The sequence below is a fragment of the Plantactinospora veratri genome (assembly GCF_036421995.1).
Lineage (GTDB): Bacteria > Actinomycetota > Actinomycetes > Mycobacteriales > Micromonosporaceae > Plantactinospora > Plantactinospora veratri.
The window spans coordinates 1-56697 of record NZ_JAZGQL010000024.1 but is presented as its reverse complement, the minus strand read 5'-3'; the positions used below and the strand labels follow the sequence as shown (position 1 = coordinate 56697).

Here is a 56697-nt window from a genome sequence, read left to right as displayed (position 1 = left end):
CCCCAGTCCTGTAGCGCGACAAGGATCGGCAGCGCGCCCCTCCCCCGGGCCGTCAGCCGGTACTCGTGCCGGGGCGGCCGGTCGGAGTACGGGTGCCGCTCCAGCACCCCGTCCTCGACCAGCCGGTGCAGCCGTTCGGTGAGCACCTTCCGGGAGACGCCGAGGCCGGCCCGCAACTCCTCGAACCGGTGCCGGCCCCGGGCCACGTCGCGCAGCAGCAGCAGGCTCCACCAGTCCCCGATCACCTCGCTGGCGTGCGCGATCGCGCACTCCGGATCGCCGCTGTCCGTCCTGCGTCTCATGCCGGCAACCCTATAGTCAGTTCCTAAAAGAGACTTACCTGTCTTACGCTGCCTCCCGAGCGGTTGGAGGAGAGCGATGCGCGACGTACCCCGGGTGGTCTGGACCCTCGCCGCCGGCCGGTTCGTCAACGCCGCCGGCTCGTTCGTCGCCTTCTTCCTCTTCCTCTACCTCACCGGCCCACGCGGGCTGCCGGTCGGCCAGGCCGGGCTGATCAGCGGAGCGCTCGGCGCGGGGATGCTGCTCGGCAACTTCACCGGCGGCTGGTTCGGCGACCGGTTCGGGCACCGACGGGCCCTGCTGGCCGCCTCGGCGGTCGCCGGGCTCGGCACCCTGGCGATCCCCTGGCTGCCGACACCGGCGCTCGGCCTGATCACCCCGCTGGTCGGCTACGCCGGCGCCGCCTCGGGAGTCGCCCAGGGCGCGCTGGTCGCGCTCGCCGTACCGGCCGGGGAACGGCGGCGGGCAGTGGCGATCACCCGGGCCGCCTTCAACGCCGGCTGCGTGATCGGGCCGCCGGTCGGTGCGCTGCTCTCGACGTACAGCTTCAGTTGGCTCTTCGTGCTCGACGGCGTCTGCACCCTGCTGGTCCGGGCGGTGACCGCGCGGCTGCTGCCGGCGGACCCGCCGCGACCCGACCACCGGCACGGCGCGGCACCGGCGCTGTGGCGGGCGGTCCGCGCCGACCGCGGCCTGCTGATCCTGCTGCCGGCCGTCGTGCTGGTGGACCTGGTCTACCGGCAGCTCTACTCGACCCTTCCGCTCTGGCTGCGCGACCACGGGCAGCCCGTCGGCCTCTACGCCGGCCTGATCGCGCTCGGCTCCGCGATGATCCTCTGCCTGGAGATCCCGGTGACGATGGCGCTGCGCCGGCGCCCCGCACTGACGTTGATCGGCGCCGGCTACTGCCTGGTCGGGCTCGGCTTCGGACTCTTCACGCTGGGCACCGCCGCCTGGCTGGTCGTCGCCGCGACGGTGGTGCTGACCTGCGGGGAGATCCTCTACAAGACGACGGCGACCGCGCACGTCCTCGACGCCGCCCCGGCCGGGCTGGTCGGGCAGTACCAGGGTCTCTACATGGGGGCCGCGACCAGCGGCACCGTGCTCGCCCCGCCGGTCGGCGCCCTGGTCTACAGCACCGCGCCCGGGCTGCTCTGGCCACTCTGCGCGGTCGCGGCCGTCACCGCCGGCCTGGTCGCCTGGGGCACGGGCCGGCGCCGGGTCCCGGAGACACCCGCACCGGCCGCCCCGACCGACCCGGAGGGTGGTGGCGCGGACCACCGGCCCGCCCCGGCACCGGCACTCGGCGGCGGGCGGGCCGGCGTCGGCCCGGTCAGCCCACCGGAGAGGGGTTCTCCGGCTGCGACCGCCCGCCCAGCCGCTGGTGGTCACGGATGATGTCGGCGTAGCGCAGCCCGCTCGCCTTCATCGTCCGGCGCTGGGTGGGGTAGTCGACGTGCACCAGGCCGAACCGCTTGTCGTAGCCGTACGCCCACTCGAAGTTGTCCAGCAGCGACCAGTAGAAGTAGCCGTCGACCGGCACCCCCCGGGCGGCTGCCGCCGCGACGGCCTGCACGTGCTCCTCCAGGTAGGCCGTCCGCTCCTTGTCCTCGACGCCACCCTCGGCGGTGACGGTGTCCGGCCAGGCCGAACCGCTCTCGGTGACCAGGATCCGGGCCGGCGCGTACCGCTCGGACACCGAGACCAGCAGCTCTTCCAGCCCGGTCGGGTACGCCTCCCAGCCCATCGCGGTCTGCGTCGAGCCGGGCACCGGGATCTGCCGGGCGTACGGCACCGGACCGTCCGGGTCGTCGACGATGACCTGCCGGAAGTAGTAGTTCAACCCGAGGAAGTCGGTCGGGGTGGCAATGCACTCCAGGTCGCCGGGGCGGACCGGCGGCTCGACGCCGTAGACCTCCAGCATGTCGGTCGGGTAGCCCCGCCCGTAGAGCGGATCCAGCCACCACCGGTTGACGTGCCCGTCGGCCCGGACCGCCGCCGCCACGTCCTCGGGCCGGTCGCTGCCCGACTCGCACGGGCTCGGGTTGAGCACGATGCCGACCGACGCCGGCCGGCTCGCCGCCGCCCGGACCGCCGCCACCGCCAGGCCGTGCCCGAGCAGCGTGTGGTGCGAGGTGGCGACCGCCCGGGCCAGATCCTGCTCGCCGGGGGCCATCCGGCCCTCCAGGTGCCCGATCCAGGAGACGCAGAGCGGCTCGTTCACGGTCACCCAGTCGCTGACCCGGTCACCGAGCGCGCCGGCCACCACCGAGGCGTAGTCGGCGAACGCCTCGGCGGTGGCCCGCTCCGGCCAGCCGCCCCGGTCCTGGAGCGCATGCGGCAGGTCCCAGTGGTAGAGCGTGACCAGCGGCCGGATCTCGGCCGCCAGCAGCGCGTCGACCAGCCGGTCGTAGAAGGCCAGCCCGGCCGGGTTGACCCGGCCGGTGCCGTCCGGCATCACCCGGGGCCAGGCCACCGAGAAGCGGTACGCGTCGACGCCGAGCCGGCGCAGCAGGGCCACGTCCTCCGGCCACCGGTGGTAGTGGTCGCACGCCTCGTCGCCGGTGTCGCCGTTGTCGACGTTGCCGGGTACCCGGCTCCAGGTGTCCCAGATGGACGGGCTGCGGCCGTCCACAGCGACAGCCCCCTCGATCTGGTACGCCGCGGTGGCGACGCCCCAGGTGAAGTTCGGTGGCAGCTTGGACAGATCCGGCATCGGTCGACTCTCCTTTGGATGGTTCAGAGCCTGCTGACCGCGCGGGTCTCGGTCCGGTCGGACGGTGGCTCGACGGGCAGGACGGATGGGCGGGGGCTACTTGACCGCTCCGGCGGTCAGCCCGGCGACGAAGTAGCGCTGCAGGGCGAGGAAGCCGATCACCACCGGGATGCTCACCACCACCGAGGCGGCCATCGCCTGGTTCCAGTAGACGTTGTACTGGGTGGCGTAGCCCTGGAGCCCGACGGCGAGGGTACGGCTGTTCTCGTCGGTCATCACCGAGGCGAAGAGCACCTCCCCCCAGGCGGTCATGAAGGCGTACACGGTGACCGCGACGATCCCCGGCACCGCCGTCGGGAGGATCACCTGGAAGAGCGTGCGCAGCGGTCCGGCCCCGTCGACCTGGGCCGCCTCGTCGAGCCCGCGCGGGATCGAGTCGAAGTAGCCGACCAGCATCCAGATGGAGAACGGCAGCGAGAAGGTGAGGTAGGTGATGGTCAACCCGAGCCGGCTGGCGTAAAGCTCGATCCCGGTGACGTTGCCCAGGTTGACGTAGATGAGGAAGAGCGGCAGCAGGAAGAGGATGCCGGGGAACATCTGCGTCGAGAGCACGGTGACCGAGAAGAGCTGCCGGCCGCGGAACCGGTAGCGGCTGATCGCGAAGGCGGCGAAGATGGCGATCGCCACCGAGACCACCGCGGCCGAGCTGGCCACCAGCAGGCTGTTCACCAGATAGCGGCCGAGCGGCACCGTCTGCCACATGTCCACGAAGGGCTGGAGGGTGACCCGGCTGGGCAGCCAGGTGAAGGCGCCCTGCACGTCGCGCAGCGGCTTGAGCCCGGAGCTGAGCATCACGTACAGCGGGGCGAGGACGAAGAGGGTCAGCAGGCTGAGCACGATGCGGCGGGCCCAGCGTTCGCCGTTTGACTCACGCATGCTCTCTCCTGCGGTTGGTGACGAGCAGGTAGACGGCGGTGACGACGAGCAGGAAGAGCAGCAGTGCCACCGACATCGCCGACCCGAGGCCGAAGTTCCAGGTGACGAAGGAGCTCTGGTAGATGTGGATCGAGATCAGGTCGGCCTGCCTCGGCGCGGAGCCGCCGAAGAGCACGTACGGGGTGTTGAAGTCGTTGAAGGTCCAGAGGAAGAGGACCAGCAGCAACACCTGGTTGACCGGCCGGAGCATCGGCAGGGTGACGTCGCGCAGCCGTCGCCAGAAGTTCGCCCCGTCGATCGCCGACGCCTCGTAGAGTTCCGGCGGCACGTTCTGCAATCCGGCCATCAGGCAGAGGAAGGCGAACGGCCACGACTTCCAGACCGAGACGATCAGCAGGGCGACGAAGCTGTTCTCCCCGATCAGCCAGAACGGCGGGTTGCCCCCGTCGATCAGCCCGAGCTGGTCGAGGACGTGGTTCACCAGGCCGGTGTCCCGCTGGAACATGAAGGTCCAGGTGATCACGGCGGTGTAGACCGGCAGCGCGTACGGGGTCAGGAAGAGGGTGCGCAGCAGCGCCCGCCCCCGGAACGGCCGTTGCAGGAAGACCGCGGCGGCCAGCCCGAGCATCCAGGAGAAGCCCACCGACAGCACGGTGTAGAGCGCGGTCACCCAGAACGAGTGCAGCAGGTCCCTGCCGGTGGCCGAGCCGAAGTCGAAGGTGACCCGGTAGTTCTCGAAGCCGGTGAAGGGCGCGGTGGACCAGTCCCGGATGTGGAACTGGGTGAGTTCGAGCAGGCTCATCCAGACCCCGACGAGCATCGGGACCACGTGGATGCCGAGTTCGAGCAGGGCGGCCGGGACGAGCAGCAGGTACGGCAGGTACGTCCGCCGTACGGCGCGGCGCCCGCGCGAGGGCGGCGGGCCGTCCTGCGCTGGTCGCCCGGCGGGCCGTACGGGGCCGGGCGCGGTGGTGGTGGCCATCGGATCCTCTCAGGGTGGACCGTGGAGGGGGCGGCGGTCCCCCTCCACGGTCAACCGTCGGCGTCGCGGCTCAGCTGCCCATCTTCTGTTGCGCTACGCCGAGCTTCTCCTTCACCTGCGCCTCGGTGACGGCCTTGCCACCCGCCGCGTCGGCGAAGAGTTCCTTCATGGCGGTACCGACCAGGGTCTCGAACTGGCTCTCCTCCGGCACCTGCGGTAGCGGGGCGGCGGTGGAGCCGAGCACCTCGCCCAGCACCTTCTGCTCCGGCGCCTGGAACGCCGGGTCGGCGCTCGCCGTCTTGACCGACGGCAGCGAGCCGTAGGTCTTGTTCAGGGTCACCTGCTCGGCGTCGCTGGTCATGAACTTCACGAACTCGAGCGCGCCGTCGAGGTTCTCGGTGTGCTTGAAGACCGCCAGGTTGATGCCGGCCACCATGCTGTTGACCTTCTTGCCGCCGGGCGGCGGGGTGGCCGGGAACGGCACCGGGGCGATCCCCCACTCGTCCGGGCTCATCCCCTGGGCCTTGAAGTTCGACCCGGCGGCCTGCCAGAGCAGCATCGCCGCCTTGCGGTTGGCGAAGTCGGCGACGGACTGGTTCTGGGCGTACTCGGCGTTGCTCGGGTTGACGATCTTGTCAACCGCCATCAGGTCGATGTACCGCTTGACCGCGGCGACGTTCTGCGGAGTGTCGAAGGTCGGCTTGCCGGCAGAGTCGAACCACTCGCCGCCCCACTGCTGGCCGAAGGTGAAGGCGTGGTGGGAGTTCTCCGACGGGTTCGCCCCCTCGACCGCCAGCCCCCACTGGCCGGCCTTGGTCAGCTTCTTGCCGGTCTCGACCAGCTCCTCCCAGGTGGCGGGCGGGGTGGTGATGCCGGCGTCGGTGAACATCTTCTTGTTGTAGTAGAGCGCGTACGCCAGGCTGTAGAGCGGCACGGCGGCCGGCGGCTTGCCGGGAGCGCCGGCGGCGGCCAGCGCGGCCGGTACGAAGCGGTCCTTGCCACCCACCTCGCCCAGCGTCGCGTCGTCGAACGGGATCAGCGCGTTGGTGGCCTGCAACGAGGCCGACCAGGTGTTGCCGATGTTCACCACGTCCGGACCCTTGCCGGAGGTGGCGGCGGCGAGCAGTCGGTTGAGCAGGTCCGACCAGGGCACGACCTCGAGGTTGACCTTGATGCCGGTCTGCTGCTCGAACTTGTCCAGCTCCGGCTGGAGGGTCTGCTTGTCGAACTCGATGCTGGCGCCCTGGTTGCTGGCCCAGTAGGTGAGCGTCTTCGCGGCGCCCTCGGACGAGCCGCCGGAGTCGCCGCAGGCGGCGAGGGAGGCGGTCGTCAACAGCGCCGCGACAGCCATAGCGAGGTGTCGTCTGGACACGACTTGCCCTTCTGCGTCGGCCGGCGGCCTCGCCGGCCCGTCGGCGGGGGCGCCGGAGCGGGGGCCGTGGGCGGCCGGGGTGGTGGGGCGGTACGGGCACGATCACCGTCGGCGGGGGATGGAGCGAGCCACCGAAGGGGGTTCCATCAAGGCTTAATTTACGCCGTTATTAAAGTGTCTGGTGGCTCGCCCGTCAAGGACGAGCCGTACAGTGACTCCCGGTAACCCGGGTTTATCGAGGTGGTGGGTGGACCTGGAACGGACGACGAACCGGATCGTGCGACAGCGCAACCGGTCCGCCCTGCTGTCGAAGTTGTTCCTGGAGGGTCCGCTGACCCGGCAGGACCTCGCCCGCTCCACCGGGTTGAGTCAGCCCGCCGTCAGCAACGTGGTCGGCGACCTGATCGGGGCCGGCCTGGTGGTCGAGGCCGGCGCCGTGGAGTCCGACGGCGGCCGCCCCAGCATGATGCTCCGGGTCGCCCCCCGGTACGCCCTGGTCGCCGGGGTCGACGTCGGCGAGACCCGGATCCGGGTCGAACTCTTCGACCTGGCGATGACGATGCTGGCCAGCGCCGAGTACCCGCTCGACGCGGCCGGGCCGGAGCCGGCCGCCGTGGTCCGGCACATCCTGGCCGGGCTGGACGCCGTCACCACGCAGGCCGGGGCGGCCCACTCGGAGATCCTCGGAGTCGGCATCGGCGTCTCCGGCGTGGTGGTGCAGGGCGGCGAGGCGATCGTGCACGCCCAGACCCTCGGCTGGCACGGCGTACCGCTGGAGCGGCTGATCCGCTCCGAGACCGACCTGCCGGTGCACGTCGACAACGGCGCGAAGACGCTCGGCCAGGCCGAGATGTGGTTCGGGGCCGGGCGGGGCAGCCGGCACGCCGTCTTCGCACTGGTCGGCTCCGGCGTCGGCGCGGCCGTGGTGACCAACGGGGTGATGTACCGGGGCGTCTCCAGCAGTGCCGGCGAGTGGGGGCACACCACCCTGGTCTACGACGGCCGCGCCTGCCGGTGCGGTGCCCGCGGCTGCCTGGAGGCGTACGTCGGTGCGGAGGGGATCATCGACCGGTACCGGGAGGCCCGGCGCGGACACGCCGTACCCGGTGCCGACGAGGAGTCCCAGCTGGGCGCCCTGCTCGAGGCGGCCGGCCGGTCCGCGACCGCCCGCCGGGTGCTGACCGAGACGGCCGGCTACCTCGGCGCCGGGGTGGCGAACCTGATCAACCTGTTCAACCCGGAACGGGTGGTGCTGGGCGGCTGGGCCGGGGTGGCGCTCGGCGCCACGCTGCTGCCGGCGATCCGCGAGGCGGCGGCCGGTCAGGCGCTGCACCAGCCGTACGAGCAGGCCACGATCGAGTTGGGCCAGCTCGGGATCGACGCGGTGGCGCTCGGTGCCGCCACCCTGCCGGTCGCCCGGCTGCTCGCCGCCGGTGGCCTGCGCAGCTGAGCACACGCAAGGAAGGGCCCCCTGTTATCGGATTCTGTAGAAGTGGGGGCCCTTCCTAACAGGACAGCGTGGCGCGATGTCTGCGCATTCCGGCATCCGGGATAAATTACGTCGTAATAAATTGATGTCTTGACGGCGGCGGAACCCGGGCGCAACACTCGTGATCCTGCGAGAGCGCTCTCTACCGTCCACAGCCGACCGGTCGACGTCGCCCGCCGTCGGTCGTTTCCGCAGGTCGACACCGACCTCGGGCTACCCCCACCGCACCCCCGCGCAGCAGGCCGACCGCAGCACACCCCCGCGATCGGCACCACACCGCCACTGGCCCGCCGCTCCCGACCCGGAGGAGCGGCCGGCGCCAGACACCTCCGCATGGACAGGCAGGGTCATGATTTTTCATCGTTTTCCTCCCCGAGAACATCCCGGCGGCCGCCGCCGACCGCGCCGGCTGGCCGGCGTACTCGCCGCGACGCTGTTGCTCGCCCTGACCCCGTTCGCCGGGCCCACCCCGGCGGCGAGTGCCGCACCGGCGCTGATCTCGCAGGGCAGGCCGGCGACGGCCTCGTCCAGCGAGGGCGGCGCCTTCACCGCTTCGGCCGCCGTGGACGGGAACACCGGCACCCGCTGGTCCAGCGGGTTCAGCGATCCACAGTGGATCCAGGTCGACCTGGGCGCGAGCGCCACGATCAGCCAGGTCGTGCTGCGCTGGGAGGCGGCCTACGGCCGGGCGTTCCAGATCCAGGTCTCCGACAACGCCAGTAGCTGGAACAACGTCTACACGACCAGCACCGGCACCGGCGGTACCCAGACGCTGAACGTCACCGGCACCGGCCGGTACGTCCGGATGTACGGCACCGCCCGGGCCACCGGATACGGGTACTCGCTCTGGGAGTTCGAGGTCATCGGCGAGTTCGGCGGCGGTGGCCCCGGCCCCGGCGATCCGGTCGAGCCGACCGACCCACGCAACCCGAACTTCGGGCCGAACACCTTCGTCTTCGACCCGTCGACGCCCACCTCCACCATCCAGGGCCGGCTGAACTCGCTCTTCACCGAGCAGGAGACCGCGCAGTTCGCCCCCCGGCGGTACGCGGTGCTGTTCAAGCCCGGCACCTACACCGCCGACGTCAACCTCGGCTTCTTCACCCAGGTCGCCGGGCTCGGCATGTCACCGGACGACGTCAACCTGAACGGGCACGTCCGGGTGGAGGCGTTCTGGATGGGCGGCAACGCCACCCAGAACTTCTGGCGGTCGGCGGAGAACCTCTCGGTCACCCTGCCCGCCGGCACCGTCGTCGAGCGCTGGGCCGTCTCCCAGGCGGCGCCGTACCGGCGGATGCACCTGCGCGGTGCCGGCAACCAGATCCAGTTGTGGAACGGCGGCGACGGCTGGTCCAGCGGCGGGCTGATGGCCGACACCAAGATCGACGGTACGGTCGTCTCCGGCTCGCAGCAGCAGTGGTACTCCCGCAACAGCGAGTTCGGCAGCTGGAACGGCTCGGTCTGGAACATGGTCTTCACCGGGGTCGCCGGGGCACCGGCACCGCACTTCCCGAACCCGTCGCACACGGTGGTCGCGCAGACCCCGGTGGTCCGGGAGAAGCCGTTCCTCTACCTCGACGGCACCGGCGAGTACCGGGTCTTCGTGCCGGCGCTGCGCAGCAACAGCCAGGGCACGAGCTGGTACAACAAGACCCCGGCCGGCTCGTCGATCTCGCTGAGCCAGTTCTTCGTCGTCCGGCCCGGCACCAGCGCGGCGACCATCAACGCCGCACTCGCCCAGGGCAAGAACCTGCTCTTCACCCCGGGCCTCTACCGGACCACCGAGACGATCCGGGTGACCCGGCCGGACACCGTGGTGCTCGGGCTCGGCCTGGCCACCATCGAACCGCAGAACGGCGTCACCGCGATGACCGTGGCCGACGTGGACGGCGTCAAGGTCGCCGGCATCATGTTCGAGGCCGGTGCGACGAACTCCCCGGTGCTGATGGAGGTCGGCCCGGCCGGCTCCTCGGCCAGCCACGCCGGCAACCCGACCTCGCTGCACGACGTCTTCTTCCGGATCGGCGGCGCGGTACCCGGCAAGGCCACCACCAGCCTGCGGATCAACAGCCACAACGTGATCGGCGACCACATGTGGCTGTGGCGGGCCGACCACGGTGACCCCGGTACCTACGGCTGGAACATCAACACCGCCGACACCGGGCTGGTGGTGAACGGCAACAACGTCACCATGTACGGCCTCTTCGTGGAGCACTACCAGAAGACCGAGGTGATCTGGAACGGCAACGGTGGCCGGACCTACTTCTTCCAGAACGAGAAGCCGTACGACCCGCCGAACCAGGCGGCGTTCATGAACGGCTCCACCCGGGGCTACCCGGCGTACAAGGTGGCCGACTCGGTGACCAGTCACGAGGCGTGGGGCCTGGGCAGCTACTGCTACTTCAACGTGAACCCGGCGGTGGTCAACGAGCGCTCCTTCGAGGTGCCGGTCACCTCCGGCGTCCGGTTCCACAACATGGTGACGGTCTCGCTCGGCGGGGTCGGCACGATCAACCGGATCATCAACAACTCCGGCGGTACCGCCAACACCGCCAACCAGGTGCAGTACCTGAACAACTTCCCGTAGGCCGGCACCGGGCACCACGACGGCTGGCTCCGGCGGACGCGTCCGGCGGAGCCAGCCGTCAGTCGGTACCGTCGCAGCCGCGTCGTGGCCGCCCGGCCGTCCGCGCCGGAGCCTGTGCGCGGGAGCCGGTCAGTCGAGCGGCGCACCCTGGTGGAGCCAGCGCAGCAGGTCCGGGTCGACGCCGAGGCCCCGAACCCGGTCGCGGTAGCGCCGCTCGTCGTCGGCGTCCAGCAGTTCTCGCCACTGACCGGTCTCGCCGCGATGGAAGAACCGGGTCGGGTCGTACCAGATCCCCCGGTCCGGGGTCAGCTCCTGCGACCGGGCGCGCATCTGGTCGAACCGGGCCGCCCGGACCAGCTCGGGCCAGCGCTCCTCGGCGACCTCGATGCCGAACCGGGTCGCGAGCCGCCGCATCGTGCCGGCCAGGTCCGCCCTCATCCCGTCGTAGTGCAGCAGGGTGACGTTGCGCAGGTGCCGGGCCCGCCAGAACGTGTCGAGGTGGTGCACCATCGCGGCCAGGCCGACGAGTACGTCGTAGTTGTCGATCCAGGCCCAGAACCGGTCGCGGGCCGAGTCGAGCCGATCGGGCAGTCCATCGGGCCGCTCCGGCTCGCCATCGGGGGTCGGGCCGGCGAGTCCCTCCGTGCCGACCGCCGCCACCCGCCGATCGATCAGGACGGCGAAGTCGGTGTTCTCGATGTGGTTGTCCCAGGAGATCGCGGCGTCCCGGGGATCACGCCCGACACAGACGTACTCGACCTCCTCGCGGTAGGGCAGGCCGTCCAACGGGATGTGGGTCTTGAGGAACCGGCGGTGCCGCTGCGCCCCGAGGATCGCCAGGTTCTCCTCGTGCCGGGAGGTCAGCAGGTCGGGCCAACGTGACATGGCGTCCAGCGGCTGCGGAAAGTCCGTCGACTGGAAGATCAGCAGGGCGCAGATCATCTGTGTCCACGTCGTACCGCACTTCGGCGGGGTGGAGATCACGATGTCCCCGTCCCGGAACGGGAAGTCGTGCCAGCGAACGCTGTCCATCAGGATGTTCTGGTACAGAGCTGTCGGCTGCGGCACGGCCTTCTCCCCCACGCTCGGTGTGCCCGTCGGCGGGGCCGTGCCGATCCGACGCGCCGGACCCCGCCGGTCATTGACAGTAACGAATGTAGGGCACCGGGTGACCGGACGGCTACGGTCGACTGCCGGCCGGTCGGTCGGGGCTGCGCCGGCGTGGCACGTGCCGGCGGTAGTCGCTGACCGTCGGGTCGCCCTCGACCCAGAACCGCCACGGGACGTCGTGCGCCCCGGTGACCCCGACCCGGGGACCGGCGGCGATCGCCTCCGGCGGCACCGGCGTGGCCGGCGGGCGGAGGCGTACCGGACCGTCGCCGAGCAGGTAGCGGCCGTAGACGGCCCGGTCCAGGCCGAGCGCCGCGCAGAGCCGGGCGGGTCCGCGGGCCAGGTCCACGTCCCGGCGTACGGCGGTGCGCCGGCTCCGGGCGATCTCCAGCCCGTCGACCACCTCGCCGGCCCGGAGCAGTACCGCCGACGCCTCCCCGTCCGGCCCGGTGACCACGTTCACGCACCAGTGCATCCCGTAGGTGAAGTACGCGTAGGCGTGCCCGGCCGGCCCGAACATCACCGCGTTGCGCGGGGTACGCCCCCGGTGCGCGTGCGACGCCGGGTCCCCGCCGCTGCCCGCGTACGCCTCCACCTCGGTGAGCCGGACGGTGACGCCGCCCGCCGAGAGGGTGGCACCGAGCAGCCCACGCGCCGCCGGCACCACCGGTCCGGCCAGCAGCGCGGCGAAGTCGTCGACCGAGGTCATCCGGCAAGGACATCACGGGCGGCCGGTCGGGCTCCGGGCGGGGTCCCCGGCTCCGGTGCGGCTTCCCGGGCGTGCCGCTCCGGCACGGTCCTGTGGACTCGGCGCTCCGGCACCGCCGGGCGGCTCGGCGGTGAGGTGTCGGCGGGCCAGCGCGACGAAGCCGTCGGCGTCGTCGACGTAGACCCGCAGTTCGTGGACGGGTTCACCGGTGCCCTTCGGCACCGGCAATACGGTCGGCTCGCGCAGCAGGATGTCGACGGTGGTCTGGCTGGAGACCCCGATGTTGAGCACGGTCCGGGTGTCGGTCCGCTCCACCTGCACGGTCCGGCCGGACGACAGCGAGCGGTGCCGCCCGCGTACCGTCTCGATCGCCGCCCAGGGCAGCGCGAGGTCGATCGAGATGCCGTTGCGGAGCCGGATTCCCTCCTCGCCCACCAGGTGCGGGTGGACCCGGAGGCTGGCCAGCAGCCCGATCATCCAGAACACCCCGTAGACACCGAGCGTGGCGGCGATGATCCGGGCGATCTTCCAGGGCAGGATCAGGTCGAGCACCGGGATCTCGATCGCGGAGACCACGATGAAGACGATCAGCAGCGGTGTGACCACGCTGGCGTACCCGAAGGCGACCGTGCCCGCCGGGCCGGTCGGCCGGCGCAGGATCCAGCGGAACAGGCTGCGCCACATGCCCAGCTCGTAGACGGTGGCCCGGCGCAGCAGTGACCAGACCGCCGGCAGTGCCTTCGGGACCGTGGTCCGGGTCATTCGTCGCCTCCCGGGGGTTGCTGCTGCGCCAGGCCGATCCCGCGCAGCCGGGTGAGAATCTCGCCCAGCCCGGCGGTGAGGCAGTCGAACCGCTCCGCCGACATCTCTCCGAACAGCAGGTGGGCGAACTCCTGCTGGCCGTGCTCCATCGCCTCGACCGTCTGCCGACCCCGCTCGGTGAAGGTGACCAGGGTGGCCCGCCGGTCGGTCGGGTGCGGCTGCCGGCTGACGAATCCGGTCGCCTCCAGGCCGTCGACCAGGCCGGTGACGGTGCGGGCGCTCACCCTGAGCGCGGCGGCGAGGTCCCGCTGGGTCATCGGGCCGTGCCGGCGCAGCTCCCAGAGCAGGTGGGTGCGCGAGACGGTCAGCCCCTCCCGGGCCAGGCTCCGGGTCATGTCGTCGTTGATCAACACGACCAGTTCGAGCACCTGGTCCAGCGCCGCAATATGTTTGTCGCCAATCATGTGCCTGCCACACCGTGAGTCATGCTCACTAGTTTGCCACAGCGCCGGTACGAGCGTCACCCCCGGTCCGGCCGCTCGGCCGATGATTCATGACGCTCAATTGCTCACTCGCTCGGGATCTCGACGCACGGCCTTGCAGGTTGCGATAGGCGACGCAAAGGTAACTTTCAGTCGCCGAATTGGAGGACCCATCATGTATGTCACCGCGGCAGGGCTCGCCGGGATGGCGTTGGGTTTCATCGCCGGCCTGTGTACCTACCGAACATCCCGCCGCTGGTGTGCGGGGTGCGGCGGCAGCCTGAGCTGCCCGGCCTGCGCCAGTGCCAGTGCCGGCGTACGCCGCAACACCCCGGCCCGGCGGTTCCGGTGAGCGCCGGCCCGTCCGCGTCGCCGAACGTGCCTCCCGGCACCGTGCTCGAGCTGGCCAAGGAGGACTGGCGGTACGGCGGCCACCCGCTCCGGCTCATGGTCGAGTTCGTCCGCCTCGACCTGTCGACCTACTACGACAACCAGTGGGTCTGGATCAGCGGCCAGCGACTGGCCGGCGACGGCACGCCGCTCGGTCACCTGGACGCCCTGGTCAGGGTCTCCGCGCTGCCCTGCCCGGAGAACGGTCGTGATCGCTCGGGCCTCCCCGGCGACGCCGCCGACGGGCGTAGGGCCGGTCGGAACGGCTCGACGGGCCGGACCGCCCCCCGGCAACGGACCGGACCGGAGCGCGTCCGGCGATCGAGCCGCGCCGGCCGCCCGTCGGAGCATCGCGACGAGTCGCGGTGGGAGCAGCCCGAAGACGAACCCCGCGACAGCCCGGACGGCCCCTGACCGCACGGCAACGACGATGGAGGACCTCGACCCCGCCCGCCTGTGGAGATCCGGCCCACGGACTCCGGACCCGGTTCAACCCTCTGCGGCGAGCACGACCGAGTCATGGTGCGCCAGGACGCCCCGGGCGGCGGCGAGCGCGGTCTCCGCCTCCGGCGTCGTCGCACCGGCCAGCTCGACCAGGGTACGAAGGTGCTGGTCGACCGCTTCGGCGAGCCGGCGCCACCGGACCGGGCGGCCGGTACCGGGGTCGAGCACCGAGCCCGAGTCGCGACAGCGCAGCGTCTCGACGAGCGCGGCACGCAGCGCGCGTACGGACCGGTCGAGGGTCTCGGCGGCACCCTCCGGGGCGGTGTACCGGGGTGCCTGGTCGAGGACCATCCGAAGCACCGTCACCAGGTCGTCGGCGTGCCCCGACACCCAGCGCCGAACCCGGTGGATCCGGCCCAGCTCGGGCCAGCGCTTCCGGGCCGCCTGCCGGCTGCTGCCGGTCGCCTCTCCCAGGTCGGCGAGGCTGGCGCCGAGCCAGACCGCGTCCGAGGCATCCTCGGCGGCACAGCCGGCGGCCACCTCGGCGAGCAGCGCCTGCGCGGCCTGTCCGGCCCGGACCCGCCGCAGGTACGCCGCGCGTTGGATCCGCTCGTCGTCGACGTCGCCGGGCTTCGGCCCCGGCTCCGTGGTGGCGGCGAACGACGGATGTTCGGCCAGCAGGCAGGTGAGCCGGCGGCCGAACTCCGCGACGAGACCGGCGAACTGGTCGTACTCCTCATCGGAGAGCTGGTCGAACCGCTCTTCCGGCCGGCGTACCCGGTACATCGCACCACTCCTGACAACCTGAGGTTTACAGTGACGACAGTACCACTGTAAACCTCAGGTTCACAACGACAGCCGAGTTCGCTCCTCACTCCGGTGCCGCCGACGAGCGAAGGTTGTCAGTGCTCGTCCAACGCCACCAGGAAGAACCGGCGCAGTTCGTCGGCGAGCAGCTCCGGCTCCTCGTGCGGCATGAAATGCCCCCCGACACCCGGCTCGGTCCACCACCGCAGATCCGGGCAGGCCCGCTCGGCCAGCCGGCGGGGGAACCCGGCCAGACCCGGTTCCGCGCTCAGGGTGACCGCGACCGGCACGGTGATGTCCGGCCGGGGCGGGTTGCGCGGGTAGTCGAGATACTGCCGGAACGACGATCCGATCGCCTCGGTCACCCAGTACAACGTGATCACGGTGAGCAGGGTGTCCCGGTCGAACCGGCTGGCCAGGTCGCCGTGGCAGTCGCTCCAGTCCCGGTACTTGTCGACCAGCCAGGCCGCCAGGCCGGCCGGCGAATCGACCAGTGCCGCCGCGACGGTGTCCGGCCGGGTGGCCATGATCGCGCTGTAGCCGCCGTCGGTCTCGTCGTAGCGCTCCTCGGCCTCGATGAAGGCCCGCTCGGCGGGGTCGAGGGGTCGGGCGTCGAAACTGGCCGGAAAGGGTGGATGGATCAGGTGTACCCCGGCGACCTGGTCGGGGTACGTCGCGCCGAGCCAGCCGGCCACCGCTCCGCCGATGTCCCCGCCGAAGACGCCGTACCGGTGGTGGCCGAGCACCTCGGTCATCAGCCGGTGCAGGATCCGGGCCATCGCGGCCCGGGTGAGCGGCTCCGCCGGCAGCTCGGAGTAGAGGAAGCCGGGCATCGACGGCACCACCACGTCGAACGCGGTGGCCGGATCGCCGCCGTACCGGCCGGGGTCGGTCAGCCGGTCCGCCAGCGGCAGCAACTCCACGAAGCTGCTCGGCCAGCCGTGGTTCAGCAGCAGCGGCGGCGGCACCGGCACACCGGCCGGACGGCGACCGGAGATCCGCAGGAAGTGCAGCCGCCGGCCGTCGATCTCGGTCAGAAACTGCGGGTACGCGTTCAGCGCGGCCTCCCGGGCCCGCCAGTCGTACCCGTCGGCCCAGTAGCCGACCAGGTCACACAGGTAGTCGGGATCGGTGCCGGCCTGCCAGCGCCGCTCGCCACTGCGCCCGGTGAACCGGGTACGGCGCAGCCGGGTGCGCAGGTCGTCGAGGACCGGATCGGGAATCTCGATCCGGAAAGGGGAAATCATCAGAAGTCCTCCGGGACGGAGGGCGTCGGCTCCCCGACCGGTGTGGCGCGGAACGCGCCGAGGTCAGCGGGGACGGATGGCCGGAGAGGACGCCCGAACGGAACGGTCGCAATGCATCGGGCTCACCTCCTCTCGGCGCTGACCGGGAGATCATGCCAGCCGCCCGGCGGGCCCGCAAACCGATTGCCGGTCCCCGTCACCAGGTGCGCGGTCAGCCGGTGGACCGGGTCTGCCCGCGACGCTGCTGCCAGAGCTGGACGATCTCCTCGAACTCCTCGAAGAACCTGCCCGCACCGGAGAAGGCCCGCTCGTCGAGGAAGAACAGCGTCCAGCGCCGCCGCTGGTGCTGGTGGTCGTAGACCGCCACCACGTAGCGGGAGGTGACGTCGAACGGGCCGACCCGGGTGACCCCCCGGTTGTCGTGCAGGTGGAAGTCGCGGATGTCGGACCAGCCGTACCGCCGGTCGCCGAGGAAACCGCGCCGGAGTATCCCGTCCCGGTCGACCACCGTCCCCATCCGGGACACCCGCAGGCTCACCCCGAGCAACAGGCCCAGGGTGCCGAGCAGGATCACCGCCGACAGCCAGCCGGGTAGGCCGGTGCCGAGCACGGCGTACCCGACCGGCAGCATCACGAAGACGGTGAGCAGGACGAAGTAGCCGACCATGGCTCTCGGCATGCCGTAGGTCGCCGGCAGCGGCCTCACGCCAATCACCACCCCGTACGTCGTCCGTAGCACCGACGAGTTGTCCGGAGCGAAGGTTATCGACGTTCGAGGTGCTGCGCCATGCGCCGGACGGAGAATAATCGCCCGCCGGGCGAGGCGGCCACCGACCTCGGTCAGCTCTGCGGGATGACCTGCTCCGTCGCCCACTGCCGCCAGCCGTCGAGCTGGTCGGAGGCGGAAACGAGCTGGTCGGAGACCGGTCCCGGCCCGGTCGAGCCGGGCGTGGTCCGGGCGGCCAGCGCGGACCGGACCGAGAGCACGTCCCGGACCGCGGGGTCGAGATGCTCGCTGACCAGCCGCAGGTCGTCGTCGGAAACCTCGTCCAGCTCACAGTCACGGGCCACGCAGAGCGCCACCAGCCGGCCGGTCACCTCGTGCGCCTCCCGGAACGGCACCCCCTTGCGGACCAGCCAGTCGGCGACCTCGGTGGCCAGTGAGAAGCCGACCGGGGCGGCGGCGGCGAGCCGGTCCACCCGGACGGTCATCGTGGAGACCATCCCGGCCAGCGCCGGCAGCACCAGGTCGAGGGTGTCGATCGCGTCGAACGCCGGCTCCTTGTCCTCCTGCATGTCCCGGTCGTACGCCATCGGCAGCCCCTTGAGCATGGTCAGTACGGCGACCAGCCCACCGATCAGCCGGCCGGACTTGCCCCGGGCCAGCTCGGCGACGTCGGCGTTCTTCTTCTGCGGCATGATCGACGAGCCGGTGGCGAACGAGTCGTCCAGCTCCACCCAGCCGAACTCCTGCGAGGTCCACATCACCACCTCCTCGCCGAGCCGGGACAGGTGCACCCCGAGCAGCGCGGTGACGAAGAGGAACTCGGCCACGAAGTCCCGGTCGGCGACCGCGTCCATCGAGTTGGCGAACGAGGTCCGGAAGCCCAGCTCCTTGGAGACCGCCACCGGGTCGAGCGGCAGTCCCGAGCCGGCCAGCGCGCCCGCGCCGAGCGGACTGACCGCCGCCCGGTGGTCCCAGTCGCGCAGCCGCTCCAGGTCGCGCAGCAGCGGCTGGACGTGCGCGAGCAGCCAGTGCCCGAAGGTGACCGGCTGGGCGTGCTGCACGTGGGTCATCCCCGGCGCCGGGGTCTCCAGGTTGCGGGCCGCCTGCTCGACCAGCGCCTCGGCCAGCCCGACGATCCGGGCCGCCAGCCCCCGGGCGTGGTCGCGCAGATAGAGCCGCAGGTCGGTGGCGACCTGGTCGTTGCGGGACCGGCCGGCCCGGAGCTTGCCGCCGAGGGTGCCGAGGCGTTCCAACAGGCCGCGTTCGAGCGCGGTGTGCACGTCCTCGTCCTCGACGGTGGGCCGGAAGGTGCCGGTGCGCACCGCCGCCTCCAGGTCGTCGAGCGCGGCCAGCATCCGGCCCAACTCGTCCGGGTCGAGCAGGCCGGCGGCGGCCAGCACCCGGGCGTGCGCCCGGGAGCCGGCCAGGTCGTACGGGGCGAGCCGCCAGTCGAACTGGACGCTGACCGAGAGCCGGGCCAACGCCTCGGCTGGGCCACCGGCGAACCGGCCACCCCACAGGCTCGTACGGTTGGTTCCGGCGCTGTTCTCAGTCAAGCTCTTGTCGTCCACGCCGACCATTTTGAACGTCACTTCTCGGAGCCGCCCACCCGGGCGTCCCGGGCCGCCGCCATCTTGCTCGGCAGACCCCACAACTGCACGAAGCCCTTGGCCAGGGACTGGTCGAAGGTGTCGCCGGTGTCGTAGGTGGCCAGGCCGAAGTCGTAGAGGCTCGCCTCGGAGCGCCGGCCGGTCACCACGGCCCGGCCGCCGTGCAGGGCCAGCCGGACCTCGCCGGAGACGTGCGTCTGGGTGTCGTCGATGAACGCGTCCAGCGCGTGCTTCAGCGGCGAGAACCAGAGACCGTCGTAGACCAGCTCGCCCCAGCGCTGGTCGACACCCTTCTTGAACCGGGCCACGTCCCGCTCCACGGTGACGTTCTCCAGCTCCTGGTGCGCGGTGATCAGCGCGATCGCGCCCGGCGCCTCGTACACCTCGCGGCTCTTGATGCCGACCAGCCGGTCCTCGACCATGTCGAGCCGGCCCACGCCCTGGGCACCGGCCCGCCGGTTCAGCTCCAGGATCGCCTGGTACGGGGTGACGGTCTCGCCGTCGATCGCCACCGGTACCCCGGCGTCGAAGGTGATCACGACGTGGTCCGGGTCGCGCGGCTCCGCCGGATTGGCGGTGTAGGAGTAGACGTCCTCGATCGGGGCGTTCCAGATGTCCTCCAGGAACCCGGTCTCCACCGCCCGGCCCCACAGGTTCTGGTCGATCGAGTACGGCGACTTGCGCGTGACGTCGATCGGCAGCCCCTTCTCCTCGGCGTACGCGATCGCCTTGTCCCGGGTCCAGGCGTAGTCCCGGGCCGGCGCGATCACCTTGAGGTCGGGGGCGAGGGCGCCGAGGCCGGCCTCGAAACGGACCTGGTCGTTGCCCTTGCCGGTGCAGCCGTGCGACACGATCGTGCCGCCGTAGTGCTTCGCAGCCTCGACCAGGTGCTTGACGATCAGCGGCCGGGACAGCGCGGAGACCAGCGGATAGCGGTCCATGTAGAGCGCGTTGGCCCGCATCGCCGGGATGCAGTAGTCGGCCGCGAACTCCTCGCGGGCGTCCACCACCACCGACTCGACGGCGCCGCAGTCCAGGGCCCGCTGGCGGATCGCGGCCATGTCCTCGCCGCCCTGCCCGACGTCGATCGCCACCGCGATCACCTCGGCGCCGGTCTGCTCGGCCAGGTACGGGATGGCGACCGAGGTGTCCAGGCCCCCGGAGTACGCCAGTACGACGCGCTCGCTCATGGTGTGGTGCTCCCTTCAGCATGTTCTTCCCGGGCGGCCCAGGCGGAGAGCTTCTCCCCCAGTGCCGCGCCACCGGTGGCCTCCCGGGCCACGACGAAAATGGTGTCGTCGCCGGCGATGGTGCCGACGACCTCCGGCAGCCCCGCCCGGTCCAGCGCGCTGGCCAGGTACTGGGCGGCACCGGGTGGGGTACGCAGCACGGCGATGTTGCCGCTGGAGTCGACCCCGTTGAGCAGTTCGCGGAGCAGCCGGACCAGCCGGGCCGGCGCCTGCTCGGCGTCCCGCAGCGGCCGCTTGCCGTCCTCCGGGATGAGGTAGACGGCCGGTCCGTCGCCGCCGCGCACCTTGACCGCGCCCAGCTCGTCCAGGTCGCGGGAGAGGGTGGCCTGGGTGACCTGCACCCCTCCGGCGGCGAGCAGGTCGGCCAGCTCGGTCTGCGAGCGGATCTCCCGCTCGCGGATCAGGTCGACGATCCGGGCGTGCCGGGCGGCCCTGGTCAGCGGTCCGGTCATGCCGACTCGCCGACCACGGAGGCGATGATCGAGGCCGCCGACGGCTCGCCCTCCGGCTGGGCCGCCACCGCGCCGGCAGCGACCCGCTCCTCGGCGTGCCGGTCCAGCAGCCAGGCGAGCAGCGCCTTCTGGGCGTGCAGCCGGTTCTCCGCCTGGTCGAAGACCACGCTCCGGGGGCCGTCGAGCACCTCGTCGGTGATCTCCTCGCCCCGGTGCGCCGGCAGGCAGTGCAGCACCACGACCTCCGGCGCGGCACCGGCCAGCAGGTTCTTGCCGACCTGGTACGGCTGGAAGGCGGTGAACCGGTCCCGGCCGTCGCCCTCCTGCCCCATCGAGGTCCAGGTGTCGGTGGCGACCACGTCGGCTCCGGCCACCGCCTCGACCGGGTCGCGCAGCACGCGTACCGAACCGCCGGTGCCGGCGGCGATCTCGGCGGCCCGCTCCAGTACCGCCGGATCGGGTTCGTGGCCGGCCGGGCCGGCGACCCGGACGTGCATCCCGGCGGTCGCCCCGCCGAGCAGGTACGAGTGCGCCATGTTGTTGGCCGCGTCCCCGAGGTACGCCAGGGTCCGGCCGGCGGTGCCACCACAGTGTTCCCGGACGGTGAGCAGGTCGGCCAGGAGCTGGCAGGGGTGGAAGCCGTCGGTCAGCCCGTTCACCACCGGCACCGTCGCGCCCTCGGCGAGCTGGGCGATCCGGTCGTCACCGAAGGTACGCAGCACGATGGCGGCGACGTACCGGGACAGCACCCGGGCGGCGTCGGCCACCGACTCGCCCCGGCCGAAGTGCGTGACCTGGGTGTCCACCACGATCGGGTGGCCGCCCAACTCGGCGATGCCGACATCGAAGGAGAGCCGGGTACGCAGGCTCGGCTTGTCGAAGAGCACCGCGACCGCCCGGGGGCCGGCGAGCGGGCGTACGGCGTAGCGATCCGACTTCATCCGGGCGGCGAGGTCGAGCACCGCGGACTGCTCGGCCGGGCTGAGGTCGTCGTCACGCAGGAAGTGCCGGGGCATCAGTGTCCACCTCCGGTTCCGTCGGCGGCGGCCGGGACCGCCGTCTCCCCCGGTGCCGAAGCTGCCGCGTCCCCCGATGCCGGCTCCGCCGCGTCCGACCGGGCCGGCTCCGCCGCGTCCAGGGCCGCCGGCAGGGCGGCGAGGAAGGCGTCGGCCTGGTCCAGCCCGAGGATCAGCGGCGGGGCGAGCCGGATCGTCGCCGGCTGCACCGGGTTGGTGAGGAAGCCGGCGTCCCGCAGCACCCCGGCGGTCGCGGCGGCGGCCGGCGCCCGCAGCACGATTCCGAGCAGCAGCCCGGCGCCGCGCACCTGCGCCACCAGCGGGTGGTTCAGCGCCTCCACTCCGCGCCGGAGCCGCTCACCGACCCGCTTCACGTGGTCGAGCAACCCCTCGTTGGCGATGGTGGAGATGACGGCGAGTGCGGCGGCGCAGCTCACCGGGTTGCCGCCGAAGGTGGTGCCGTGCAGGCCCGGTCGGAGCAGTTCGGCGGCCCTGCCGAAGGCCAGGCAGGCGCCGATCGGCAGCCCGCCGCCGAGCCCCTTGGCCAGGGTCACCAGGTCCGGCTCGATGCCGTCGGCCTGGTGCGCGAACCAGTGCCCGGTACGCCCGATGCCGGTCTGCACCTCGTCCAGCGCCAGCAGCGCACCGTGCTCTGCGGTGATCCGCCGGGCCTCGGCGATGTAACCGGGCGGCGGCACGACGACGCCGTTCTCGCCCTGGATCGGTTCCAGGATCACCATCGCGGTCTCGTCGCCGACCGCCGAGGCCAGCGCCTCGACGTCGCCGTACGGGACGTGGGTCACCTCGCCGGGCAGCGGGCGGAACGGGTCGGCCTTGGCCGGCTGGCCGGTGAGCGCCAGCGCGCCCATCGTCCGGCCGTGGAAGCCGCCCTCGGTGGCGACCACGTGGGTGCGGCCGGTGAGCCGGGACAGCTTGAACGCGGCCTCGTTCGCCTCCGCGCCGGAGTTGGCGAAGAAGACCCGACCGGCCCGGCCGGCCAGCGCCAGCAGCAGTTCGGCCAGCGCCACCGGTGGTTCGGCGACGAAGAGGTTGGAGACGTGCCCGAGGGTGGCGACCTGCCGGGAGACCGCCTCGACCACCGCCGGATGGGCGTGCCCGAGCGCGTTGACCGCGATGCCGCCGACCAGGTCGACGTACTCCCGGCCGGCCTCGTCGACCACGACCGCGCCGCTGCCCCGGACCAGCGCGAGCTGCGGGGTCCCGTAGTTGTCCATCATGGACTGCGTCCAGCGGTCGACCAGGGTCGAGGTCATGACGGGACCGCCCCGGAATCGGGTACCACCATCGTGCCGAATCCTTCCGACGTGAAAACTTCCAGCAGGGTCGAGTGCGCCACCCGCCCGTCCACCACGTGCGCCGCCGGCACCCCGCCGCTGACCGCCCGCAGGCAGGCCTCCATCTTCGGCACCATCCCCGACTCCAGCTTCGGCAGCAGTTCGGCGAGCTGACCGGTGGTGATCTCCGAGACCAGGCTGTCGGTGTCCGGCCAGTCCGCGTAGAGCCCGGGTACGTCGGTGAGCACCACCAGCTTGCGGGCCTCCAGTGCCACGGCCAGCGCGGCGGCGGCGGTGTCGGCGTTGAGGTTGTGCAGCACGCCGTCGGTGTCCGGCGCGACGGTGGAGATCACCGGGATCCGGCCGGCGGAGATCAGGTCGGCCACCGCCGAGGCGTTCACCTCGTCCACGTCGCCGACCTGGCCGATGTCGACCGGTTCGCCGTCCACGTACGCCGGTCGGCGTACCGCGGTGAAGAGCCTCGCGTCCTCGCCGGAGAGGCCGACCGCGTACGGGCCGTACTCGTTGATCAGCCCGACCAGTTCCCGGCCGACCTGGCCGACCAGCACCATCCGGACCACGTCCATCGCCTCGGGCGTGGTCACCCGCAGCCCGCCCTTGAACTCGCTGGTGATGCCGAGCCGGCGCAGCATGGCGGAGATCTGCGGCCCGCCGCCGTGCACCACCACCGGCTTCAGCCCGGCGTAGCGCAGGAAGACCATGTCGGCGGCGAACGCGCGCTGCAACTCCGGCTCGATCATGGCGTTGCCGCCGTACTTCACCACCACGGTGGAGCCGGAGAAGCGGGCCAGCCAGGGCAGCGCCTCGATCAGGGTGGCGGCCTTCGACTGCGCCTCGGTCAGGTCCCGGGTCAACATCACGGCCGTGCCCGCGTTCCGTTCGCGACCGCGGGACTCCGCTCCGCTGCGTTCCTCGCGCTCACGTCGAGCCTGCTTCCGTTCGCGACTGCGGGACTCCGCTCCGCTGCGTTCCTCGCGCTCACGTCGAGTACGCCGAGTTCTCGTGCACGTACGCGTGCGACAGGTCGTTGGTCCAGATGGTGGCCTCGGCCGGGCCGGCGTGCAGGTCGATCCGGATGGTCACCTGCCGGCCGGTGAGGTCGACCTTGCTCCGGTCCTCGGCGGCGGCGCCGGACCGGCAGACCCAGACGCCGTTGACCGCCACGTCGATGTCGTCCGGGGAGAAGGCGGCGGCGGTGGTGCCGACGGCGGCGAGGATCCGGCCCCAGTTCGGGTCGTTGCCGAAGAGCGCGGTCTTGACCAGGTTGTTCCGGGCGACCGCACGGCCGACCTCGACCGCGTCGTCCTCGCTCGCCGCCCCGACCACCTCGATCGCGACCTCCTTGCTGGCCCCCTCGGCGTCGGCCACCAGTTGCCGGGCCAGGTCGCGGCAGGCCGCGGTGACCGCGGCGGTCAGCTCGGCCTGGCTCGGCGCGATCCCGGAGGCGCCGCTGGCCAGCAGCAGCACGGTGTCGTTGGTGGAGAGGCAGCCGTCCGAGTCGACCCGCTCGAAGCTGACCCGGCAGGCTTCCCGGAGCGCCTCGTCGAGCACGGCCGGCCCGGCGATGGCGTCGGTGGTGACCACGCAGAGCATGGTGGCCAGGGCGGGCGCGAGCATGCCGGCGCCCTTGGCCATCCCGCCGACCGTCCAGCCGGTGCCGGCGACCACGGTCGTCTTGGGCCGGGTGTCGGTGGTCATGATCGCCTCGGCCGCCGCCGCCCCGCCGTCGGTGGTCAGCCCGGCCACCGCCGCGTCCACGCCAGGCAGCAGCCGCTGCATCGGCAGCCGCTCGCCGATCAGCCCGGTCGAGCAGACCGCGACCTCGCCGGCGCCGACCTCCGGCCCGTCGTCGGTGGCTCCGGAGAGCGCGGCAGCGGCGTGTTCGGCGGTGGCGTGGGTGTCCTGGAAGCCCGGCGCCCCGGTGCAGGCGTTGGCGCCACCGGAGTTGAGCACCACGGCCCGGACCAGTCCGGTCGTGAGCACCTGCTGGCTCCAGAGCACCGGTGCCGCCTTGATCCGGTTGGCGGTGAAGACCCCGGCCGCCGCGGCGTCCGGGCCGTCGTTGACCACCAGCGCGACGTCCCGGGCGTCGTCGGACTTGAGTCCGGCCGCCACGCCGGCCGCCCGGAATCCCCGGGGTGCGGTGACGCTCATGCCAACCCTCCCTCGTTGTCGCGTACTTTCCCCACCTCTGACGTCCGGTGACTCACGGCGCGACCCCGTGCGCGGAGAGGCCGGTGGTCTCCGGAAGCCCGAGCATCAGGTTGGCGCACTGCACCGCCTGGCCGGCGGCGCCCTTGCCGAGGTTGTCGATCGCGCTGACCACGATCAGCCGACCGGAGTCGACGTCGACGGTCGCCTGCAGGTGGCAGGAGTTGCCGCCCAGCGTGGCAGCCGTGTGCGGCCACTGGCCCTCGGGCAGGAGGTGCACGAACGGCGCGTCCGCGTACGTCTGCGCCAGCACCGCGCGGGGGTCGGCCGGGGTGTCGCCGACCGGCAGCGCGGTGACGGTGGCCAGGATGCCACGTGGCATCGGGGCCAGCACCGGGGTGAAGGAGAGGCCGGTCGCCCCGCTGGCCTGCTTGATCTCCGGCACGTGCTGGTGCGCGCCGACCTTGTAGGGCGAGAGGTCACCCATCACCTCGCTGCCGAGCAGGTGCGGCTTGGCGGACCGGCCGGCTCCGGAGGTGCCGGAGGCGGCGACCACCACCACGTCGTGCGGGGCGGCCACCCCGGCGGCGAGCAGCGGAGCCAGGGCGAGGATGGTGGCCACCGCGTAGCAGCCGGTGGCGGCGACCCGGGTGGCGCCGGCGATTACCGCCCGCTGGCCGGGCAGCTCGGGCAGGCCGTAGGTCCAGGCACCGGCGTGGTTGCCGCCGTAGTAGCGGGTCCAGGCGGCGGCGTCGGTGAGCCGGTGGTCCGCACCCAGGTCCACCAGGCGGACGCCGTCCGGCAGGGCCGCGGCCAGCGCCGCCGACTCGCCGTGCGGCAGGGCCAGGAAGACCAGGTCCGCGTCGGCGAGCACCGCCGGTTCGGTCCGGCCGAACACCAGGTCGAGGCCGGTGAGTTGCGGATGTACGGCGGCGACCGGCTGGCCGGCCTGGCTGTGCGCGGTGGCGGCGACGAGATCGAGTTCGGGGTGCCCGGCGATCAGCCGGAGCAGTTCGCCGCCCGCGTAGCCACTGGCCCCGGCGACCGCGACTCGAATTCCCATGCCCACCTCCGCATTTCTATGCAGAGGTACGCTAACAGCCTCCCCGCAGGAGTGCAAGTCTATGCGGAAGACTGAATGATCTTTCGAGCATCGGAACCGGGTCCCGCGCTCGCCCGACCGGTCCGCTATCGACGACCGTCAGCGCACCCGCCCGCCAGCCCGAACGCCGGCCGGGAGGGGCCTCAGTCGCAGATTTCGTCGAACTCCTGCCGGACCTCCTCGAACGCCGTGTCGAACTCGGCGAGCTTCGGCCCGAGTGTGGCGGCCGGCTCCCTAGAGTCGATCTTGGCGGCCTCGATCGTGTCGACCAGGCGCTGGATCGCGCCCCGCACGTCACCCTCCGCCGACTCCGCCACCTTCGCCAACTCGGGCCGCATGGCTTCGATCTGGGCGGCCCGGGCCTCCTCCGCCGAGCCGCGCAGGCCGTGGAACTGGCCGAGCACGCTCCGGGCGTCGTCACAGGCCTGCGGCGAGGTGTTCACCCCCGCCCCGCGACAGCCACCGGCAAGCAGCAGGACCAGCAGCACGCCGCACCCGAGCGCGCGCCGTCGACGACTTTCCACCCCGTACCTCCAAAGTCGTGTGCGAGGCAGATCCTTCAGCATCCTTCGTGGAATGTCCATTCGTCGATGTCATGGCCGCCGATCGGCGGAGCCTGGCCCGCGCACCGGCCCGGCGGGCTCCGGCCGCAGCCGCCGGAGTTGCCAGATCGCCAGCAGCACCAGTCCGACGCCGACGCCGGCCCACACCCCGGCCGCGAAGGGGGTGGAGCGCCGCTCGGTCAGGATCCCGAGGGCGGGGCGGGCGACCGCGATACCGATCCCGGCCAGGCTGGCGACCACCCCGAAGACCAGGGCGCGGACCCGGCGCGAGGTGACCTCGTTGGTGAGTACCTCCAGCACGGTCATGCCGAGCGCGTAGCCGAAGCCCATCACCGGCAGGAACAGGAACGGGCCGAGCCACTCCACCTGGCTGACCGCGACCAGGGTGGCGAGGACGAGCAGGAACGACACGGCCAGCGCGAGCCGGCGACGGGGCACCGAGACATATCCGGCCAGCAGGCCGCCGAGCACCGAGGCGGCGGCGAAGGCGGCGTACATCCAACCGGTGACCTGGGCGGAAAGCCCCAGTTCCAGGGCCAGCGGCTGGAACAGGATCCGGGCGCTCCAGCCGAAGAGCAGCAGTAGCACCCCCAGCCACACGGCCTGGCGCAGCCGTGCGTCGGCCGCCGCGGTCCGGATGTCGGCGAAGACCCCGGACAGCGAGCTGGCGACCCGGGACCCGGAGATCTCCGGCAGGCTCAGGGCGAGCAGGAATGCCAGCGCGGCCAGGCCGGCGGTGACGGTGAACGGCAGCGTCGGGTCCGCCTGGTACAGGTAGCCGGCGGCGAGCAGCGAGAGGAGTACCGAGCCGCTGCCGACCGCCCGGATCAACCCGAAGGCCCGGGCCGGACTGATCTCCAACTCGTCCTGTAGGCAGAGCTCGTAGAGGTAGGCGCTGGCCGCCCCGGAGGTGAGCGCCCAGAGTACGGCCCAGAGCACCCAGGCGGCGAAGAGCATCTGCACGGTACGGACCTGGGAGATCGCCGCGAACGTCAGCACCGCTCCTCCGGCCAGGGTCAGGTACGCCCGGCGGCGCCCGATCCGGTCCGCGAGGACACCCACCGGAAACTCGCAGGCGACCGAGACGATCCGGAACACCCCGTCGGCCAGTACCGCGGTCGCCAGCGGGAAGCCGAGGTCGAGCAGGTAGATCAGCCAGATCGGAAACCAGAACTGGACCTCCAGCAGGAAGTGCGTGACCGCGAAGGTACGGATCGCCCGGCTGCGCAGCGCCTGCCTCATCCGGCCGGGGCACCTTGCCCGGTGAGCGCCCCGGCGGCGCGTACTCCGACGGAACTCATGCGCTGCGGTCCCGCCGGAAGAACAGGTACACGATGACCAGCAGCGCGGAGACCACCCCGGAGGTGACCAGGATCGCGTCGGCCGGTTGCGAGGCGACCCAGGCGACCAGGGAGGAGCGGCCGAGGTCGTAGACGGCCATCTCCGGATCGCTGGCGATCGACCGGCCGAACTCGGTGACCGCGAGTGCCGTACCGAGGATCGACGTCATGGCGATGCCGAGCAGGATCAGGTCGGTGAACATCGCGGACCGGGCCGTACGCCGGGCGGCGAGTTCGGCCAGCCGCCGGCCACAGAGATCGATCTTGAAGAGTACCGGCTGCTCCAGGAGTTTCTCGTAGTCCCAGAAGTCGAGGATCGCGTCCATCTCGACCCGTACCGCCCGCTTGAGGTACTTCGACAGGTCCTGGCGCTCCATGATGATCAACTCGGCCCGCTGGCTCAGCCCGGTCAGCTTCCCCTTGAGCTGCTCCAACTCCCAGCGGGAGCCGGCCGCGGCCGAGTCGGCGAGGATCTTCGACAGCCGGGCGTCGATCCGCTCCAGCACCCCGTAGAACACCTGGGCGTAGCGCAGCGCCTCCCACTGGTCCCGGAACGGGTCACCGGGCAGCATCCGGGCACCCGCACCGGTCCGGTCCAGGAAGAGGTAGTTCAGCCAGCGGACCAGGTGGTCGAGGTCGCCGTCGAGCAGCCGGTCCGCCGGGGGCCGCTGGTCGTCGGCGATGACGACGTCCTTGACCCAGTGCCGGGTCATCTCCTCGGCGCCCGGCGCGGACGGGTCGACCACCAGGCTCCGGGTGACCCAGAGCGTCTCGCCGAACTCCGCCGTCACCGGATCGTCCGCCGGGGTGGCCGCCCGCAGCACCTCCTCGTCCCGGTCCGCCTCGCGCAGCAGCGCGAGGACCGGATCGAGGTACCGCCGGACGATCTCCCGGGCCGTCTGCTCACCCAACTCCACCGCCCGGGCCTGCAACCCGTCGAGCCGGGCCGGCAGCGGGCCGGTCTGCCCGGCCAGCCACGGGTCCACCTCGGCCAGCATCTCCAGCAGCATCAGCCCGTGGTCGTAGAGCCGAAAGCTGATCTCCACCGTTCCCGCCCACAGCAGGTCACCGGGTCGCTGCGTCAGGTGCTCGGGGCGGAGCCGGCCGGTCAGCACGTGCAGCGTCCGCTCGGCCGCGTGTTCGCTGATGCTGCGATAGAGGTTGAGCGAACTGCGCGGCCGGGTGTGCTTGAGCACCACCGTCGGCGGCGGTCCGGCGACCTCCGCCGGGCCCCGCGCCGCCAGCCGGGGCAGCAGCGCGTCGAGGGCCGGCTGCCGCTCGGCCCAGAACCGCGCGTGCGCACCTGGATCCCGCAGCGCCGCTCCGGGTACGGCGTAGAAGTCGACGACCACCGGGGCGAGGATCCGCAGCTGGGTCACCGGCCCCCCGTTCCCAGCCGCAGCGCCCGGGCGTCGACGTGCAGCACCCGCCCCTGCGCCGGCCCGTTGGTCAGTTTCACCTCGACCAGGATCGGCCCCGGGCTCGGGCCGGCCCGGGCGACGAACTCCGCCGGCCAGTCGAGCACCCGCGCCCGGGTCCCCTGCGGGGCGAGCAGCACCAGGTTGCCGCGCTCGTCCCGCAACTCGACCAGTCCGGTGTCGCCGACCGGGTCGAGGGTGACCTCCCGTTGCGCGGACGGGTTGAGGTCGGCGACGATCTCCGCGTACTCCTCGCTGCCGCGCAGCTCCGCGAGCACCCGGTTGAACTCCCGCATCACGGTGGCCGACTCGGCGTTGTCGGCCATCATGAAATAGAGCCCCTCGACGGAGTGCAACAGCGGGTCGTCGCCCTGGAGGTGGCCGAAGTCGCCGACGTCGCCGGCGAACGAGGGGTCGGCCAGCGCCGCCCGGCCGGGAAGCAGCCCCTCGGCGAGCAGGTCGATGCGGCCGGCGGCCAGCGCCCGGAAACCCTCCAGTGTGGACGGGAACTCCACGAAGTCGCCGACCGCGGACTCCAGCTCGTCCCAGTAGTCGTACCCGGTGATGCCGCCGACCCGCAGCGCGCCCAGCTCGGCGGCGGACGAGACCTTCGGCTGACCGGCCCGGCGATCGTAGAAGAGCACGTACTCGAAGTCGACCAGCGGGTCCGACAGCAGCAGGTTCGCCCGCCGGGACGCGCTGCCCACCAGCGGGAACATCCCGACGGTGGCGCCGGAGCGGACCTGCTCCTCGGCCAACGACCAGGAGGTGTACCTGATCTCGGGACGGTAGCCGGAGCGGTTCAGCACCTCCACCACCAGCTCGGTGACCGGGCCACCCTCGGGCAGCTCCGGCCCGACGAACGGGGCCCAGGCGCCGCTGGAGACGAGTACCGGCCGGGCGGGCGAGGTGGGCGACGGGCGCAGCCCCGCCACCACGTACGCCCCGGCCCCGGCCACCACCAGCAGCAGGGCGAGCACCGGCCCCCAGATCCGGAGCGGCTTGAGCAGGACGGACCACCTGGTCGGGTTCGGCGTCACGATCGATCTTCCTATCCGGACGGTGACGCCCGGTACGGGCACGGCACGGCGTACCCGCAAGACGTCTTCCGCAGGACCGTAGGGTACAAGATCCGCGAAACCGGACGGGGCCGCTGCGCCACGCCCGGCCCCGCACCCCGGCCGTCGTAAACGGGTCGTGGCCGCCGCGCCGAAGCGCGACGGCCACAAAGCCACCATCCGATCTGGACCGCCCGGGTCAGGCGCCCCGGAGCACCGCTCCGAACCGGCGGGCCGCCTCGGCCACCGCCGCGTCCCGGGCGGCCACCGCCTCCTCGCCGGTCAGCGTCCGGTCCGGCGCCCGGAACACCAGCTTGTACGCCAGCGACCGGCGCCCCTGCCCCAACTGCTCGGAGGAGTAGACGTCGAAGAGCCGGACCGACTCCAGCAGCTCTCCGGCGCCCTCGGCCAGCGCCCGGCCCACCTCGTCGGCCGGCACCTCGGCGTCCAGCACCAGTGCCACGTCGATCAGCGCGGGCGGGTAGCCGGAGATCCGGGGCGCCGGCGCCACCGGGGCGGGCGGCAACGCATCCAGGTCGAGTTCGAGGGCGCTGGTCCGGGGCGGCAGGTCCAGCTCGGCCAGTACCGCCGGATGCAGTTCCCCGGCGTGCCCGACGAGCACGTCGTCGACCCGGAACTCGGCGCACCGGCCGGGGTGCCAGGGCGCGTACCCGGCCTGCCGGACCACCACCCGATCGCCGTCGATCCCGGCGGCGGCCAGCACGATCCGGCCCGTCTCCACGGCGTCCGCCCAGCCGGCCGGGCGTCCGGCACCCCACCAGCCGGCCGGCTCGACCTCGCCGGTGAGCACCGCGGCGACCCGCCACGGCTGGTCCGGCAGCACGGCGTCGGCGGCCCGGAACTCCTCGTCGCTCGGCCGATGCTCCACCCCCATCGCGGGCGGCGGACCGGTCCGGGGCCGGGGCAGGAAGACCATCCCGATCTCGTAGAGCGCCACGTCGCGGTGGCCCCGGCCGAGGTTGCGGCGCAGGGTGCCGAGCAGGGTGCCGAGCAGCATGGTCCGCATCAGCGGCTCGGTGTCGGCCAGCGGGTTGGCCAGCCGCACCGCCGTACGGCGCGGGTCGTCGGCGGGCAGGCCGAGCCGGTCGGCCAGCTCGACGGAGACGAACGGCGGGGAGAGCACCTCGACGAAGCCGCTCTCGGCGAGGGTACGGCTCACCGAGCGGCGTCGCCGCTGCTCCGGGGTCAGCCCCCGGCCGGGCGGGGCGACCGGCAGCACCGACGGCACGTGTTCGTAGCCGTCCAGCCGGATCACCTCCTCGACCAGGTCCGCCGGGTCGGTGAGGTCCGGCCGCCAGCTCGGCGGGGTCACCACCAGGGTCTCCGGACCGCTGGCGTGCCGCCCCCCGTTGCCGTTGCCGGCCCGCCCGTCGCCGACGGCCACCGCGCAGCCGACCCGCTCCAGCAGCGCCACCGTCCGGGCCGGCTCGTACGGCACCCCGGCGCGCCGGGCCGGCAGGTCCACGTCGATCACGATCCGGTTCGGCGCCCTGACATGGTCGACGTCGAGCACCTCGGCACCGGCGGTGCCGCCGCCGTACCTGGTGAGCAGCTCGACCGCCCGCTCCAGGGCGACCAGCGGCAGCGCCGGGTCGACGCCCCGCTCCCAGCGCTTGGCGGCCTCGCTGAAGAGCCGGTGCCGGCGGGCCGTCCGGCCGACCACCACCGGGTCCCAGTGCGCCGCCTCGAAGAGCACGTCGACGGTGCTGTCGGCGACCTCGCTGGTCTCGCCGCCCATCACCGCGGCCAGCGAGATGGGCACCCCGCCGTCGCCGGCCACCGATCCGGGCAGGCCGGCGTCGCAGATCACCAGGTCCTCCGGGTCGAGCGCCCGGTCGACCCCGTCCAGGGTGGTCAGCCGCTCCCCCGGCACCGCGCGGCGGACCACCAGCTCGCCCCGGAGCGCGCCCAGGTCGAAGGCGTGCATCGGCTGGCCCAGCTCCAGCATCAGGTAGTTGGTGATGTCCACCGGCAGCGAGATGGTCCGGATCCCGGCGTGGGTCAGCCGCTGCCGCATCCACTTCGGTGACTCGGCGGCCGGGTCGATCCCCCGGACCACCCGCGCGGCGAACCGGTCGCAGCCGACGGTGTCCAGCACCCGGACCGGGTACGCCGGCTCCGGGGTGGCACCGGGCGCGGCGGCCAGCCCCGGGTCCCGGAACGGTACGTCGAAGGCGTGCGCCAGCTCCCGGGCGAGGCCGCGTACGGACATCGCGTACCCCCGGTCCGGGGTGATCTCGACCTCGACGACCACGTCGTCGAGCCCGACCACCGGCCGCGCGTCGTCACCGGGCTTGGCCGGCACGTCCTCGGGCAGCACCAGGATGCCCGCGTGGTCGTCGCCGATGCCCAGCTCCCGCACCGAGCAGATCATCCCGTTGGAGTTGCGCCCGTACGTCTTCCGGGCCCCGATCGCGAACCCGCCGGGGAGTACCCCGCCGGGCAGGATCACCACGACCCGGTCGCCGACGGCGAAGTTGGTCGCCCCGCAGACGATCTCCTGCGGCTCGCCGGTGCCGTTCGCGGCGCCGACGTCGACCCGGCAGAACCGGATCGGCTTCTTGAACCCGGTCAGCTCCTCGATCTCCAGTACCTCGCCGACCACCAGCGAGCCGGTGACGGTGCTCCGCAGGTCCACGATGGACTCGACCTCGATGCCGAGGTTGACCAGCGCCTGGTCCAGCTCCTCGGGGCTCAGCTCGGCGGGCAGGTCGACGTGCTCGCGCAGCCAGGAAACAGGAATTCGCATGACTCAGACCACCGCATCCGTCACGTCGTCGGGCAGGACCACGTCGTTCGTCATCCCGATCACACCTCCACCCCGAACGCGCGGGTGAACCGCACGTCGCCCTCGGCCATGTCCCGCATGTCGCCGATGCCGTGCCGGAACATCAGCGTCCGCTCGATGCCCATCCCGAAGGCGAATCCGGAGTAGACGTCCGGGTCGATGCCGCAGGCCCGCAGTACCCGGGGGTTGACCATGCCGCAGCCACCCCACTCGACCCAGCGCGGGCCGTCCCGGTGCTGGGCGAACCAGACGTCGAACTCGCCGCTCGGCTCGGTGAACGGGAAGTAGTGCGGGCGCCAGCGGGTCCGCGCCTCGGCGCCGAACATCGCCTTGGCCAGGTGGTCCAGGGTGCCGCGCAGGTGCGCCATGGTGATCCCCTCGTCCACCACCAGCCCCTCGACCTGGTGGAAGACCGGGCTGTGCGTGGCGTCCAGCTCGTCGGTCCGGTAGACCCGGCCGGGGCAGACGACGTAGATCGGGGGCTTGCGGGCCAGCATGGTCCGGGCCTGCACCGGAGAGGTGTGCGTGCGCAGCACCATCCCCGGCGCGTCGAGGTAGAAGGTGTCCATGGTGCCCCGGGCCGGGTGGTCCGGGGGGATGTTCAACGCGTCGAAGTTGGTCCACTCCAGCTCGATCTCGGGCCCCTCGGCGATCTCGTAGCCCATTCCGACGAAGAGGTCGCCGATCCGCTCGGAGAGCGTGCTGATCGGGTGCCGGGCGCCGCGCGGCCGCCGGTCGTAGGGGAGGGTGACGTCCACCCGCTCCTCGGCGAGGATCCGCTCGGCCTGGGCCGCCTGGACGACCGCCAGCCGCTGCGCGTAGGCGGACTCGATCGACCGGCGGGCCTCGTTGACCCGCTTGCCGGCGTCGGACTTCGCGGCCGGCGGCAGTGCGCCGATCTCCCGGCGGGCCAGCGAGACCGGCGCCCGGTCACCGAGGTGCGCCCGGCGCAGCTCGGCCAGCCCGTCCGGATCGGTGGCGGCGTCGAACGCGGCCGTCGCGTCGGCCACCGCCGCCGCCAGCGCCTCCGGGTCGAGCAGGGCGACCTGCTTCGGGTCGTACGGGTCGTTGCGATACGTCATGGCGTGCGGCTACTCCCTCTGCGTCGCGGGCGGTGGTCCCGCTGCCTCCACGTCGAATGTCCCGTCGCGTCGCGGAATGCCCGCGCACCGGCGACGCCGTGGACAGGTCGGTGAACCTCGGTCGACCTCCCCGTGCGGTCCGTCGTGGCCCGAGGTGCGGCTCGGGGCGCCGGCGCCGTGCCGAACAGGTCGGAAGGTTCGGTGGGCGGCCCTTGCGGGCGGCCCACAGAGTCTACGGACGGGCGGCTGGGCCGCAGCCCGCCGGTGGGAGGGTACGCAGGGAGGAGAAGAGGTCAGCCCTGCCGCCCGCCGGCACCGGCGGGCTGGCTAAACGAGTGGCGTCGCGCGTCGCGGACGCACCACTGCGCGGACTCGGTCATCAGGTCGACAACTCCCTGGTCGGTTCTGCTGCCCCGGGGTCCATTATGCGCTCTCCGGCGCGGCGTGCGGGGCCCCGGGCCGCAGGGCTCTGGCCGAAGCGTACAGGCAGACCGCGGCGGCGGCAGCCAGGTTAAGGCTCTCGGCCCGGCCGTGCAGCGGTACCCGCACCCGGGCGTCGGCGGCGTCGGCCAGCTCCGCCGGCAGGCCGTGCGCCTCGGAGCCGAAGAGCCAGGCGGTCGGCCGGGCCAGGCCACCGGAGTCGGCGAGATCGTCCAGGTCGGTCTCGCCGTAGCCGGAGGCGGCCAGCACGGTCAGCCCGGCCGCCCGCAGCTCAGCGACCACCTCGGCCGGATCCGGAGCCCGGACGACGTCGAGGTGGAAGAGGCTGCCGGCCGACGACCGCACGCACTTGCCGTTGTACGGGTCGACCGCGTCCCCGGCGAAGACCACCGCACCCGCCCCGGCGGCGTCGGCGGTGCGCAGCACCGTACCGGCGTTGCCCGGGTCACGGATCTCGGCCAGCGCGGCGACCAGCCGGGGGCGCCGCGCAAGGGCGGTGTCGATCGACACGTCGAGCCGGGCGCAGACCGCGACGATCCCCTGCGGGGCAACCGTCTCGGTCAGCGCCGCGAGCGCCTCCTCGGTCACCCCGGAGACGGGTACTCCGGCTCGGGCGGCGGTGCCGGCGAGGTCGGCGTACCGGTCGAGCCCGGCCGGGGTGCCGAAGAGTTCGACCAGTACGCCCGGCGCGGCCAGCGCCTCCCGGACCGCCTGCGGACCCTCGGCCAGGAACCGGCCCGTGGTGTCACGCTCCCGGCGCCGGTGCAGCCGCCGGGCGGCGACGATCCTCGGGGTACGCGGGGTGAAGAGCGGCTGCTCCGGTGCCCGGACATGGTCGAGGCGTCCCACCTGTGGATTTACCGACATGCGGGACGCCTCGATCGGGTGTCGCGGGGTGGTCAGGCGGCCTGGGCCGACGCGCCACCGGTGCCCTCGGCCGCCACGGCGGCGCGGGCGACCTCGACGATGGCCGCGAAGGCCGTCGGGTCGTTGACGGCGAGGTCGGCCAGGATCTTGCGGTCCACCTCGACGCCGGCCAACTTCAGCCCCTGGATGAGCCGGTTGTAGGTCATCCCGTTGGCGCGGGCCGCCGCGTTGATCCGGGTGATCCAGAGCTGCCGGAAGTCGCCCTTGCGGTCGCGCCGGTCCCGGTAGGCGTACTGCATCGAGTGCAGCACCTGCTCCTTGGCCTTGCGGTAGAGCCGGGACCGCTGGCCACGGTAGCCGCTGGCGGTCTCCAGCAGCGTACGGCGCTTCTTCTGGGCGTTCACTGACCGCTTGACGCGTGCCATCTCAACTACTCCTTCAGGTCAAGGGGCGCGCGTCAGCGGGCCAGCAACTTCTTGATTCGCTTGAAATCGGCCTTGGCCACCTCGACGGTGCCGGTGAGCCGGCGGGTCCGGGTGGAGGACTTCTTCTCCAGGTTGTGGCGGAGGCCGGCCTGCTGGGCGACGATCTTGCCCCTGCCGGTCACCTTGACCCGCTTGCCCATCCCGGTGTGGCTCTTCATCTTCGGCATCTTGGTGCGTCTCTCCCCTGTTACTCGCCGGTCGTCCCGGCGGGTTCGGCCTCGGCGGGCGATGCTCCGGCGGCCGGTGGTGCCTCGGCGGCACTGGCTGCCTCCCGCTCGCGCGCGGAGCCCGTCCTGGCCGCCGTGGCGGCCGTGGCGGACGCCTTGACGGCCCGGTGCGGAGCCAGGACCATGATCATGTTACGGCCGTCCTGCTTCGGAGCGGCCTCGACGTATCCCAGTTCCGAGATCTCCGATTCGAGTCGGCGCAGGAGCCGGTAACCCAGCTCCGGTCGGCTCTGTTCGCGACCGCGGAACATGATCGTCACCTTGACCTTGTCGCCCGCCTTCAGGAACCGCACCACGTGACCCTTCTTGGTCTCGTAGTCGTGCGGATCGATCTTCGGGCGGAGCTTCATCTCCTTGATGACGGTCTGTTGCTGGTTACGCCTGGCTTCGCGCGCCTTGAGTGCGGACTCGTACTTGTATTTGCCGAAGTCCATGAGCTTGCACACCGGCGGGCGCGCCATGGGCGCAACCTCGACCAGGTCCAGGTCGACGTCCGCGGCCAGCTGGAGGGCGCGCTCCAGTGGGACGATGCCCACCTGCTCGCCCTCAGGGCCGACCAGTCGGACCTCACGTGCCCGGATCTGCTCGTTCACGCGTGGCTCGACGCTGATGGGGCCTCCTCGTGGTGATCCTCACCGGCCGCGCGTCAGCGGTGGCCGGCCTAACGTCTTCGACCAGAAGCAGAAAGGCCCCGGCAGATGCCAGGGCCTGCTCGACCGGCCTGCGGCGATCGACGATCGCACGCCCGGATCGGCAAAGCCGAACCGGTGACCGGACCCGGCCACCAGTTGACGGTGACTCGGGTGGGAGCAGGCGCTCCGCTTCTCGACTGCCTGTGGACGAACCCAGACAGTGGTCGACTCGTAAAGACTAGCAGGTCAGCCCGGAGGACGCCAAAACGGGCACGCCGGAGACGGCGGGTGCCCGGCGGATGATCAGTCCGCCGCCGGCTGCCCCTGGGCGACCCCGGATTCCGGCTGTGCCGGCCGTGGCGCCCGGTGCGCGGCGTCCCGCTGTGGCTGCTGGTGCGCGGCGTCCTGTGGCTGCTGGTGCGCGGCGTGCAGGGCGCGCAGCGCACGTACCCCGTCCACCGCCAGCTCCCGGTCCACCACCTGGAGGGCCAGCACCGGGATCAGCTCGTCGTCGTGCAGCTCCAGGCTGGCCCAGGCCGAGCCCCGGTCGAAGCGCACCCCCCGGACCACCTCCCAGGGCAGGTCGTAGCCGCGGAAGACGTTGCGCACCCGGACCCCCCGGGCGTCCGCCTCCACCCGGGGCCGGGTGAAGAGCAGCACCACGAAACCGCCCAGCACCCCCAGCCCGGTCATGGCGAGCTGGTCACCGCGCTGGAAGGTGGCCGCCCCGGACCCGGTCGAGCCGTGCAGGCCGATACTGAGCAGGGCGAACATCACCACCAGCGCGGGGGCGAGGATCCAGCAGACCACCCGGATGCGTCGCGGACGCACGGAGACGGTGCCGGCATCACGGGCGACGGCGGACTCGATCACGCGGTCCAGTCTGCCACCCGGCGCCCGGCCGGCGACTGCCAGCCCGGATGATCCGACGGAGCCGGGACCCGGCCGTGGCCGGAGTCAGGTGGCCGCCGGGGTACCCCGGGCCGCGCGGCCGGAGACGAGGACCGCGAGCAGGGTCAACACCGCCCCGACCAGCACCGCCAGGCTCGCACCGGGTCCACCCGGCCGCAGGTCGAGCAGGAGCGCCCCGCCCAGCTGCCCGGCGACCAGGGCCAGGCCGGTACGGAGCAGCCCCATCGACCGGATGCCGACCAGCAGCGCGACGGTGATGGTGACCCCGAGCGGCCCGCCGACGTACAGGTACCACTCGTCGGGCCAGCCGGTGGCGCCGAGTTGGGCCAGCGCACCGGTCACCGCCGCCACCGGCAACATCGCCACGCTGCTCACCGCGAAGTTGACCGCAGTGGCGGAGGCGGGATTGGCGACGATGGAGATCCGGCCGTTCAACGCACCCTGGACGGCGACCAGCACCCCGCACACGACGCCGAGCAGTACCAGCCCCACCGCCAGGTCGCCGACCGGCCGGCCGAACTGGGCCAGCGCCACCGCCGCGATCCCGAGCAGCGCACCCGCCACCCGGGACCGGGTCAGACCCATCCGGCCCGCCGGAGCCAGCCCGGTCCGGTCGACGGCGAGCCCGCCGCCGCTGTTCCCGGCCACCTGGGCGATGGTGTAGACCGCCACCCCGAGTACCGGCACGATGTACGTCGCCGCGACGATGAAGAACGCCCCGCACAGCCCACCCAGGTACGTCCACCAGGGCAGCCCGGTCCGGCGCAGCACCGCGAGGCCGGACCGCATCGACGGCAGTACGAGCAGGCCGAGCAGGACCAGCGCCACTCCCCCGGCGTTGTTGACCAGCGCGCCGATGATCGGATGACCGGTCCGCTCGCCCATCTCGGCGTTGGCCAGGCTCTGTGCGGCCGACCCCACCCCGGCGAGCACGGTCAGCCCGATCGCGGCCCAGCCCGGCAGTACCTTCACCAGCGACACACCCCGTCCACCCGACCCCGCCCGGCGCTACCGTCGACGGCCGGAGGACCGTCGACCGGTCGGGCGGCACGGAACGGCCGGCCCACAGGGTCGCGGCCAAGCCTCACAGCGGAGGACCGCCGGTGTCTGTGACCGGGATCGCTCGCCCGGCGTGACCTCGGCGGCAGTGCCGGTCACCGGCCCCGGACCTGCGGATCTGCGGTCGGGGCTTCAGTGCGCCGGTTGGTACCGGCGGCGCAGGAACGCCCAGAGTCCGCCCTCCTCGAGGAGGACCAGCTCCCACCCCCGGCTCTCCAGGAGTTCCACCGCCGAGAACATCCGGTCCAGCAGCTCCACGATCGCCGGGGTGGTGCCGTACATCGCCCGGGCGGTGGAGTTGCCGGGGAAGCCGAGTCGGATGTAGCGCAGCGGGTAGGCGTCCAGGTTCACCCGTCCCTGGAGGATGTCGTCGACGAAGAAGGCGCGGGTCGGGCGGCTCGGAACGGGGTAGCTCACCGGGGAAGGGTATCGACAGCCGGCAACGGACATCCGGGTCGGCCGCGGCGGGACCGGCCCGGCGGCGACAATCATCCGGTGGCGAAAGACAAGGCCCGCCGGGCGGGCGGTGCGCGGTCCGCCCGGCAGTGCGCGTGTGGCTTGCCGGCGGCGTACGAGGAGTGCTGCGGCGCCCTGCACCGGGGCGCTACGGTCGCGGCGACCGCCGAGGCGCTGATGCGGTCGCGGTTCAGCGCGTACGCGGTCGGCGACGCCGACTACCTGCTCCGGACGTGGCACCCGGAGACCCGACCGGTCCGGCTGGCGCTGGACCCGGCGCTTCGCTGGACCCGGCTCGACATCCTCGACACCGACCGGGGCGGCCTGCTCGACAGCACCGGCACCGTCGAGTTCCGGGCACACTACCGGCGGTCGGGCCGCCCCGGTGAGCTGCACGAGCGCAGCCGGTTCGGTCGTGCCGACGGCGAGTGGCGCTATCTCGACGCCGGCTAGCCGACCGGCGTGCTCACCGGAGGTCGCCGATCACGTCCCTGGCGATCTCGACCACCACCGGCTCCAGTTTCCGGACCCGCTCGCGCAGCCCGGCCGCGTCGACACCCTCCCGCGACACCGTCACCCAGACGGTGACCACGGCGTTGTTCGACCGCGCCTCCACCCGGAACCCGTCGAGTTCCTCGGTGCGGAAACCCTCGTCGCCGACGTCGGCCACCCGGTCCTGACCACCGGCGCTGAGCGTCTGCCAGGCACCGTCGGCGCCGGCCTGGTTCGGATAGACCTGGGCCTGCGCGCGTACCGCCGTCCCCGGGCCGCCCTCCGGACCCCAGCGGCAGTCCGCCCGTAGGAAGGGTCCGCTCGACAGGTAGTCGGCGGTCGGCGTGCCCTCCCCGGTCGCGCCGAGGGCGCGGGCCGCGGCGCTGGACAGGGTGGGGCACTTCGTGCCGAAGCCCGTCCAGGTGCCGCCGACCGCCGGCAGCGACCGGGTCGGCCGCACCGACGAGGGATCGACCGTCGGCACGTCGCCGCCGACCGTGGGGGCTTCCAGGTCGCCGCAGGCGGCCAGCAGGACCACGGCGAGCAGGCCGGGAAGCACCGTCAGCCGTCCGAGGCGTCGGATGCTGTCGCGGGTCATGGCATTCCTCCTCGTGCTGCCGCCCCAGCCGGACGGCCGGTCACGCGTTGACAGCCTGCGGCCACTTCCCGTCGGCCGACAGCCCACGGCGGTCGCCCCACTCGACGGCGAGTTCGTTGATCTGTGTCAGCACCGCCGCCAACCGCTCAGCGAGACTCAACGCCAGGTTGAGGCTCTCGGTGACGATCGTGCCGATCAGTTCGGAGCAGTGCTGGAGGGTGATGACGATCTGCGTCACCGCACCGGCACCCGTCTCGGTGGCGTCGATCACGACTGCGGTCAACTGGCCCACGAGATCTGTCGCGACCCTGCCGAGACCGGTCATGTAGGTGGTGTTCTCCTCGGCGACCTTCGCGAGCCAACCGCTGGTCGACTTGACCTTCTCGACCGCGTTGTCGACGGCCTCCTTCTGGTCCTGCACGCGCTTCTCGTAGGTGTCCTTGGTCGGTCCACGCCAACTGTCGACGCTGCCGGAGCCGGTCATCTGGCCGGTCAGTCCGGAGAGCGGCGGCTGGACCCTGGTGGCCCACTCGTTCGCGACCGCGAACAGCGATCCCAGCGGTACCGCTCCGGCGACTGCCCGCTGCGCGGTCTGGAAGAACTTCTCGACCCGCTCGCCGATCTCGGTGACCAGTTGCTGGATCTGCTTGACCAGACCGGCGATCTTGTCGGTCCACCATTCGGCGACCGAGGCCCAGATGCTGTCGTTGATCTCCGCGTAGACGCGCCGGAGGGCCGCGTTGATCCGGTCGATCAGCGCCCGCCACTCGCGCTGGACCTCCGCTATCCCGCGCTCCAGGTTCTGCACGCCCTGGTCGAACATCTTCAGGATCATCGGATCGAACTGTGATTCCTGCTCAGGGGTGGTCATGCCGCTCCTCCCGCCGATCGGGGCCCGTGGATCACGACGTGGCGATCTCGTCGAAGGACTTCGCCGAGTTCGCGTCGGCGGTCTGGTACCAGTCGGCGACCTTGTAGAGGGCCTGGCCGAAGCTGTCGAACTCTTTGACGGCCTGCCGGAAGAGGTCGTTGAGCAACTGGTGCATCCTGTCGTAGCCGTTCTTCAGGTCGAGCGCCGTCACCGCACCGCTGAGGTCCGTCACCGCGAAGGCGGTCACCTCGAGCCGTTGCGCCTCGGCCAGGGTGGCGACACCGGCCATCTGGTCGGAGAGGTCGAACCACTTCTTCCCCTCGGCCCGGATGCCCTCGACCGCCACCTCGACCTGGGCCTTCGAGAACCAGTTGACGTCAGTCATCCGTCCGCCCCTGCCACCCGTGCGCCACCGGCTGCGCCCCCGACGCCGCCGCCCGGAAGGCCGCCACCGCGTCCTGGGCGATCTCGTCGCCGTCCGAGCGGCGCATGCCGTACTCGTTGACCTCGGCCCGGAGGTCGTCCTGACCGGTCAGCACCAGCCGGAAGAGTCGGTTCGGGCCCTCGAAGACCCGGGGTACGCCAGAATCGCGTTCCTGCCGGAACCGCTCCGCCGCGTCCAGGAACGACGAGGTCCGGTCCAGTTCGCGTTGCAACGCCGCCAGGAAACCAGGAGAGTCGGACGGCGGCAGCGGCTCGGACGGCTCCGGGGCGAGCCCGGCGGCCCGGCCCGACGTCGCCGCGTTGACCGGGTGGCCGTACCGGTCGAGGACCAGCCGGGCCATCGTCGCCTTGGACTTGGCGAACCGCACCGCGTCCAGCACCGCCCCGGCGATCCCGGTGGGGCCCAGGGCGTCCCACCAGCCCGGGTCGACGCCGATCCGGAGCACCCACCCCGTGCTGTCGACGACACAGTAGACGGTGCCGCTGGCGTCCGTGCCGTCGATGCCGTCCATTCCGGGCACCGGCTGGCCCGGTCGAGTGCGCGCGGCCAACTCCTCGATATCCTCGGCGAATCTTCGGGCGTCACGTGCCTGTCGATCGTCGCCACCGCCGCGCCCACGCGCGTGATGATCCATGTAGTCCTCCCCCGATCGGACGACGCTCGGCGGGTGGTCGACACGACGCTGTGCACGTCGGATGGCTCACCCGAGCGTCCGGTGCAGCATATCCGCAAACTCCGGGCCGCAATGGCCCCACCGCGCCGCGTAACGGTTGCCCTCGCTACGGATCGCCCGCGCCGGTCCGACCGGAGGAGGGTATTGGACACTGTGGAGTGTCCGCGCACTCGACCAGGTCGGCGCAGCCGGCCGCCAGCGCCTCGCGCAGGGTCTGCGCGACGGCGGTCAGCTCGGCGATCCGCCGCTCCACCTCGGTGAGCTTCGCCCGGGCGCGGTCCGGAAGCACCGGATCCGGCCCCCGGCGTACCGCCGGAGCGCCGACGTCGAGCAGCTCGGCCACCTCGGCGAGGCTGAACCCGAGCCGCTGCGCCGTCTTGATCGCCCGGAGCCGGGTCACCGTCTCCGCCGGATAGCTCCGGTGCCCGCCGAGGGTACGCGCCGGTTCGGCGAGCAGCCCGCGCCGCTCGTAGTACCGCAGGGTCTGCCGGTTGACCCCGGCCGCCGCGGCGAGCTGACCCGGGCGGAGCCCGTCAGGCACGGTGCCCGCCGTACGGCACCACCCGGGCGGCCAGCGCGTCGAGCACCGCCACCTGCCCGGCCGGCACCCCGACGTCCCAGCACAGCCGGCCGTCGGCCACGCCGAGCCGGAACGTGAAGAAGGAGCAGCAGGCCGATTCCCGCATCATCAGGTCGGCGACCCGCGACGCCACCCGCGGGGTCGGGGTCAGCTCCAGCCGGAGCCGGGTCGGTTCGGACCGGCACACCGAGCGGACGGCCGTGCCGAGTAGCCGGTCGAACCCGGCGAGCCGGGCCGGCTGCTCCGCCGTCGGCAGGGTGCAGGCCGCCGGCACCCAGCCGGGCGGGACAGCCGGTACGTCCGCGGTATCTCGTACGTCTGCCATTCCTCGACGGTAAGCCGGTACCCCGGTACCGGATGCAACCTCGGGCCCCGGCAATTCGCTGGCCGGCCCGGACCGCCGGCCGTACGGTCGACCCGATGTGGGGACCCTTCACGCCGGGGCTGCGACTGTGCCGGCTCCTCTACACCGAGGCGGTACGTCCACTGCTCGCCGAGGCGTACCCGGAACTGCGCTACGCGGCGGCCCGGCTCGGCCCGGGTTCCGAGGTGCTCGGCTTCGACACCGAGCGCTCGGTCGACCACGACTGGGGTCCCCGGCTCACCCTCTTCCTCGCCCCCGACGACCTCGACCGGTACGGCGGGCGGATTCCTGCGTTGCTGGCCGAACGGCTGCCGAAGCGGGTCGGCGGCTGGCCGACGCACTTCGTCCCGGCCGACGGCCGGTCCCGGGTGCCTGCCGCGACCGACGGGCCGGTGGCGCACCTGGTGCGGGTCACCGAGTTGGCCGCCTGGTGTGACGGGCAACTGGGCTTCGATCCCCGGCAGGGGGTGCAGATCTTCGACTGGCTGGCCACCCCGACGCAACTGCTGGCCGAGGTGACCGGCGGGGCCGTCTTCTCCGACGGCCCCGGCGAGCTGACCGCGCTGCGGGAGCGCCTGCGCTGGTATCCGGACGACGTCTGGCGCTACCTGCTGGCCTGCCAGTGGGCCCGGATCGGCCAGGAGGAGCCGTTCGTGGGGCGGGCCGCCGAGGCCGGGTCGGAGGCGGGCAGCCGGGTGCTGGCGGCCCGGCTGGTCCGGGACGTGATGCGGCTCTGCCTGCTGCTCGGCCGACGGTATCCGCCGTACGGCAAGTGGCTGGGCAGCGCCTTCGCCGCCCTGCCGGAGGCGTCGGCGGTCGCCGCCGCGCTGGACGGGGCGCTGACCGGGGACGCCGTGGCCCGGCAGGCGGCACTCTGCACCGCCTACGAGGCGGCCGGGGCGTGGCAGAACCGCCTCGGCCTGGCCGAACCGGTGGAGCCGACCCGCCGACTGTTCCACGACCGGCCGTACCCGGTCATCGGCGCCGACCGGTTCGCGGCCGCCCTGCTGGCCCGGATCACCGACCCCGAGATCACCGGGCTGCCCCCGCTCGGCGGCATCGACCAGTACGTGGACAGCACTCCCGTGCTGTGCCAACCGAAGCTGACCAGGGCGCTGACCGCCGCCGCCTGGCAGCGGGAGCGCTGACGCGCGGCGGTGTGTCCCACCCGGCCGGCACTGCACCCCACGGGCGGCGGAGGTTGGGTAGCCTGCCTCGGCATGACCACCGTGGTGATCCGCCCACCGCGCAACGCTTTCCGTCGTACCGTCGTCGCTCGACGAGGTCTCGGGCCCGTCGGCCTGGTCGGGCTGGTGGTGCTGGGCTCGGGCTGTGCCGGCGGGGAGCCGGCCGGCACGGCAGGCACGTCGCCGCCGGCCGCGCCCGCGACGACCGCCGCCCCGACCCCTACCGCGACCGCGACGGACGGCTGCCCGGTCGACGCGGCGACCCTCTTCGCCGCGCTCAAGGCCAACGGCGAGCTGTACGGCGCCGTCGACTCGCAGATCAGCGGGCTGCGCGACCTGGCCTGCCAGCGGGGGTACGCGACCGCGACGACGATCGTGCCGCCGGAGCTGGTCGACCCGGCCTTCGTCCTCTTCAGGTACGACCGCGACGGTGCGACGTGGCGGGCGCTCGTCGCCGGCACCGACGCGATCTGCACCGATCTGGTCCCGGCCGACGTCATTCCCCGGTTGCCGGGCTGCATCGGCTCCTGATTGTCGGGGCGGCCGGCCCGGCAGGTCAGTCCGGTGATCTCGGGACGATAAATTCGCGCGTATCGACGGGTCCGAACATGATCCGGTAGGCTCCTCGACGGTTATCTGAAATTTTCCGGAAGTTGATCGGAAAAACTACCGGAAAGCCACCTTTCCACCGGACTCGGCCCAGCCTCCGCGACCTGCGGCGGCGGCTGGTGCAGGAGGTGATGGCCGTGGTCGATGGCCCCACCATCGGCGTACTCACCATGTCTGTCGGCTGCGACTATTTCGGCAGCATTCTCGGCGGAATCGCGCGTACGACCGCCCTTGCGGGTGGCCGGATGATCGCCATTCAGACACTCGGCGCCGGCACATTCGACTTCGACCCGCCCGAACCTCCCGACTTTCCGCACCTGGTGGCCTGGGATCACGTCTCCGCGTTCGTGGTGATCCTGAACTCGGCGTCGCCGGGATACCTGACCTCGATCCAGCGCGCCGGCAAACCGGTGATCATGATCAGTGACTCGATGCCCGGCGTCTCCTGTCCGGTCGTGCTCCCGGACAACCGTCGCGGAGTACGCGAGGCGGTCCTGCACCTGGTCGAACACGGCCACCGGGAGATCGCTTTCGCCGGATACCTGGAACTGCGGGATCTGCGCGAGCGTTACGAGGCATATCGCGACGCCCTGCTGGAGTGCGGGATAACCCCCCGCACCGATCTGCATTTCGACACCGGAGACAACCGGGAGAGCGGCGGCGAACGTGCCGGCCGGGCGATGCTGGCCGCCGGACTGCCGTCGACGGCGGTGGTCGCCGGAAACGACCTCAACGCGATCGGACTGCTCCGCACCTTCCTGGCCGCCGGCGTGGAGGTGCCGCACCAGCAGGCGGTGGTCGGTTTCGACGACATGGAAGGGGTCGTCTACTTCACCCCGAGCCTCTCCACGGTGCGGCAGAGCTTCGAGGCGCTGGGCCGGATCGCCGCCGAACTCGCACTGCGGGCCGCGCGCGGAGAGGAGATCGAGGCCCGGACCTTCTCTGTGCCCACGTCGTTCCAGGCCCGCGAGTCGTGCGGCTGCGCCGACCCGCTGGCGCCCGGGATGCTGGCGGCGGAGCCGGACGCCGGACCCTCGACCGCCGAACACCTGGTCGCCCAACTGGTCGCGGCGCTGCCGGGTCAGGTCGACCCACCCCGCCGGGTCACCATCGCCCGGGCCGGCACCCTGGTCGCCGACGCTCTCGGCGCGGCCGTCGACGACGCGCCGGGACCGGACCGGCTCGACCTGCGGCAGGCCCTGGTCGACCTGCAGACGCTGAGCCAGCGGCATCCGGAGGGCGTGGTCCGGATGATGGACTCCATCCGGCGGTACGGGCTGGGCCTGGCCGGCCGGGTCGGTCAGCACGACCCGGTCGGCGCCGAACGGGTCCGGTCCGGTACCGAGGAGATCGTGGTCGCGCTGGCGCAGAGCCGGTCCCGGACCCACCGGATCGAGGAGAACGAGTTCCAGACCACCCTCAAGACGCTCTACACGGTCAGCAAGAACCTGCTGCGCAGCCACGAGAAGGACCCCCGCGCGCTGGCCTGGATCCAGGACACCAACGCCCGGGGCGGCTGCCTCGGGCTCTGGTCGGCCATCCCCGGGGGTGACGGCACCGAACGGACACTGGACCTGGTCACCATGTTCGAACGGGACCGTGGGCCGGTACCGATGCCGGTCGAGCCGGTGCCGCCCCGGTCGTTCCCGCCGGCCGAACTGGTCGACCTCGCGGACCTGGACGCCGACCAGATGGTCTACGTGGCGCCGTTGCAGATCGGCGCCAGTGACTGGGGAATGCTCGCCGTCGTCGGTCCGATCGAGGCGGAGGTGGCCAGCGGCCGGGAGATGATGAACCAGTGGGCGGCCCTGCTGACCATCGCCCTCGACCACGACGCGGTGCTGAAGTCCCTGCGCGAGCAGGAGGACCTGCTCCGGCACGCGGCCCTCTACGATCCGCTGACCGGGCTGGCCAACCGGTCCCTCTTCCTGGACCGGCTCCAGGCGGCCGTCACCGCCCAGGCCCGGCACCCGGAACGGCACTACTCGGTGCTGCTGCTCGACCTCGACGGGTTCAAGCTGGTCAACGACAGCCTGGGACACCTGGCCGGGGACCGGCTGCTGGTCCAGGTCGCCGAACGGATCCGGGCCAGCGCCCGAGAGGCGGAGGTCGCCGCCCGGTTCGGCGGGGACGAGTTCGCCGTACTGCTGCGGCACCGTTGCGACGGCGAGGATCCGGCCGCGGTGGCGGAGCGGATCCGGGGCGCGCTCGACGTGCCGTTCCGGCTCGGCGAGGAGGAGTTCGTCGTCTCGGCCAGCATCGGCATCTCCCGCAGCAGCACCGGCTACCAGCACGCCGAGGACGTCATCCGGGACGCCGACACCGCGATGTACTCGGCGAAGTGGCAGCGCAAGGGCTCGCACGCGGTCTTCGACGTCGCCATGCACGAGCGGGTCGTCGGGCGGCTGCGTACCGAGGCGGAGCTGCGCCGGGCGCTGGAGACCGGCGGTTTCGAACTGCGCTACCAGCCGATCGTACGGCTGGGCGACGGCCGTACCCACGCGTTCGAGGCGCTGGTGCGCTGGCGGCACCCCGTACGCGGGCTGTTGGCACCGGCCGACTTCCTGCCGATCGCCGAGGAGAGCGGGCTGATGCCACCGATCGGGCGCTGGGCGCTGGCCGAGGCGTGCCGGCAGCTCGCTGCCTGGCGGGCGGGCGGGTCCGCCCCGGAGGGGCTGCGGATGAGCGTCAACGTCTCCAACCGGCAGTTCTGGCACACCCGGCTGCTGGAGGACATCGAGGAGAGCCTGCGGGCGGCGGGGCTGGATCCGGCGGCCCTGATCATCGAGATCACCGAGGGTGTCATCGTGCACGACGTCCCGGCGGCCCGGACGAAACTGGCCGCGCTGCACGAACTCGGCGTACAGCTACACATCGACGACTTCGGCACCGGCTACTCCTCGTTGCAGGCGCTGCACCACCTGACGATCGACGCCTTCAAGATCGATCGGTCCTTCGTGGCACCGCTGGCCACCGACGGCAAGAGTCGCGAGCTGGTCCGCTCGATCGTGTCGATGGGGCTCAACCTGGGGCTGGAGCTGGTCGCCGAGGGGATCGAGACCGCGGCACAGCGGGACCAGTTGCGCCGCTACGGATGCCACCACGGTCAGGGCTACCTCTTCGCCGGCCCGGTCAGCGGGGCGGAGGCCGAGGCGATCCTCCGCGACGGCAGTCCGGTCGGCCTGCCCCGGCTGGCGGCCCGGGCCGTCCGCTAGCGCCGGTCCGCCGTCCATTCTGCGTCCGCCATGCCGGGCTGCCGGCTGCCCGTACCCCGATGCGGCTAGACATCGACTGTCACCGTTGAATATATTTCGATCCACGATTCGGAATGTTTCAACGTCCAGCACCGCCGGCAGACCGCCCAGCCACCACCGAGGAGCCCTCATGCCCCGTCCGCGTCCCCGGCCGAGAGGCCGCCTGTACGCCGCGCTCGCCGCCGCCGCGCTGGCCGTCACGGCCGGCGCCGCCGTCACGGTCGCCGCGCCGCCGGTCGCCGCCGCGGCCTGCAACGGCTACGTGGCGCTGACCTACGACGACGGCCCCAACACCGGCACCACCAGCGCGCTGCTCAACGCGTTGCGCTCGGCCGGCGCCCGGGCCACCTTCTTCAACGTCGGCCAGCGGGCCCAGCAGAACCCCGCACTGGTACGCGCCCAGCAGCAGGCCGGGATGTGGATCGGCAACCACAGCTGGACGCACCCGCACATGACCCAGCTCAGCACCGCGCAGATGACCTCGGAGATCAGCCAGACCCAGCAGGCCATCCAGCAGGCCACCGGGACCGCGCCGAGGCTGTTCCGGCCGCCGTACGGGGAGACCAACGCCACGCTGCGCTCGGTGCAGGCCCAGTTCGGCCTGACCGAGGTGCTCTGGAGCGTGGACTCCCAGGACTGGAACGGCGCCAGCACGGCCCAGATCGTCCAGGCCGCCGGAAACCTCACCGACGGCGGCGTCATCCTGATGCACGACGGCTACCAGACCACCATCAACGCCGTCCCGCAGATCGTTGCCAACCTGGCCAACCGCAACCTCTGCCCCGGGATGATCTCGCCGACCACCGGTCGGGCCGTCGCACCCGACGGCACCAACCCGCCCACCAACCCCCCGACGAACCCGCCGACGAACCCGCCGACGAACCCGCCGACGCAGGGACCGGGCGGCTGCACCGCCAGCGTCTCGCTGAACTCCTGGACCGGCGGCTTCGTCGCCACCGTACGGGTCACCGCCGGCTCGTCCGGCACCAACGGCTGGTCGGTACAGGTGACGCTGCCCTCCGGCGCCACGGTCACGAACTCGTGGAACAGTCAGCGCAGCGGCAGCAGCGGCGCCGTCACCTTCACCAACGTGAGCTTCAACGGCCGGATCTCCCCCGGAGAGTCGACCGAGTTCGGCTTCCAGGGCACCGGTAGCGGGACCGGGATGTCACCGACCTGCACCGCAAGCTGAGTCCCACCCCGGCGCCCGGTGCGGAGGAAGACTCCCTGCGCACCGGGCTCGCGCCGGACCGCGGAACGTGTCCAGGTGGACAGACGTCCGACGTGGATCTGGTGTCCGATGGATCTGACGCCAGGCGCCCGGCCGAACCCCTGCCCCGGCCGGGCGCCCGACGTCGACCGTCGGGCTCACGGACCCGCCGCCCCCGGCGAGTGGTCCGCGGATGCCGCCCATACGACGGGCTCCGGCATGGCAGCACGCCGGGTCCCGTCTCCCCCGTTGAACGACGACACCTCCCCGGGTCCGCGCGTCCCAGCGCATCCTCCCGGATGCCCCCGCGCGTCCGCAGCGATGATATGCACACGGCACGTGATCCCGTCAACATGCGTGCACGCCTCTATGGCATGCTGTAAACCACTGGACCCAGCTGCGGAGGAGGCCAGATGGTTGAGGAGGCGGGCGAGTTCCGCAGCCCGGGGCCCCTGGCCGACCGGCTGGACCGGCTCTTCGACCGGATCCGCAAGCCCGACGGCAGCGCTTACAGCCTGCGCGAGGTGGCGGAGGCGATCACCGCACAGGGCGAGTCGATCTCGCACACCTACATCGGACAGTTGCGTACCGGGAAGAAGCGCGACCCGAACCTCAGCCACCTGCGGGCACTGGCGAAGTTCTTCGGCGTACCGGTGGAGTACTTCACCAGCGACCGGCTGGCGGCCGACGTCGACAAGGAACTCGACCTCGCCGCCGCGTTGCAGCAGGTACGCGCCCGCACCGTCGCGCTGCGCAACTCCGTCATCCCGGAGGCACAGTCCGCCATCGATGCCCTGACCGAGTTGCTCGGGGTGATCCGCGTCCTTGAACAGGGCAGGCCGGACGCGGATGATGGCGCGTGAATGCGGGTCGCGATCTGGCGACAGCACGCCGCGCGGAGGAACGGTGGGCCCATGACGCTACGGCAGGTACGCCGGCGCTGTGAGCAACTGGCACGCGGCATCCGGGTACCGGACCCCTTCGACCTCGACACGTTCATCGGCGACTTCGGCGCCGACCGGGGACGTCCGGTCCACCTGATCGCGTTCGACCTGCCGCCCGGGGCTCCGTGTGGGCTCTGCGTCTCGACCGACGCCGCCGACTACCTGGTGGTGACCTCCGCCGCGACCGGGGTGCAGCGGGTGCACATCGCCCTGCACGAGCTGGCCCACCTGCTGCTGGAGCACCGGCTGCACCTGCTCGACGACGTGCGGGGCAGCCGGCAACTCTTCCGGCACCTCGACCCGGGGGTGGTCCGGGCGATGTTCGCCCGGACCAACTACAGCAGCCAGGAGGAGCAGGAGGCGGAGACCCTCGCCTCGCTGCTCGGACAGCGGGCCGGGCTGTGGCGGCCGCCGGCACCGCGTACCCCGAGTGACCCGGTGGTCGAGCGGCTCGGCCAGTCACTGGAGCACTAGGGTGGTGCCGGATGGACGGTAAGAGCGGCATCTTTCTGTTCTGCGCGGCGGTGGCGTGGATCGCGGTGGGTTACAAGGTGAGGGCACTCGCCCGCAACCCCCGCAACCTGAACCTGTGGGTGCTGACCCTCTGCATCGCCCTGCCGGCGGCCGGCTTCACCGTGGCCGTCCCGGCCGTCTACACGGCGGTGAACAGCTTCTTCGGGGTACCGAATCTCGCCTCGCTGCTGGTCTACTCCTGCATCGTCGGATACAGCGTCACCGCGCTGGTCATGCTGATGCTCTGGCACATGCCGCCGGCCGAGGCGCTGCCCCGGGCCCGGGTGCTGGCCGTCTTCTACGGCCTGGTGCTGGTCGCGATGGCGGTGCTCTTCGCCAACAGCGGCGCCACGGTCGAGGCGCCGAGCGACTTCGACGACGTCTACGGCCCCCGCCCGGTCGGCGGCACGTTCCTGCTGGTCTACGTCTCCGCCTTCGCCGTCGGCCTCGGTGTCGCCGCCTGGCGCAGCCTCCAGTTCGCCAACCGGGTCGCCCGGACCGACGGCCGTCCGTGGCTGCGCCGGGGCCTGCGGCTGGTCGCGGCCGGATCGATCGTCGCGCTCGGCTACTGCCTGGGCAAGGGCGGGTACGTCGTCGCCGCGTGGCTCGGCACGACGCTGCCGACCCTGAGCGACGTCGGTACGCTCTGTGCCTGCCTCGGAGCGTTGGTGATCACGGTCGGCTTCACGATCCCGTCCTGGGGGCCGAACCTCTCCGCCGCAGTGGACAGGCTGGGCCGGGCCCGCACCTACCTCCGGCTCTACCCGCTCTGGCACGCCATGTACCAGGTGATGCCGGAGATCGCCCTCGACCCGCCCATGTCCCGCCGGGCCGACCTGCGGATGCTGCGCGACCTCGACTTCGCGCTCTACCGGCGGGTCATCGAGATCCGCGACGGCCGGCTCGCCCTCGCGCCGTACCTGGCACCGACCGACGGGACCCTCCGGGACGGTCGCGGTGGCAGGACCGCCGCCGCGACCCGGGAGGCCATCCGGATCCGGGACGCGCTCGCCCGGTTGCGCGCGGCCAGCCTCGAACAGCAGGCGGTGCAGCCGGCCGCCGCGGCAGCGCCGGGAACCCGCCCCGGGCCGGCGGAGCAGCGGGACGACGACGCCGACCTCGCCGGTGACCTGGAGTTTCTCGGCCAGGTCTCGTCGGCCCTGCGCCGGCTGCCGCCAGTCACGGTCGCGCCCGCCCCCACCGGTACGCCGGTGAGGAGCTGACCGCCCGATGCTGCACCGGCCCGGCCGGTTCGACCGGCTACGCCAGATCCGCGAACTCGACCCGGCGCGGGACTGCCACCAGATCTATCGGACCACCGCGCTGTGGGAGTTCCCGTTCGACGTCCGGATGGGACTGCTGCTGGCGTTCTGGCGTACCTTCGCCGTGCCGTCGATCGCCGAACTGCTGGCCGCGACCGGTGAGACCACCTCCCGGACCGAGCGCCGCGCCGACGACACCGGCATCCTGATGTACACCCTGATCGAACACGGCCTCGACCACCCGCTGGGTCGGGCGGCCACCCGACGACTCAACCAGTTGCACCGCCGGTACGCCATCGACAACGACGACTACCTGTACGTGCTCGGCACCTTCGTCTTCGTCGGCACCCGGTGGATCGACCGGTACGGCTGGCGGCCGCTCTGCTGCCACGAGCGCGCCGCGATCTACCACTTCTACGCCGAACTCGGCCGGCGGATGCGGATCAGTGCCATCCCGCCGGACCTGGAGAGCTACGCGCGCTGGTACGACGCGTTCGAGGCGGAACGGTTCGCACCCACCCCGGCCGCCCGGCAGCTCATCACCGCGACCAAGGGGCTGCTGGCCGACCTGCCGAGGCCGCTGGTGTCGGCCGGCGGGCGGGTCGCCGACGCGCTGCTCGACCCGCCGCTGCGGGAGGCCCTCTCGGTCGCCCCGCCGCCGTGGTGGGCCCGGGCGGCCCTGGCCGGTGGGCTCGCCGGACGCGCCGGGTACCTGCGGTACGCGGCGGCACCGCGCCGACGGCAGTACCTCGAAGGCGGGCTGCGGGCGAAGACGTACCCGGACGGTTACGACATCGCCACGGTCGGGCCGGCGGAACACCGCTCCTTCCCTCGCGCATAGGCGGATCGTGCCGGCCCGCTGGCACAATGGCCCGACCTACGGCCGGGACGGGGCGGGAGATCGATGGTGACTGGCGACGAGCGGATAGTGCCGGACGAGACGACCGTGCCGCTGCTGCCGTGTGTCTCCGCGGACGAGACGCTCGCGTTCTGGCAGGCTCTCGGCTTCGAGGTGACCTGGAACCAGCGCAGGCCATACCTGTATCTGGCGTTTCGCTGGAGCGGGTTCGAGCTGCACTACGGTGCCGCAACGGTCGGGCTCGACCCGGCGCTGGAGAACACCGGCGGCTGCCTGGTGCTGGTCGGGGCCGTCGCGCCCTACCACGCGGCGTTCGTGGCGGCGATGCGGAAGACGTACGGGAAGGTGCTCGGCAAGGGGCTGCCGAGGATCACCCGCTACCGGTCCGGTGCGTCCCGGTTCAGCATCGTCGACCCGTCCGGCAACTCGATCGTCTTCGTCCGGCGCGACGAGCCGGACGAACTCGAGTACGGCGGCTCGAAGCGGCTGGCCGGGCTGGCGAAGGTGCTGGACAACGCGCGGATCCTGCGCGAGTTCAAGACCGACGACCGGGCGGCGTTCCGGGCACTCAACTCCGGGCTGCGTCGGCACGGCGAGACGGCGTCCGGTCTCGACCGGGCCCTGGCGCTCGCCGCGCTGATCGAACTCTCGATCGCGTTGGAGGAACCGGACCGGGTCGCCGGCTGGGGCGCCCGGCTGCGGGAGATCCCGCTGACCGGGTCGGAACGGGAGCAGGTGGAACGCGCGGTCGCCGACCCGGCGGTCCTCGCCGGATGGCTGCCGGGCGACACCATGCCGCACGGACGAGCTTGAGCCGATCGCGCAATTGGGATATGTCTTTATGGATATGTCTCAGTCGTGAGGGGATCGGCGATGAGCGATGTTCGGCGGATCACCACCGCGTCCGCGCTGGCCGTGGCGTGCGTGGTGGCACTCGTACCCGTCATCCACGCACCACCGGCAAGCGCCCAACACGGCGCGAAGTGGTCCATGGGTGGCCACGACATCCGCAACACCAGGTCGAACCCGGACGAGCGGGTGCTCTCCCCCTCGACGGTCGGCGGCCTGGAGGTCGCCTGGAGCGTCACCACCGACGGCGACGTCTCGGCCACCCCCGCCGTGGTCGACGGCGCCGTCTACTTCCCGGACTGGGGCGGCACCTTCTGGAAGGTCGACGCGGCGACCGGGGAGGTGATCTGGTCCCGTTCGGTCGCCGAACTCGCCGGGGTCGCCGACACCTTCTCCCGGACCGCCCCGGTGGTGGCCGGCGACACCGTGTACATCGGCACCCAGGCCGGTGCCCGGCTGCTGGCGATCGACACCGAGACCGGCGACCTGCGCTGGAACACCGCGATGGACACCCATCCGGACGCGATCCTCACCTCGTCGCCGGCCATCCACGGAGGCGTGCTCTACCAGGGCGTCTCCTCGCTGGAGTTCCTCAACGCCGGCGACCCGGCGTACGACTGCTGCACCTTCCGGGGCAGCCTGGTGGCGGTCAGCGCGGCCACCGGAAAAATCAGGTGGAAGAGCCACACCCTGCCGGACCAGGGAGCGGGTGGCGACGTCTTCAGCGGCGCGTCGGTCTGGGGCAGCACCCCGACCATCGACCCGTTGAGCCGCACCGTCTACGTCGGCACCGGACAGAACTACTCGATCCCGGCCTCGGCCCGGGAGTGCCAGGAGAACGGCGGCACGCCGCAGGAGTGCCTGCCGGCCTGGAACGCCAAGGACTCGATCGTCGCGATGGACATGGCGACGGGCAGGATCAAGTGGTCGACCGGTCCGCCCCGGTTCGACGAATGGAATCTCGCCTGCATACCCGGCTTCCCGCCGAACAACTGCCCCAACCCGGGCCCGGACCACGACACCAGCGACGGCACCCACCTCTTCACCATCCCCGGCCCGCACGGGCGACCGCGCAAGGCGGTGGGGGCCGGCCAGAAGAGCGGCGAGTTCTGGATGCTCGACGCGCTGACCGGGGAGATCATCTGGAGCGCGTCGGTCGGCCCGGGCTCGGTGCTCGGCGGCATCGAGTGGGGCACCGCCAACGACGGCAAGCGGATCTTCTTCGCGGAGACCAACTACGACCGGGAGCCGTACCAGCTACCCGACGGGCAGACCATCGACTACAGCTCCTTCGGCGCGCTGGACGTGGCGACCGGGGAGATCCTCTGGCAGGTACCGGAACCGCACGGCGGCCTGGCGGTCGGCCCGGCGACGACGGCGAACGGCGTGGTCTACTACGGCTCGCTGAACGGCTACATGTACGCCCTCGACGCCGACGACGGCGAGGTGCTCTGGGAGTACCAGGGCGCGGGCGCGTCGAACGCCGGCCCGGCCATCGTCGACGGCAGGCTGTACTGGGGCAACGGGTACCAGCGGCTCGGCGCCACCAGCACCACCTTCTACTCCTTCGGGCTGCCGGGCACCGGCACCGGTACGGGTTCGTGACCTGGCGCGAGCGCTGATCCGCGCTCAGGATCCGTCCCGTGCGGCAGGAGATCCCGCACGGGGCGGGTCCGGCTGTCTCTGCCCTGGCGATCTCCCCGGCTATCCTGGTGCCGATCCGACAGCGCCGTCCCTCACCCGAAAGATGCGGATGTGACAGATACTTCGGCCACGACCGGCGACCAGCAGGAACTCTCCAAGATAGACAGCAGCGTCCCGCAGACAGCCCGAATCTGGAACTATCTGTTGGGCGGCAAGGACAACTTCGCCGCTGACCGGGCCGTCGGTGACCAGATCATCCAGACACTTCCGCAACTCGCCGAGAGCGCGCGGCTGTCCCGGGCGTATCTGGTCCGCGCGGTGCGGTACCTCGTCGCCGAGGCCGGCGTGCGCCAGTTCCTCGACATCGGGACCGGCCTGCCCACCGCCGACAACACACACCAGGTCGCCCAGTCGATCGCGCCGGACGCCCGGATCGTCTACGTCGACAACGACGCCCTCGTGCTGGTGCATGCCCGGGCCCTGCTCGCCAGCAGTCCGGAAGGGGCCACCGACTACATCGACGCCGACCTGCGGGACACCGGGACGATCCTGCGCGAGGCGGCCAGAACCCTCGACCTGACCAAGCCGGTGGCGCTGTTCCTGATGGGGATCCTCGGGCACGTCGAGAGCGACGACGAAGCCAAGTCGATAATCGACGGCCTCATGGCTGCCCTGCCCTCCGGTAGCTATTTCGCGATGTACGACGGCAGCGACACCAGCGAGGCGAACACCGAGGCCGTACGGATCTGGAACCTCTCGGCGAACCCGAAGTACCACCTGCGAAGCCCCGAACGGATCGCCCGCCTCTTCGACGGCCTCGAACTGGTCGAGCCCGGCGTGGTTTCGGTCACCGGGTGGAGGCCGGACCCCAGCACGCCGACCCACGTCGTCGACCAGTACTGCGCGGTCGGGCGCAAGCCGTAGGGCGGTCACCGGGCAGAACCCGAGCCGACAGGGAGGTGGTGCGGAGGACCACGAGGGTCCTCCCCACCCGGCCGCCCCGCGGCGGCAGGCCAGCCCAGGCGTGGCCGTCAAAC

At 72.1% G+C, this 56697-nt stretch carries 54 protein-coding genes and 1 pseudogene (1 of these 55 only partly in view); 16 read left to right on the top strand and 39 right to left on the bottom strand.

Translation table 11 applies throughout. The annotated features are described in order from the left end of the window. A protein-coding gene (locus tag V1634_RS26040; protein WP_331210522.1) for a winged helix-turn-helix transcriptional regulator crosses the window boundary here: on the bottom strand, positions 1 to 302 show its 5' end (the start). 586 nt of this gene lie to the left of the window's left edge; the window shows 302 of its 888 coding nt (coding positions 1-302); its start codon is at positions 300 to 302; its stop codon lies off the left edge, out of view. A 76-nt stretch (positions 303 to 378) separates the two neighbouring features. On the opposite strand from V1634_RS26040, the gene V1634_RS26035 reads away from it, so the two are divergent. Next, positions 379 to 1698: an MFS transporter gene (locus V1634_RS26035; protein ID WP_331210521.1), complete on the top strand. Its 1320-nt coding sequence runs from the start codon at positions 379 to 381 to the stop codon at positions 1696 to 1698. On the opposite strand, the gene V1634_RS26030 is transcribed toward V1634_RS26035, so the two are convergent. The 4 genes from V1634_RS26030 to V1634_RS26015 all read right to left on the bottom strand — a co-directional run bounded on the left by V1634_RS26030 (position 1634) and on the right by V1634_RS26015 (position 6306). Then, positions 1634 to 3016: a GH1 family beta-glucosidase gene (locus tag V1634_RS26030; RefSeq protein ID WP_331210520.1), complete on the bottom strand. Its 1383-nt coding sequence runs from the start codon at positions 3014 to 3016 to the stop codon at positions 1634 to 1636. The genes V1634_RS26035 and V1634_RS26030 overlap by 65 nt on opposite strands. 96 nt (positions 3017 to 3112) lie before the next feature. Next, entirely contained in the window at positions 3113 to 3952 is an 840-nt protein-coding gene (locus V1634_RS26025) for a carbohydrate ABC transporter permease (protein ID WP_331210519.1), read from the bottom strand. Next, entirely contained in the window at positions 3945 to 4934 is a 990-nt protein-coding gene (locus tag V1634_RS26020) for a carbohydrate ABC transporter permease (protein WP_331210518.1), read from the bottom strand. The genes V1634_RS26025 and V1634_RS26020 overlap by 8 nt, the downstream gene beginning before the upstream one ends. Positions 4935 to 5004: 70 nt before the next feature. Beyond that, positions 5005 to 6306, bottom strand: coding sequence for an ABC transporter substrate-binding protein (locus tag V1634_RS26015; RefSeq protein WP_331210517.1), 1302 nt, complete (start codon positions 6304 to 6306; stop codon positions 5005 to 5007). A 247-nt stretch (positions 6307 to 6553) separates the two neighbouring features. On the opposite strand from V1634_RS26015, the gene V1634_RS26010 reads away from it, so the two are divergent. Then, positions 6554 to 7756: an ROK family transcriptional regulator gene (locus V1634_RS26010; RefSeq protein WP_331210516.1), complete on the top strand. Its 1203-nt coding sequence runs from the start codon at positions 6554 to 6556 to the stop codon at positions 7754 to 7756. Between the two features lie 388 nt (positions 7757 to 8144). Beyond that, the gene (locus V1634_RS26005) at positions 8145 to 10382 is read left to right on the top strand and encodes a discoidin domain-containing protein (protein WP_331210515.1); all 2238 of its coding nucleotides are present in this window, start codon (positions 8145 to 8147) and stop codon (positions 10380 to 10382) included. A 129-nt stretch (positions 10383 to 10511) separates the two neighbouring features. Here V1634_RS26005 and V1634_RS26000 read toward each other — a convergent pair whose 3' ends face one another. The 4 genes from V1634_RS26000 to V1634_RS25985 all read right to left on the bottom strand — a co-directional run bounded on the left by V1634_RS26000 (position 10512) and on the right by V1634_RS25985 (position 13427). Continuing rightward, complete coding sequence (locus tag V1634_RS26000; RefSeq protein ID WP_331210514.1) at positions 10512 to 11450, bottom strand: sulfotransferase domain-containing protein; 939 nt, start codon at positions 11448 to 11450, stop codon at positions 10512 to 10514. Between the two features lie 112 nt (positions 11451 to 11562). Then, a complete protein-coding gene (locus V1634_RS25995) occupies positions 11563 to 12201 on the bottom strand; it encodes a DNA-3-methyladenine glycosylase (protein WP_331210513.1) in 639 nt (212 codons plus the stop codon). A 12-nt stretch (positions 12202 to 12213) separates the two neighbouring features. Further along, entirely contained in the window at positions 12214 to 12963 is a 750-nt protein-coding gene (locus V1634_RS25990; protein WP_331210512.1) for a hypothetical protein, read from the bottom strand. Next, positions 12960 to 13427, bottom strand: a complete 468-nt coding sequence (locus V1634_RS25985; RefSeq protein WP_331210511.1) for a MarR family winged helix-turn-helix transcriptional regulator — start codon at positions 13425 to 13427, stop codon at positions 12960 to 12962. The genes V1634_RS25990 and V1634_RS25985 overlap by 4 nt, the downstream gene beginning before the upstream one ends. 285 nt (positions 13428 to 13712) lie before the next feature. Between V1634_RS25985 and V1634_RS25980 the strand changes: the two genes are divergently transcribed. Beyond that, a complete protein-coding gene (locus tag V1634_RS25980; RefSeq protein ID WP_331210510.1) occupies positions 13713 to 14249 on the top strand; it encodes a hypothetical protein in 537 nt (178 codons plus the stop codon). A gap of 75 nt (positions 14250 to 14324) precedes the next feature. Here the strand turns inward: V1634_RS25980 and V1634_RS25975 are convergent, their stop codons facing one another. From V1634_RS25975 to V1634_RS25860, 24 genes and pseudogenes are all read right to left on the bottom strand, one after another. Next, positions 14325 to 15065, bottom strand: a complete 741-nt coding sequence (locus V1634_RS25975) for a hypothetical protein (RefSeq protein ID WP_331210509.1) — start codon at positions 15063 to 15065, stop codon at positions 14325 to 14327. A 116-nt stretch (positions 15066 to 15181) separates the two neighbouring features. Continuing rightward, positions 15182 to 16333, bottom strand: coding sequence for an epoxide hydrolase family protein (locus V1634_RS25970; RefSeq protein WP_331210508.1), 1152 nt, complete (start codon positions 16331 to 16333; stop codon positions 15182 to 15184). A gap of 211 nt (positions 16334 to 16544) precedes the next feature. Then, positions 16545 to 17039 carry a PH domain-containing protein gene (locus tag V1634_RS25965; RefSeq protein ID WP_331210507.1) on the bottom strand — a complete coding sequence of 165 codons (495 nt, stop codon included), beginning with the start codon at positions 17037 to 17039 and terminating at the stop codon, positions 16545 to 16547. A 134-nt stretch (positions 17040 to 17173) separates the two neighbouring features. After that, positions 17174 to 18640 carry an argininosuccinate lyase gene (gene argH, locus V1634_RS25960; RefSeq protein WP_331210525.1) on the bottom strand — a complete coding sequence of 489 codons (1467 nt, stop codon included), beginning with the start codon at positions 18638 to 18640 and terminating at the stop codon, positions 17174 to 17176. 8 nt (positions 18641 to 18648) lie between these two features. Continuing rightward, complete coding sequence (locus tag V1634_RS25955; RefSeq protein ID WP_331210506.1) at positions 18649 to 19860, bottom strand: argininosuccinate synthase; 1212 nt, start codon at positions 19858 to 19860, stop codon at positions 18649 to 18651. Further along, on the bottom strand, positions 19857 to 20372 hold the full coding sequence (locus V1634_RS25950; protein ID WP_331210505.1) for an arginine repressor: 516 nt from the start codon (positions 20370 to 20372) through the stop codon (positions 19857 to 19859). The genes V1634_RS25955 and V1634_RS25950 overlap by 4 nt, the downstream gene beginning before the upstream one ends. Then, positions 20369 to 21388, bottom strand: coding sequence for an ornithine carbamoyltransferase (gene argF / locus V1634_RS25945; RefSeq protein WP_331210504.1), 1020 nt, complete (start codon positions 21386 to 21388; stop codon positions 20369 to 20371). The genes V1634_RS25950 and argF overlap by 4 nt, the downstream gene beginning before the upstream one ends. Beyond that, positions 21388 to 22662, bottom strand: coding sequence for an acetylornithine transaminase (locus V1634_RS25940; RefSeq protein WP_331210503.1), 1275 nt, complete (start codon positions 22660 to 22662; stop codon positions 21388 to 21390). The genes argF and V1634_RS25940 overlap by 1 nt, the downstream gene beginning before the upstream one ends. Further along, on the bottom strand, positions 22659 to 23564 hold the full coding sequence (argB, locus tag V1634_RS25935) for an acetylglutamate kinase (protein WP_331210502.1): 906 nt from the start codon (positions 23562 to 23564) through the stop codon (positions 22659 to 22661). The genes V1634_RS25940 and argB overlap by 4 nt, the downstream gene beginning before the upstream one ends. A 118-nt stretch (positions 23565 to 23682) precedes the next feature. Then, entirely contained in the window at positions 23683 to 24858 is a 1176-nt protein-coding gene (gene argJ, locus V1634_RS25930; protein WP_331210501.1) for a bifunctional glutamate N-acetyltransferase/amino-acid acetyltransferase ArgJ, read from the bottom strand. A gap of 52 nt (positions 24859 to 24910) precedes the next feature. Beyond that, entirely contained in the window at positions 24911 to 25918 is a 1008-nt protein-coding gene (argC, locus tag V1634_RS25925; RefSeq protein WP_331210500.1) for an N-acetyl-gamma-glutamyl-phosphate reductase, read from the bottom strand. Positions 25919 to 26100: 182 nt separating this feature from the next. After that, positions 26101 to 26481: a hypothetical protein gene (locus V1634_RS25920; protein ID WP_331210499.1), complete on the bottom strand. Its 381-nt coding sequence runs from the start codon at positions 26479 to 26481 to the stop codon at positions 26101 to 26103. Positions 26482 to 26550: 69 nt separating this feature from the next. Beyond that, complete coding sequence (locus tag V1634_RS25915) at positions 26551 to 27762, bottom strand: MFS transporter (RefSeq protein WP_331210498.1); 1212 nt, start codon at positions 27760 to 27762, stop codon at positions 26551 to 26553. Between the two features lie 55 nt (positions 27763 to 27817). Next, a complete protein-coding gene (locus tag V1634_RS25910) occupies positions 27818 to 29239 on the bottom strand; it encodes a hypothetical protein (RefSeq protein WP_331210497.1) in 1422 nt (473 codons plus the stop codon). Beyond that, positions 29236 to 30318 carry a substrate-binding periplasmic protein gene (locus tag V1634_RS25905; protein WP_331210496.1) on the bottom strand — a complete coding sequence of 361 codons (1083 nt, stop codon included), beginning with the start codon at positions 30316 to 30318 and terminating at the stop codon, positions 29236 to 29238. The genes V1634_RS25910 and V1634_RS25905 overlap by 4 nt, the downstream gene beginning before the upstream one ends. A gap of 217 nt (positions 30319 to 30535) precedes the next feature. Continuing rightward, positions 30536 to 33106 carry a phenylalanine--tRNA ligase subunit beta gene (gene pheT / locus V1634_RS25900; RefSeq protein WP_331210495.1) on the bottom strand — a complete coding sequence of 857 codons (2571 nt, stop codon included), beginning with the start codon at positions 33104 to 33106 and terminating at the stop codon, positions 30536 to 30538. A gap of 59 nt (positions 33107 to 33165) precedes the next feature. Continuing rightward, positions 33166 to 34227: a phenylalanine--tRNA ligase subunit alpha gene (locus tag V1634_RS25895; RefSeq protein ID WP_331210494.1), complete on the bottom strand. Its 1062-nt coding sequence runs from the start codon at positions 34225 to 34227 to the stop codon at positions 33166 to 33168. Positions 34228 to 34650: 423 nt separating this feature from the next. After that, positions 34651 to 35535, bottom strand: a complete 885-nt coding sequence (locus V1634_RS25890; RefSeq protein WP_331210493.1) for a TrmH family RNA methyltransferase — start codon at positions 35533 to 35535, stop codon at positions 34651 to 34653. A gap of 32 nt (positions 35536 to 35567) precedes the next feature. After that, positions 35568 to 35960 carry a 50S ribosomal protein L20 gene (rplT, locus tag V1634_RS25885; protein WP_101366673.1) on the bottom strand — a complete coding sequence of 131 codons (393 nt, stop codon included), beginning with the start codon at positions 35958 to 35960 and terminating at the stop codon, positions 35568 to 35570. 32 nt (positions 35961 to 35992) lie between these two features. After that, positions 35993 to 36187: a 50S ribosomal protein L35 gene (gene rpmI / locus V1634_RS25880; RefSeq protein WP_331210492.1), complete on the bottom strand. Its 195-nt coding sequence runs from the start codon at positions 36185 to 36187 to the stop codon at positions 35993 to 35995. A gap of 20 nt (positions 36188 to 36207) precedes the next feature. Then, positions 36208 to 36840 carry a translation initiation factor IF-3 gene (gene infC, locus V1634_RS25875; protein ID WP_331210491.1) on the bottom strand — a complete coding sequence of 211 codons (633 nt, stop codon included), beginning with the start codon at positions 36838 to 36840 and terminating at the stop codon, positions 36208 to 36210. Positions 36841 to 37296: 456 nt separating this feature from the next. Next, positions 37297 to 37749 (bottom strand): annotated as a pseudogene (locus V1634_RS25870) (PH domain-containing protein); the annotation flags it as partial. Positions 37750 to 37836: 87 nt separating this feature from the next. After that, the gene (locus V1634_RS25865; RefSeq protein ID WP_331210489.1) at positions 37837 to 38763 is read right to left on the bottom strand and encodes a DMT family transporter; all 927 of its coding nucleotides are present in this window, start codon (positions 38761 to 38763) and stop codon (positions 37837 to 37839) included. 219 nt (positions 38764 to 38982) lie between these two features. Further along, the gene (locus V1634_RS25860) at positions 38983 to 39267 is read right to left on the bottom strand and encodes a hypothetical protein (protein ID WP_331210488.1); all 285 of its coding nucleotides are present in this window, start codon (positions 39265 to 39267) and stop codon (positions 38983 to 38985) included. Positions 39268 to 39345: 78 nt separating this feature from the next. On the opposite strand from V1634_RS25860, the gene V1634_RS25855 reads away from it, so the two are divergent. Then, complete coding sequence (locus V1634_RS25855; protein ID WP_407951855.1) at positions 39346 to 39759, top strand: YchJ family protein; 414 nt, start codon at positions 39346 to 39348, stop codon at positions 39757 to 39759. Between the two features lie 13 nt (positions 39760 to 39772). On the opposite strand, the gene V1634_RS25850 is transcribed toward V1634_RS25855, so the two are convergent. The 6 genes from V1634_RS25850 to V1634_RS25825 form a co-directional block, all read right to left on the bottom strand. Next, on the bottom strand, positions 39773 to 40396 hold the full coding sequence (locus V1634_RS25850) for a hypothetical protein (protein WP_331210487.1): 624 nt from the start codon (positions 40394 to 40396) through the stop codon (positions 39773 to 39775). A 40-nt stretch (positions 40397 to 40436) separates the two neighbouring features. Next, positions 40437 to 41267: a hypothetical protein gene (locus tag V1634_RS25845; protein WP_331210486.1), complete on the bottom strand. Its 831-nt coding sequence runs from the start codon at positions 41265 to 41267 to the stop codon at positions 40437 to 40439. 31 nt (positions 41268 to 41298) lie between these two features. After that, positions 41299 to 41652, bottom strand: a complete 354-nt coding sequence (locus tag V1634_RS25840; RefSeq protein ID WP_331210485.1) for a hypothetical protein — start codon at positions 41650 to 41652, stop codon at positions 41299 to 41301. Further along, positions 41645 to 42223 (bottom strand): hypothetical protein, encoded by a 579-nt coding sequence (locus V1634_RS25835; protein WP_331210484.1) that lies wholly within the window; start codon positions 42221 to 42223, stop codon positions 41645 to 41647. Before V1634_RS25835 ends, V1634_RS25840 begins: the two co-directional genes overlap by 8 nt. A 268-nt stretch (positions 42224 to 42491) precedes the next feature. Next, positions 42492 to 42926 (bottom strand): MerR family transcriptional regulator, encoded by a 435-nt coding sequence (locus V1634_RS25830; RefSeq protein ID WP_331210483.1) that lies wholly within the window; start codon positions 42924 to 42926, stop codon positions 42492 to 42494. Next, a complete protein-coding gene (locus V1634_RS25825) occupies positions 42919 to 43290 on the bottom strand; it encodes a hypothetical protein (RefSeq protein ID WP_331210482.1) in 372 nt (123 codons plus the stop codon). Before V1634_RS25825 ends, V1634_RS25830 begins: the two co-directional genes overlap by 8 nt. Positions 43291 to 43385: 95 nt before the next feature. Here V1634_RS25825 and V1634_RS25820 point away from each other — a divergent pair, with 95 nt between their 5' ends. The 11 genes from V1634_RS25820 (at position 43386) to V1634_RS25770 (ending at position 56584) form a co-directional block, all read left to right on the top strand. Continuing rightward, the gene (locus tag V1634_RS25820) at positions 43386 to 44477 is read left to right on the top strand and encodes a DUF4037 domain-containing protein (RefSeq protein WP_331210481.1); all 1092 of its coding nucleotides are present in this window, start codon (positions 43386 to 43388) and stop codon (positions 44475 to 44477) included. 72 nt (positions 44478 to 44549) lie between these two features. Continuing rightward, the gene (locus tag V1634_RS25815; protein WP_331210480.1) at positions 44550 to 45047 is read left to right on the top strand and encodes a hypothetical protein; all 498 of its coding nucleotides are present in this window, start codon (positions 44550 to 44552) and stop codon (positions 45045 to 45047) included. Between the two features lie 215 nt (positions 45048 to 45262). Next, positions 45263 to 48340 (top strand): EAL domain-containing protein, encoded by a 3078-nt coding sequence (locus tag V1634_RS25810; RefSeq protein ID WP_331210479.1) that lies wholly within the window; start codon positions 45263 to 45265, stop codon positions 48338 to 48340. A gap of 169 nt (positions 48341 to 48509) precedes the next feature. Further along, positions 48510 to 49571, top strand: a complete 1062-nt coding sequence (locus V1634_RS25805; RefSeq protein ID WP_331210478.1) for a polysaccharide deacetylase family protein — start codon at positions 48510 to 48512, stop codon at positions 49569 to 49571. Between the two features lie 431 nt (positions 49572 to 50002). After that, complete coding sequence (locus V1634_RS25800; RefSeq protein ID WP_331210477.1) at positions 50003 to 50452, top strand: helix-turn-helix domain-containing protein; 450 nt, start codon at positions 50003 to 50005, stop codon at positions 50450 to 50452. A gap of 51 nt (positions 50453 to 50503) precedes the next feature. Beyond that, positions 50504 to 51007, top strand: a complete 504-nt coding sequence (locus V1634_RS25795) for a hypothetical protein (RefSeq protein WP_331210476.1) — start codon at positions 50504 to 50506, stop codon at positions 51005 to 51007. A gap of 11 nt (positions 51008 to 51018) precedes the next feature. After that, entirely contained in the window at positions 51019 to 52269 is a 1251-nt protein-coding gene (locus tag V1634_RS25790) for an MAB_1171c family putative transporter (RefSeq protein ID WP_331210475.1), read from the top strand. Between the two features lie 7 nt (positions 52270 to 52276). Continuing rightward, on the top strand, positions 52277 to 53149 hold the full coding sequence (locus V1634_RS25785) for an oxygenase MpaB family protein (RefSeq protein ID WP_331210474.1): 873 nt from the start codon (positions 52277 to 52279) through the stop codon (positions 53147 to 53149). A gap of 63 nt (positions 53150 to 53212) precedes the next feature. Continuing rightward, complete coding sequence (locus V1634_RS25780; RefSeq protein WP_331210473.1) at positions 53213 to 53980, top strand: VOC family protein; 768 nt, start codon at positions 53213 to 53215, stop codon at positions 53978 to 53980. 60 nt (positions 53981 to 54040) lie between these two features. Beyond that, the gene (locus tag V1634_RS25775; RefSeq protein WP_331210472.1) at positions 54041 to 55621 is read left to right on the top strand and encodes an outer membrane protein assembly factor BamB family protein; all 1581 of its coding nucleotides are present in this window, start codon (positions 54041 to 54043) and stop codon (positions 55619 to 55621) included. Positions 55622 to 55771: 150 nt separating this feature from the next. Next, a complete protein-coding gene (locus tag V1634_RS25770) occupies positions 55772 to 56584 on the top strand; it encodes an SAM-dependent methyltransferase (protein WP_331210471.1) in 813 nt (270 codons plus the stop codon). Positions 56585 to 56697: the final 113 nt, after the last annotated feature.

Bases quoted from the DNA above. Each gene is read 5' to 3' on its own strand.
- V1634_RS26035 (WP_331210521.1), top strand. From the start codon at position 379: ATGCGCGACGTACCCCGGGTGGTCTGGACCCTCGCCGCCGGCCGGTTC.
- V1634_RS26030 (WP_331210520.1), bottom strand. From the start codon at position 3,016: ATGCCGGATCTGTCCAAGCTGCCACCGAACTTCACCTGGGGCGTCGCC.
- V1634_RS26025 (WP_331210519.1), bottom strand. From the start codon at position 3,952: ATGCGTGAGTCAAACGGCGAACGCTGGGCCCGCCGCATCGTGCTCAGC.
- V1634_RS26020 (WP_331210518.1), bottom strand. From the start codon at position 4,934: ATGGCCACCACCACCGCGCCCGGCCCCGTACGGCCCGCCGGGCGACCA.
- V1634_RS26005 (WP_331210515.1), top strand. From the start codon at position 8,145: ATGATTTTTCATCGTTTTCCTCCCCGAGAACATCCCGGCGGCCGCCGC.
- V1634_RS25995 (WP_331210513.1), bottom strand. From the start codon at position 12,201: ATGACCTCGGTCGACGACTTCGCCGCGCTGCTGGCCGGACCGGTGGTG.
- V1634_RS25990 (WP_331210512.1), bottom strand. From the start codon at position 12,963: ATGACCCGGACCACGGTCCCGAAGGCACTGCCGGCGGTCTGGTCACTG.
- V1634_RS25985 (WP_331210511.1), bottom strand. From the start codon at position 13,427: ATGATTGGCGACAAACATATTGCGGCGCTGGACCAGGTGCTCGAACTG.
- V1634_RS25975 (WP_331210509.1), bottom strand. From the start codon at position 15,065: ATGTACCGGGTACGCCGGCCGGAAGAGCGGTTCGACCAGCTCTCCGAT.
- V1634_RS25970 (WP_331210508.1), bottom strand. From the start codon at position 16,333: ATGATTTCCCCTTTCCGGATCGAGATTCCCGATCCGGTCCTCGACGAC.
- argH (WP_331210525.1), bottom strand. From the start codon at position 18,640: ATGGTCGGCGTGGACGACAAGAGCTTGACTGAGAACAGCGCCGGAACC.
- V1634_RS25955 (WP_331210506.1), bottom strand. From the start codon at position 19,860: ATGAGCGAGCGCGTCGTACTGGCGTACTCCGGGGGCCTGGACACCTCG.
- V1634_RS25950 (WP_331210505.1), bottom strand. From the start codon at position 20,372: ATGACCGGACCGCTGACCAGGGCCGCCCGGCACGCCCGGATCGTCGAC.
- argF (WP_331210504.1), bottom strand. From the start codon at position 21,388: ATGCCCCGGCACTTCCTGCGTGACGACGACCTCAGCCCGGCCGAGCAG.
- V1634_RS25940 (WP_331210503.1), bottom strand. From the start codon at position 22,662: ATGACCTCGACCCTGGTCGACCGCTGGACGCAGTCCATGATGGACAAC.
- argJ (WP_331210501.1), bottom strand. From the start codon at position 24,858: ATGAGCGTCACCGCACCCCGGGGATTCCGGGCGGCCGGCGTGGCGGCC.
- argC (WP_331210500.1), bottom strand. From the start codon at position 25,918: ATGGGAATTCGAGTCGCGGTCGCCGGGGCCAGTGGCTACGCGGGCGGC.
- V1634_RS25915 (WP_331210498.1), bottom strand. From the start codon at position 27,762: ATGAGGCAGGCGCTGCGCAGCCGGGCGATCCGTACCTTCGCGGTCACG.
- pheT (WP_331210495.1), bottom strand. From the start codon at position 33,106: ATGCGAATTCCTGTTTCCTGGCTGCGCGAGCACGTCGACCTGCCCGCC.
- V1634_RS25895 (WP_331210494.1), bottom strand. From the start codon at position 34,227: ATGACGTATCGCAACGACCCGTACGACCCGAAGCAGGTCGCCCTGCTC.
- V1634_RS25890 (WP_331210493.1), bottom strand. From the start codon at position 35,535: ATGTCGGTAAATCCACAGGTGGGACGCCTCGACCATGTCCGGGCACCG.
- rplT (WP_101366673.1), bottom strand. From the start codon at position 35,960: ATGGCACGCGTCAAGCGGTCAGTGAACGCCCAGAAGAAGCGCCGTACG.
- rpmI (WP_331210492.1), bottom strand. From the start codon at position 36,187: ATGCCGAAGATGAAGAGCCACACCGGGATGGGCAAGCGGGTCAAGGTG.
- V1634_RS25850 (WP_331210487.1), bottom strand. From the start codon at position 40,396: ATGACCCGCGACAGCATCCGACGCCTCGGACGGCTGACGGTGCTTCCC.
- V1634_RS25845 (WP_331210486.1), bottom strand. From the start codon at position 41,267: ATGACCACCCCTGAGCAGGAATCACAGTTCGATCCGATGATCCTGAAG.
- V1634_RS25840 (WP_331210485.1), bottom strand. From the start codon at position 41,652: ATGACTGACGTCAACTGGTTCTCGAAGGCCCAGGTCGAGGTGGCGGTC.
- V1634_RS25835 (WP_331210484.1), bottom strand. From the start codon at position 42,223: ATGGACGGCATCGACGGCACGGACGCCAGCGGCACCGTCTACTGTGTC.
- V1634_RS25825 (WP_331210482.1), bottom strand. From the start codon at position 43,290: ATGGCAGACGTACGAGATACCGCGGACGTACCGGCTGTCCCGCCCGGC.
- V1634_RS25820 (WP_331210481.1), top strand. From the start codon at position 43,386: ATGTGGGGACCCTTCACGCCGGGGCTGCGACTGTGCCGGCTCCTCTAC.
- V1634_RS25815 (WP_331210480.1), top strand. From the start codon at position 44,550: ATGACCACCGTGGTGATCCGCCCACCGCGCAACGCTTTCCGTCGTACC.
- V1634_RS25805 (WP_331210478.1), top strand. From the start codon at position 48,510: ATGCCCCGTCCGCGTCCCCGGCCGAGAGGCCGCCTGTACGCCGCGCTC.
- V1634_RS25800 (WP_331210477.1), top strand. From the start codon at position 50,003: ATGGTTGAGGAGGCGGGCGAGTTCCGCAGCCCGGGGCCCCTGGCCGAC.
- V1634_RS25795 (WP_331210476.1), top strand. From the start codon at position 50,504: ATGACGCTACGGCAGGTACGCCGGCGCTGTGAGCAACTGGCACGCGGC.
- V1634_RS25790 (WP_331210475.1), top strand. From the start codon at position 51,019: ATGGACGGTAAGAGCGGCATCTTTCTGTTCTGCGCGGCGGTGGCGTGG.
- V1634_RS25785 (WP_331210474.1), top strand. From the start codon at position 52,277: ATGCTGCACCGGCCCGGCCGGTTCGACCGGCTACGCCAGATCCGCGAA.
- V1634_RS25780 (WP_331210473.1), top strand. From the start codon at position 53,213: ATGGTGACTGGCGACGAGCGGATAGTGCCGGACGAGACGACCGTGCCG.
- V1634_RS25775 (WP_331210472.1), top strand. From the start codon at position 54,041: ATGAGCGATGTTCGGCGGATCACCACCGCGTCCGCGCTGGCCGTGGCG.